Here is a 56,431-nt window from a genome sequence, read left to right on the forward strand (position 1 = left end):
CCACTGCGGCGGGGCAAAGGAGAGCGCCGCCATCACCATGGCTGTTACAATGGCTGAGCCAAGGAGAAGACCGTTGGAATCAAAACGCTGACGCAACCGTGGCATCACCAGCGCGCCACCGATAGCACCTGCACCAACTGAACCAAGCAGAAGTCCGTAGAAGCCGGAATCACCGCCGAGAAGTTGGCGCGCAACCAGTGGAAGGAGAGCCCAGACCGCGCTGGCGAAGGCAAAGAAAATCGCGGCACGCAATAGTACAACGTGCAATGGCTTGCTGGCGCGGGTATATCGCAGTCCGGCCCGGAACGCGCCGAAGAAATCCTCGGACAACGCGTCGTCAGCGTTCTTGGCGCGAGGCCACCAGACCAGCGCGGCGATAACGAGGATGTAGCTGGCAACGTCTGCGCCGTAGGTGACGGCGGCTCCGAAGGCGGCAAGCAGCAGGCCACCGGTCGCCGGGCCGATCGAGCGTGCAATATTGATGCCGAGTGAATTCAAGGCGACAGCACCCTTCACATCTTCGCGCGGCACCAGTTCAGGAACGATGGCCTGCCATGTCGGCCCCATCAGGGCAGCTCCTATGCCGCCCAGAAACGTCAACCCGATCAGCGCGCTGACAGACAGCATATGCATGTAGGATAGTGTCATCAGCGTGATGCTGACGCTGGCGAGCAAGAGTTGGATGGCGATCAGGAACTTGCGCCGGTCGAGGATGTCCGAGAGTACGCCCGCCGGGATTGCCAGCAGGAAGATCGGCAGCGTGCCCGCTGCCTGGACCATGGCGACGGCCGCGGGTGCCGCGGATAGATCGGTCATCAGCCAGGAACTGGCCACGTCGCGCATGAAGCTGCCCGTGTTACCCAGAACCGTTGCGGCCCAGAGGACCGCGAAGATGGGCTGGCGGAGCGGCGCGAAACTGCCGCCGGAGGTTTTTGCGGCACTCATTTGCTCGCTCCCTTCGCGACATCGATTGCTGCGACGATCACGAACGCACCAGAAAGGCCAAGATGTTCGAAGAAGGCATTGGTCGCCATCATCCGCTCCAAGCCGAAAGGCATTTCCCAGAAACGAAGGGCGATGAAGGTCGCAAGAAGCGTAAACCCGGCAAGGGCCATCGCGCCCAGCCAACGAAGAAAGCCGGACAGGACCATGGCGGAGGCGGTCAGTTCGAACAGGATGACGACGACGGCGAAAAAGGCTGTCGGATGGAGGCCGAAATGCTCCATCTCGGCAATCGCACCCTGGAAATCGAAGAGCTTGGTGAGCGGCCCCTGGATATAGGCCGCGCAAAGAGCGAGGAGCGCCACGAAACGAACCGCCGGCGACACGATGAGCGACACAACGGCGCCCTGGCTTGGGATTTTCGTTATCATCATGGTCTCCTCACACGGCCCAGCAGGCGCAACCGAGCGCGCCGAAGAAGCCCTTGAGATCGGCGATCGGCAGCTTCGATGTCCAGGCTCCGGCGTGGTCGTGGCCGTGCACGTTGCAGGAACTGGCGCAACCGCAGCTCGATATCACGGTACGGCGCAATGAGTTCAGGCCTGCGCCCTGCGGTTCGCCCCAGGCGGCGTAACCACCGAATGCGCGCACGGGCGACCAGTCCGGCATGGCCGGAGGCACGTCGTTCTCGTCGAGCGCCTTGAAGTCGCCCGCACCATGGACGATCTTGCCGCCGACCATGGTGAGGTCGGAGGTGAGAAACGAAATCTCGTCCTCGGCACAGGTGAAAAAGTCCTTGTCGGGAACGACGAGATCCGCGAACTGGCCCTTTTCAATACGGCCCTTCTTGCCTTCCTCGTTCGAGAACCATGTGACTTTCTCCGTCCACATACGAAGAGCGGTCTCGCGGTCGAGGCAGTTGGCGCGCGGGTAGAGCTGCATGCCGCCAACGGTCTTGCCCGTTACCATCCAGGACAGCGAGACCCATGGATTGTAGGAGGCAACACGGGTCGCATCCGTACCGGCCGAAACGTTGACGCCCTTCTCGAGCATGCGCTTGATCGGCGGGGTGGCTTCGGCAACACCATGACCATAACGCTCGACAAAATATTCGCCCTGATAGGCCATTCGGTGCTGGGTGGCGATGCCGCCGCCAAGAGCAGCAATCCGGTCGATGGAGCGATCCGAAATCGTCTCGGCGTGGTCGAAAAACCAGTTCAGGCCTTCGAGCGGGATGTCCTTGTTGACCTTCTCGAAGACGTCGAGGGAACGCGAGATAGTTTCGTCATAGGTGGCATGCATGCGCCACGGCCAGCGGTTCTCGGCAAGGACTCGAACCACCTCTTCGAGCTCGCCTTCCATCTCCGGTGCCATTTCAGGTCGCGGCTGACGGAAATCCTCGAAGTCGGCGGCGGAGAAGACGAGCATTTCGCCAGCGCCATTATGGCGGAAGTAGTCGTTGCCCTGCTTGTATTTGACCGACTGCGTCCAGTTGAGGAAGTCCTGCTTTTCTTCCTTCGGCTTCTGCGTGAACAGATTATAGGCGAGGCGCACCGTAAGCTGGCCTTCGTCCGACAGCTTCTGGATGACCGCGTAGTCGTCGGGGTAATTCTGGAAACCGCCGCCCGCGTCGATGACCCCAGTGATCCCCAGACGGTTCAACTCGCGCATGAAATGGCGGGTGGAATTGACCTGGTAGTCGAAAGGAAGCTTAGGCCCCTTGGAGAGTGTCGAATAAAGAATACCCGCATTCGGCTTGGCCAGCAGCAGCCCGGTCGGATTGCCGTTGGCGTCGCGGGTGATCTCGCCGCCATGCGGGTCTGGTGTGTCCTTCGTATAGCCAACCGCACGAAGAGCCGCACCGTTGAGCAATGCGCGGTCATAGAGATGCAGCAGGAAGACCGGCGTATCGGGTGCGACCGCATTGATCTCGTCGATCGTCGGCAGACGCTTCTCGGCGAACTGATGCTCGGTGAATCCACCGACGACACGCACCCATTGTGGGGCGGGCGTGATCGCCACCTGCCGCTTCAGCATGTCCATTGCATCGGCGAGCGAGCGTACGCCGTCCCAGCGGAGTTCCATGTTGAAGTTCAGACCACCGCGCACGACGTGGGTATGGTTGTCGATCAGCCCCGGCAACACGCGCTTGCCCTTGAGATCGACGATCTTCGTGTCCGGTCCGGCGAGCGCCATGACTTCGCGGTCGGTACCCACGTCGATGAATAGGCCGTCCTTTATGGCGATCGCGGTGGCGTTCGGATTTGCGCGATCAAGCGTCGAGATCAATCCGTTGTGAAGAACGATGTCTGCGTGCATGGAAGCGGCTCCGGTCTGGATGGAATCGGCGGCATTGGTCGGCGAAAACAGATTTGAAAAGGCGAGGCTCGATGCTGCGCCCAGGAATGTGCGGCGCGTCGTCATCAGCTTTTCCCCGATGTTGGATCTTCGCGCGGGGAGGTCACCTCCACCACATTCGGCCCGCCTTTCGGGAGGTGACCGAACATGTGCGGCTTGACCTGATGAAGCCAGGAAACGGCAGCAGGCTCGCGAGCCCAGATGCTTTTTGCCAGCGGCACAAGCTGTTCGCCGACAAGGATTCCAAGTAGACCAATGAGAGCGACGACAGGCGGGGCAGGCGAGCGGACATTGAGCAGGCTGTAGATCACGCCCACCAGCAGACCGGCACCGAGTGACAAAAGATAGAGTTTCATGAGGGGACCTCGCGTGGTGAAAAAATCACTCCGGCAGGAACCTGTTTCCGACCGGAGTGATTGGCGGTTTACTTCGCGGGGTTCGGACCGATCCGTTTGCCGTGCGTGACGCGTTCGGCGCCGCCGTGAACATGGGTAACAGCATAATCGATGCCCATGCCGTAGGCTCCGGAATGCTCCTTCACCAGCGACGTGACCGCGTCATAGGTTTCCTTTCGGGCCCAGTCGCGCTGCCATTCAAGCAGGACCTGCTGCCAGGTGACGGGAATGACGCCTGCCTGCACCATGCGGTCCATGGCATACTTGTGCGCATCGACCGAGGTGCCACCGGAAGCATCGGCTACCATGTAGATCTCATAGTCGGTATCGTGCATGCAGGAGAGCGCGAAAGTCGTGTTGCAAACCTCCGTCCAGAGGCCGGCGACGACGATCTTCTTGCGGCCATCAGCGGCATGCTTGGCGAGGGCGTCGCGGACGTTCTGATCGTCCCAGGAGTTCATCGAGGTGCGTTCGAGGATGTCGTTCCCGGGGACGACGGCGAGCAGCTCGGGGAATGTGTTGCCGGAAAACGAGTCCGTTTCCACCGTTGTGATCGTGGTCGGGATGTTGAATATCCTGGCTGCCTTGGCGAGACCGACAACGTTGTTCTTCAAGACCTGGCGGTCGATCGACTGGACGCCAAAAGCCATCTGCGGCTGCTGATCGATGAAGATGATCTGGCTGTTCTGCGGGGTGAGGACCTGAAGCTTGTTGGACATCTGATGTTTTCCTTTCAGTTGGATTGAAGACAGGCATGGAGCATGGAAGACGACGCGTCTTGAACATTGGGACGCTGGATTGCAGGAAAGCGACGCGGCCGGGCGTTAGGCCGCAAGCGGGGTGAGCCCGGCCTCGATCTGGTCACGGTAAGGCTCGTAACGGGCCGGCAGCTTCAGAACCTCGCCAAGATGCGCCGTGTCTTCGTCGCGGCTGAAACCAGGTTCATTGGTTGCGATCTCGAACAGCACGCCGCCGGGAGTGCGGAAGTAAATCGCCCAGAAGTAGTCGCGGTCGATCACCGGGGTGACCTGGTAGCCCGTATCCATCAGCGCCTTGCGGACTTCGAGCTGCTTTTCGCGATTCTCGACGGCGAAGGCGATGTGATGCACCGAACCCGCTGCCTGCCTTGCGAAGGGCGTTTGGGGAAGTGCCTCAAGGTCGATCGTGTCGGCGCCGTTTCCGCCTGGGATGATGAAGCGAGTGACATCGCCTTCGGTCTCGGCACGTTCGTAGCCCATGAACCCAAGAAGTTCGGCGGTGGCAGCCTTGTCATGCAGGCGGAACTTGGCTCCGGAGAACCCTCGTATGGCGACGCTGTCAGCGATACCAGCTCCGTTCCAAGCACTGCGGGCGTCGTCTGCCGTCTCGATCAGAGCAAATCCTTCGCCATCGGGTCCATTGAACCGTAGGCGGTCAGCACCGAAAGTTCTATCCGCCTGCAGGTTGCTGGCGCCCCTTGTTGTCAGTCGATCCTGCCAGAAGGAGAGGGAGCCTTTCGGGACGGCGAACTGCGTCTCGCTGACTTCGCCAACGCCCGGCCGGCCGCGCATCACGTTGGGGAATGGGAAGTAGGTCATGACGGTGCCGGGTGTCCCCGCTTCATCACCATAGTAAAGGTGATAGACGTTCGGGTCGTCGAAGTTGACGGTCTTCTTGACGCGGCGCAGGCCGAGTGTGTCCGTGAAGAACGTATTGTTCTGGCGGGCATCCGATGCCATGGACGTGATGTGGTGCAGTCCTTTGATATCCTTGATCATGATGTCGACCTTCCGTGGTTGTTCGTCTCGTCTGATGGGAAATCTACGCCAGTTGATCAAATGCCGGAATTGCAATAATAATTGTCAATGAATTGCGCTGGATGAAATAATCGAATGAACGACTACAAAGCTCTGCGAACATTCCTCCTCGCCGCTGAAAAGCGGAACTTCGCCCAGGTCGCGCGCGAACTGGACATGACACCCGCAGCCGTCACGCGGGCAATCGCCGCTCTGGAAGACGACCTAGGCGTCCAACTCTTCGTTCGAACGACCCGGCACGTATCGCTGACCACCGACGGAGCAATCTTTGCCGCACAGATACAGCCCGCGGTTCAGGCACTCGAAAACGCCCGCAAGGATGTGATGAACACGCATAAGGCAGATCATGGCCGGCTTCGGATCAGCGCGCCGACCTGGTTCGGTCAGCAAATCCTGCCACCCATCTTGTCGGGATTTAAGGAACGCTATCCCAGGATCAATTTTGAAATTTCCTTGGCGGACGGGCTCGTGAACATCATCGACGATGACTACGATCTGGCGATCCGCATCTCCGCGGCACCATCGGACAAGTTCACCATCTGGCGGAAGATTAGTCTCGTGCGGCGCATTCTCGTTGCAGCACCCGGAAGCCGATTTGCAAACATGGAGCATCCCAGCGAGCTGACACCCGACGATTGCCTTGCCTACAGTGGTGAAAGCAAACGGGAGACCTGGTCATTATCGGATGGCAGCGGCAGTGCGACAATATCTGCGGGCCGCGCGTTCAGTACCAACAGCGGAGATGTTCTGGCCGACATGGCTGCGGAGGGTGCCGGGGTTGCTATGCTCCCCAAGTTCCACGTGGCCGAGCATCTGCGCACGGCAAGGCTGGTTCATGTGCTTCAGAACTGGTCACCACCGGATTTGTGGCTAACGTTATATTACCCGCCGTATCAGGCGCTGCCTCCACGCATTGCCTCGTTTTCAAAATTCTTCGAACAACAAGTACCGGCGTTTATAACCGCGATCGAGTGATCTTCGCCATCATAAAGCGCCGCTGGTCTTGCCAAACCCTCCAAAGAAACTGTTACGGCGTCAGGTTTTGCAAAATGCCACCGGAAATGGCGGAGCGCCCGGATTTCGCCTCGGGGGAATATCATTCCGCAATGATCTGCCACCACGCGGATCCACACCGCCACGTCGCTGGCGCTTCCGGGATTGGCGGACGGCAGGGAAGCAACATTGTAAAAACCCCTGGGCGCCCCACCGCGATGTCAAAGGAAATAGGTCCTTTTCAAATTCTACGGTAGTAGATGAAACAACCATTCCTTTTCGAAAAGATGCCCCAATGCCCTTTAGCGACCCTCACCATCCTCTCTGGAAGCCAGAAAACCTGCGTCGCGCTATCCATGCGGCGGGCGTGGCGCTGTGGTCGTGGAACGTCACCAACGACCGTTTTGCCATGGACGAGCAGGCGTTCAATCTTTGGGGACTTGTCAAAAGCGGCGAGGTAAAATTCGAAGATCTGTCAGCGCATATTCACCCGGCCGATCGGGATCGGGTGCGCGCTGCCTTCACGGCGACACGGGGAATTGTTGGAGCCTACGAAATAGACTTCCGCATTTTGGTAGGCGACGAGATCCGGTGGATATCGGCACGCGGACTGGGCGACGACGCCGCTCTCCACGATGGACAGATGTTCGGAGTTTTTCTGGACGTAACCGGACGCAAGCAGGCTGAAGAAGGCAATGAGCTGCTCGCCGGCGAAATGAGCCATCGAGTCAAGAATCTCCTGGCTATTGCCGTGGGCCTTACCAATATCACCTCTCAGTCGACGACAACCGCCAAGGAAATGGCGAAGGAACTGACGGGGCGATTGGCGGCCCTGGGTCGAGCACACGACCTCGTACGCCCGCTTCCGGGAAATCAGGGACATGCAGCCCTTTTGGGCGACCTTCTGTCGGTCCTGCTGTCACCTTATGAAGATATGGGAGCCTTCAAAGGCCGTATCCGGGTTGCAGTACCTCGCATGGGAGTAGGTGAAGCGGCGGCCACTGCCTTGTCCCTTATCTTCCACGAACTGGCGACGAACTCCTTGAAATACGGAGCACTCTCCGCAGATACGGGAATCCTGGATGTCTCCGGCTTCACTGACGACGACGAGGTTACGCTGACATGGACCGAGCGAGGCGGGCCGACGGTTGAATATCCAAGCGAGCCGCAGGGCTATGGAAGCAAGTTGCTCAATCGAAGCGTAAGCGGCCAACTCGGCGGGACGATCACATACGACTGGTCGCCCAAGGGCGTCGTCGTTGTTCTCAAGCTGCGCAGCGAGAGACTGGCGAAGTAAATCATCGCGATGATAGAGATGCGGAAACTTGGCGTCCCCGGTTCTGTTGAACCCTCTCAGGCGGCAGACAGAAACAATCTTGTTTTGCCATTTCAAGCGCTCCCAAGGGCCCGGAATGGGGAGAGCCATGTCTCGCGGGCCGATCGCAATACTGATGTCCGCGCCGGCACTCAGGTTCCGGCAAGCGATCGGAGATCACCGCTTTGAGCTTCGAGCATGGCGGCAGCTTTCGTGTATCCGCCACCCATTCCGTCCAGGAAATGAAGATGGGAGTTCGGATTGCGCGAAGGCACCAGGCAAGTCATCAGGGCATGGGACTGGCGATGCAGTCCGAAGCTGATTTCCCCCCGATCTCTCGCTGCGATCAGAAGGGCTTCGACCGTTGCGCTTTGTTCAGGCGTGCAGTCCAACGTCAAACGCAAGACGTCGTCATACCTGCGATAGTCGGAATTCGAAACGACATCGGACCAGCCCCTGCCACCGAGATACTCCTCGACGTCCTGCGTAACGGCGATGTCGTCCGGTACCGGGTGTGAACCTCGCTCGCCAGCCTCAAAAATCGCGAGCGTGCGTCTTGCCAGCATCGTGAAGATCGCAGGCTCTACCTGATCCCGAGGCTCCACAAGAAGGGAGAGAATTTCACCGCGCCTATTGGGGATGGGAGCCCATTCGCAGGTCAGGCCTGTCAGGTCGGGGGTCGAATGTCCCAAGCCGGGCGGTATGACATATCTCCCGGCTTTGATCTGGCGGTCGGCCCAATTCAGTCCACCTCCGGCGAACATCGCATAGGTGGCGGTTTCCGACGCTGCATACCGGGCAACTTTCACGTCGCTGCCACCTGAGCGGATATCCTTTACCGAGACCAAGCCGATCCGGAGATCGAGCTGCAGCTCGTTTCGCGTGTAGCTGGCGGTTTGCTGGAGGACGGATGCCGCAATCTCCCGGCGCTCGGGATGCAGGGCGAACGCGGCACCGTCACCGCGAAACACGAACGGAAAATCGAAGCTGTTCCACGCATTTCCCAGCGCCGCGATTGCGGACGCGCCGGCATAGTTGACGTCCTTGTAGCGGCCCGAAGCGATTGCCGAGGTGGAATCGACGACATCCGTGATTCCGACGAGCCAATCGTCGGGCAACGGCTCATACACCGCGATGTCCAGCACGTCAGCGAAGTCATGATATGCGTCGGACTGACCGTTGGGCCTGATCATCTGCCATCTCCAAATTCTTCGATGTGACAGTCGGTCACTGATGGGGTGAATTGGTGCTTCGGCGTCTCCAAACAGTTGGTCGGGTCTGTCTGCGCAGACAGACCCGACAGAAGCCGTTCAGACGAGGTTGGTTTCAACGTTGACGTTGCCGTGCGTTGCCTTGGAGTACGGGCAAATGCTGTGAGCGACGTCGAGCAGTTCGCGGGCAATCACAGGATCGACGCCGGGCACACTGACATTGAGGCGGGCGCTCAGGAAGTAGTTGCCGTCGTCGACATTCAGATCGATCTCAGCATCGACCGCTATCCCGGCCGGGAGCTTGATCTGCTTCTGGGAGGCGGCAACTTCGATGGCACCCATGTAGCAGGCCGACCAAGCGGCACCGAAGAGGTTTTCGGCAGCCGGATGCGGCTGCTTCATCTTGACGTCGAGAAAGCCGTCGCTGCTGCGGGCTCCACCGTCGCGGCCATTGGTGTTGTGCGTCTTGCCAGTAAAGAGAACCTTGTGGGTCATAGCGAATTTCCTGTCCTAGGTTTTGATGATTGAGCGTCTGCACCCTGTGCTGATCCAAGAGATACGCCGACGGGACAGGAACCGCACGTTAGGCGTTGTTAGACGTCAATAGCTGCGACTAACGAGGTCCTTAAACAATTTTGGCCGCGAGCATTCAAACGCAGCTCGCGCCATATTTTCCAGGCGACTGGCGACGTTTCCCGCGATGGAGATCGCGGCCACTATCATCATCTAACAACGCCTAACGTGTGCATTCGACGTCCTCGGCGTACCCCTTGAAGCAGCACAGGGGTGCAGACGATCAACCCGATTTTACCGAGGAGAATGATCATGACCGCAATCAAGACTGACGTTATCGACGAGGACCGCCGCCGTTTGTTGGGTGCCGCTGTATCCGGGATCGCAGCCCTGGGGATTGCCAGCTTGCTTCCTTCGTATGCCAGGGCGGCGACGGCATCCGACGCCATCCGCCCGTTTCAGGTGAACATTCCCGAAGCGGATCTCGATGACCTTCGCAACCGCCTCGCCCGTACGCGGTTGCCCGAAAAAGAGACAGTCGGCGACTTCACCCAGGGTGTGCCGCTGAAGACAACCCGGCAACTGCTGAATCATTGGCAGAACAAATATGACTGGCGCAAGGTGGAAGCCCGGATCAATGCCGTGCCGAATTTCATCACCGAGATCGACGGGCTGGATATCCATTTCATCCATGTCCGCTCCAAGCACGAAAACGCGCTTCCGCTGATCGTGACGCATGGATGGCCGGGTTCGATCATCGAACAACTGAAGATCATCGGACCGCTGACGGACCCCACGGCACATGGCGGTGATGCATCAGATGCATTCCACGTCGTGATCCCTTCGATGCCGGGCTATGGCTTTTCCGGGAAGCCGGAGGCGACGGGTTGGGGGCCGGAACGGATCGCCGATGCCTGGATCACCTTGATGCGACGCCTGGGCTACAAGCAGTTTGTCGCGCAGGGAGGCGACTGGGGCGCTGTGGTCACCGACATGATCGGCGTGCGGGCTCCGCCGGAACTGCTCGGCATCCATACCAACATGCCAGGCGCAATTCCCGAAGCTATCAACAACGCATCTTTTGCCGGCGCGCCGGCTCCAGCAGGTCTCTCGGATGAAGAAAAGAGCTCTTACGATCAGCTCGTGTTCTTCTACAAGCATGTCTATTACGCATTCCTGATGGGAACACGTCCGCAAACGTTGACCGGATTGGCGGACTCTCCCATCGCGCTCGCAACCTACATGCTCGATCATGACGGAGCGAGCCTGGAAATGATCGCCCGCTCGTTCGACGGCCAGAACGAGGGCGTCAGCCCTGACGATGTCCTCGACAATGTGACGCTGTTCTGGCTGACGAACACCGGCGTTTCGGCTGCGCGCCTGTACTGGGAAAACAAGCTCGCATTCTTCGCCCCCAAGGGGGTCAAGGTGCCGGTTGCCGTCAGCGTCTTCCCAGACGAACTTTACCAGACCCCGCGAGCATGGGCCGAAAAGGCGTACCCAAATCTCGTCTACTACAACAAGCTTCCCAAGGGCGGTCATTTCGCAGCCTGGGAGCAGCCGAAGCTGTTCGCGAACGAACTACGCGCCGGATTCCGCAGCCTGCGGAAGACCGGTTGAAAATCGGCTGAAACCATCGGCGCGCGGACTGCGCGCGCCGATCCCGCCAGCGGGGCACTCGCAGCCCAGGAGAATATATCCATGAACAAGACAATGCATTTGATCTACACGGCCGCAACCGAAACCACTGGTGGACGCGAAAACGGCATCTCCCGCAGTTCGGACGGCGTGCTCGACATCAGGCTTTCCGACCCCGGTTCGACCCGGATCGGAACCAATCCTGAGCAGCTCATCGCCGCCGGTTGGTCCGCAAGCTTCGCAAGCACCGTTGCGCTGGTGGCCCGAGACAATGGGATCAAGCTATCCACCGACGTGAGGATCCACGCCGAAGTGGATCGGTCATCGGATGACGATGACGAATATCTTATCGGCGTTCGGCTTGCCATTCACGTGCCCGGTCTGGAGCGCGATGTCGCGACAACGCTGATCGAACGAGCGCAACGCATCTGCCCGTTCTCGAGAGCCACCCGGGGCAACGTCGAAATCGTTTTCAATATCATCTGAGGCATCGCTGACTTTCATTGCAAAACCGCGCCCGCCGTCCTCGATAGCGTCAACCAACCCCTTGGGGTATAAAGAGATTGGGTGGGGATTGCTGAAGGTAACGCCATGACCGGAGCTGGGGATGATGCGGCTGATGGACTATCCTTCGGTCCTTTCAGTTTGAGTGTGAGCCAGCGGCTCCTTGCCAAGGACGGCGTTCCGATCGAACTCGGCGCCCGCGCCATGGACTTGTTGATCGCTCTCGCCTCGGCCCCCAACAAACTCATCAGCAAGCAAGATCTGATTGCGTGGGTCTGGCCCGATGTCATCGTCGAGGAGGGTAGCCTGCGCTTTCATATGACGGGCCTGAGAAAAGCGCTCGGCGATGGCCTGGATGGTGCGCGCTACATCACGACGATTGCAGGGCGAGGCTACTGTTTCGTAGCGCCGATCTCCCGGTCCAGCCCGTCGCGCGAGGCCGCTGCAGACGCCGATTTTCGACACGCCATCCTTCCAGGCCGTCTCGATAGGATGGTTGGCCGGGAGGAAGACATTCTCCGCTTGTCGGACAAGCTGATGGTGTCGCGCATGGTTTCGATCGTCGGGGTCGGCGGTGTCGGAAAGACTACGGTCGCCACCGCGGTGGCGCATCATCTCGCCCCGACGTTCAATGGGGCCGTGCTGTTTGCCGATTTTGGGATGTTGAGCGATCCGGGTCTGGTCGCGGCCGGGATTGCGTCCATGCTTGGCCTGTCGGTCGGATCCGACGATGTGCGTCCCAGCCTGCTTGACTATCTGCGCAACAAGAAAATTCTGCTGATCCTCGATACGTGCGAACACCTGATAGACGCAATCGCGGATCTCGCGTCGAGCATAATCGAAGCCGCACCGCAAGTGTACCTCCTGGCAACAAGCCGCGAGGCCCTGAGGATCGAGGCCGAAAGCGTCTATCGGCTCGATACTCTCGCTTTTGCTCCGGATGATCCTGAAATCTCGACCGAGGCCGTTTTGTCATTCCCGGCGACGCAGTTGTTCATGGAGCGTGCCGCGGCCAGCGGAGCCACTTTCGATCCTACCGAGAGCGAGGTTCGGATCGTTGCCAGTATCTGCCGCAAGCTTGACGGGATGGCACTTGCCTTGGAACTCGCCGCCCGACGGGTCGAGACCTATGGCCTGCTTCAGACCGCGACCCTTCTCGACCAGCATCTGACTTTGAGCTGGACAGGATCGCGTACAGCGCCGCCACGCCAAAGAACCCTGCAAGCTACACTCGACTGGAGCTTTGGGCTTCTTACCGAGCCGGAGCGTATCGTGCTTCGACGGCTGGCGGTTTTCGTGGGAGATTTCACGCTTGATGCCGTACTCGATGTCCTCGCCACCCCAAGCCTTGATCAACCAGCCATTTTCGATGCGATCGACACGCTCGTCGCCAAGTCGCTGCTGACGACCCGTCCCCTCGGCGCGATGATGCGCTACCGGTTGCTGGATACGACCCGCGCATATGCGCTTCAATGTCAGACCGACGAGGATCGTGCGGGATTGGCCACACGCCACGCGATGTATTACCGGCGTTGGCTGGAACAATTCGGACCCGATTGGCCGACCTTGTCGACCGGACCCGAGCGGTTGCCGTACTTCGTCAGCATGAACAACGTTCGGGCAGCGTTGGAATGGTGTTTTGGGGAGAACGGCGATGTCGGCGTTGGCATCAGGCTTGCGGCTGCCGCGGTGCCGGTTTTCCAGGTGATGTCGCTCTTTCCCGAATGTCAGCGTTGGTCGGAGCGCGCGCTTCTGGCACTGGACGACGGATCGCGAGGCAGCGTCGAGGAAATGCACCTTCAAGCCGGCTTTGGAATTTCCCGGATGTATCTGCAAGGCGGCCGCGACATGTCGCAGGTGGCCCTCGGCCGTGGCCTGCAGATCGCCGAGGAACGTGGCAATGCGCTCGATCAGTTGCGGATATTGGGGCCATTGAACATGTTCAACCTGCGCACCGGCGACTTCAATGCCGCCCTTCACTACGCAAGGCGTTGTTCCGCAATCGCCGCCACGATGGAAGATTCTGCCACTGTCGAACTGGGCCATTTCTTTCTGGGAAACTCGCTGCATTTTACAGGCGATCTGGACAACGCGCGTATCGAACTCGAGGCAGCGGCAAGAAGCGAACCCCGGCCGCAGCGCACGCCGGCGAGCTATGTCGGTTTTGAAGGAAGGCATTTGGCGGGCGGGATACTTGCAAGAAACCTGTGGCTACAAGGCTATCCCTCACAAGCCGACATCCGTGCACGCCAGGCAATCCGTGACGCGGCAGAGCTGGATCATTCACTGACCCTATGCATCGCATTGCTCGGGGGAATTGCCGTCTTCCTCTGGCGTGACGACCTTCGGAGCGCCGAGGAACACATCGAATGGCTGATCTCGCGCGCTGGCCTGCACTTTCTGTCGCCATACGTCTCTGTCGCCAGAGGGTTCGAAGGAGAGGTCGCCATTCGCCGAGGCGATGTGAAGCTCGGGATAGGCACCTTGCGACGATGTGTCGAAAAGCTCCATGCTGCCAATTATGAGGTGTTCACGACTATGCTGGAGATCTCGATCGTGAAGGGACTAGCCGTGATCGGCGACGTCGAGGAGGGCATGTCCAGAGTCAACAGGACAATCGAACTCGTCGAAAAAAACGGCGACCTCTGCTACATGCCGGAGTTGTTGCGCATCAGAGGGAACCTGCTTCTGTCGATGCGGCCGGCCTCGGCTGACGACGCGCAGACATGCTTCATGCGCTCACTTGAGCATAGCAGGAAGATGGGCGCACGTTCATGGGAGCTACGAACTGCGACCGATCTTGCTAAGCTCTGGATCGGCGATGGACGGGCGCGCGATGCGCGGGCACTGTTGCAGCCGGTGTTCGAACGGTTTGACGAAGGCCTGGACACTGCTGACGTGAGGGCTGCCGAACTCCTGTTAACGACGCTAAAGTAATCTTCGCCTGGCGCTGGCCGGGCTCACGGTTGGTCCGCTAAGGCTCAGGCATCATTAATCGAGCCAGTAGCAGCAGGTTGCGGCGATGTTTTGTCGTGGTCGACTGGGTGCGGCGCTTTTTTGCGTGGCGAAATACAGGTCGAAATTCCCTTTTCCTTCAATCCGTTGCGGAACCAGTCGGGGTCGTAGCCGCGATCAGCAAGCAGTTCCCTGGCTTTCGGCAGTTGGTCGGGCAGATGCCGGGCACCCTGATAGTCGCTGGCATTGCCTGCGGTGAGGAAGAGCAGCAAGGGCTGCCTCAATCCGTCTGTCACTGCGTGCAGCCTGGAGTTCAGGCCGCCCTTCGTTCGTCCGATACAGCGGGAAAGAGCCCCTTTTCAAGCAGGCTGGCCGCGGTGCGATGGGCTTTGAGATGGGTGGCGTCGATCGTCAGCCTGTCGGGTTGGCCCGGCTTGCCGGCAAGCGCCTCGAATATCCGGTTGAAGGCGCCGAGGCGCGTTTCGTCGAAGAAGACGGTAATCTGAAGGACATCTTCGAGAATTCCAGATCCGACCGTTTCCGGCCATTCATCAGGGATAGTCCCGCGACTATTCCAACAGCTGGTCAAAATGGGGAATGTAACCATGAAAACCGATCGAATCGGGCCGCTCATTTTGATCTCGTCGCCAGGATCGAGCATCGGCTCATTGCGCATTCCGTCGGGTTCATCGTAGGTAATGGCTTCGCCGCGCTGTTTTCTTGGCGCCTACAACAGTGGACCGCTGTCATGACGACCCTTCAGCAGGTTGCTTCTCGTGCTGGCTGTTCGCTTGCAACAGTCTCGCGTGTTCTGAACCGCACCGGCCCGGTCAGCGACGAGATGGTGCGGAAAGTCCGGCGCGCCGCGGCCGAACTTGGCTATCGTCCGGCGGGAGGCCCACCGGGTTCGGCAAAACGCCGACCGGTTATCGGTGTCCTCATTCCCAGTATCACCAATCCTGTCTTTGCCGCCTCTTTGAGCAGCATCCAGAACCGCATGCTGGTCGCCGGCCACGGCGTCCTGATCGCCCAGTCTGACTATGATCCGGCCCGCGAGGTGGACGCGGTCGCCTCCCTGCTCAACGAACAGCCGACCGGGTTGATCCTCACCGTCTGCGATGCGCGCAGCAGCGAGGCTCTTTCAGCCGTTCTGCCGCCGACGGTTCTACTCGGCAATCCGCCCACTGCGAGATTTCCTGCGGCCGTGTGCGCTGACAATCGCCAGGCCGGCCGCGATATCACCGAACATCTTCTGGCTCACGGCCACCGGCGCATCCTGTTCGTTTCCGGTTATTTTAATGCGTCCGACCGGGCAACATTGCGCTATGCCGGATATTGCGATGCGATGGACGCCGCGCGCATGACTGTGCTGGAAGCGTTGCAGATCCCTTTCGTCGATGGTTTCGAAACGCTCGATCTGTCGATGATCCTCTCCCGTTTCGCGCCTTCCGCCATCATCGCCTCCAACGACCTCCTGGCGCTTGGCGTCATCGCGGCCATCAGGCGCCAGGGCCTGTCGGTGCCCCGAGATATCTCGGTCGCAGGTTTCGATGGCATTGCAATCGGCAGGCTGACCTATCCGCCGCTGACGACGGTGGAAATTCCGGATGCGACGATGGGCGCCGCTGCCGCGTCGCTGCTTTTGGACATGGCTGAAAATGCGGTCGCGCCGCGCCATCTGCAGGTAGCGCACCGGTTGCGCCCCGGCGGCACGGTGCGCGATATGCGGAATGACACCTGACGGACCCACGCAACGAAAAACGGCCGCCACAAAAGGGCGGCCGTTCGATGAGTTCAAGTCTGATCAGCTGCGCGGCAGCAGCTTTTCGACATCAGCCGCTGCGTCGTCGAGCGCTTCCTGTGGCGTAGCCGATTGCTCGACCACGCGCGACAGGTTCTCGACGATGGTCTGGGTCACCTTGACGCCGTTGCTGCCTGGAAAGGCATACCAGGGCTGCATCAGCGGCATCTGTTCGAGGCCGGCGCGAAACAGCGGGTTCTCCTTGTAGAAGGTGCCGAGATAGTCCGGCGAAGCGGCGGCCAGTTCATTGTTCGGAACATAACCGGTACCGGGAACGACGACCGAGGCGCCATAGGGGCCAGCGGCGAACTTGGCAAACTTCCAGGCGGCGGCCTGCTTGTCTGCATCCTTGGTCAGGATGACCACGGCATTGCCGCCGGTCGGCAGCTTGCCGTTGACCGGATCGATCAGCGGAATATGCGCGGTGCGAAGATCGAACTTGGTGCCGACATTCTTAATGGTGTTGCGCAGCGCGCCGGTGGTCTGGAAGGCAAAGCCGATCTTGCCGGCCACGAAAGCCTGCTCGCCAGCCTGCTTGGTCAGAACCGGAAGACCACCTTCCTTGACCATGCGATCCAGCACGTCAACGGCCTTCTGGCCTTCGGGACCATTGAAGGCCACCTTGCTTTCGTCTTCGCTGAGCATGCTGCCGCCGGCGCCGAACAACAGCGCGGAAAACATCCAGTCGTCGCCCTGCCAGCGGAAATCGATGCCCTCATTGCCATCGCCGAGCGCCTTGATCTTGCCCCCGAGCGCGATCACTTCGTCCCATGTCTTCGGCGGAACGTCCGGATTGCCGCCGGCGGCGCGCACCAGATCGGCATTGTAGTACATGATCGGGTTGGACGTGGCGAAGGCGAGGCCGACCTGCTTACCCTCGACCTGGGCGAGTTTCAGGATGTTTTCGGAAAAGCCCTTCGACGCCATGTCGCCTTCCTTGGCGACCAGCGGCGTGAGATCGACGGGGATATCGCGTTCGTTCAGCATGCGCAGGCGGTTGAGGCCGATGAACGTGACATCGGGCATTTCCGCCGTTCCGGCCTGCCGCATGATCGTCTGGATGCCTTCCTCATAGGTCGCCGACGGATTGGCGAACTGGATCTTGATATCCGGATTTTCTTCCATGAACTTCTTCGAGATCGTGTCCATCACGTCCTTGAAAAAGCCGGGCATGGGATAGTGAACAGTCAGCGTCGTTTCGGCATAGGCCGGGATCGTCATGGCCATCGATACCGCGGCGGCGGCGAGGGCCTGCTTGATACGTTTCATCGCGTGGTCTCCTTGAGTTTACGGTTGGGAGTTACGGCTTGGGTTTCGACCGGTCAGCCTTTGAGACCGGTCATGGTGATGCCTTCGACGAAGCGCTTCTGCGCGAGCAGGAAGGCGATGACGAGGGGAAGGGTGATGATGAGAGTGGCGGCCATCAGCGCGCCGTAGTCGTCGCCGGCCTCGGCCGCCCGGAAGAACAGCAACCCGAGGGGCGGCGTCGCGTAAGACTGGTTGGTGACGACGATCAGCGGCCAGAACAGGTCGTTCCAATGCGCGACCACCGAGAAGATGGCAAAGGCCGTGACCGCCGGCCAGGCATTGGGTACGATCACCCGTGCGACGATGCCAGCCTCCGACATGCCGTCGAGACGGGCGGCGTGGATGAGGTCGTCCGGCATGGCGCGGAAGAACTGCAGGAACAGGAAAATACCGAACACCGAGATCGAGAACGGTGCCACAAGTGCCGTATAGCTGTTGAGCAGCGACAGCTTGTCGAAGGCGACATAGAGTGGCAGCGCGGTCGCATGGATCGGTACCAGCAGTCCGAGCATCACCAGCGCCATCATGAAGCGCGCCGCGCCGAATTTCAGCTTGGCCAAGGCATAGGCGCAGGGCACTGCCACCACCACCTGCAGCACGAGGATCAATCCGCAGACGATCACCCCGTTGAGCAGCAGGTTCTGCATCGACACCCGTGTCAGCGCCTTGGTGAAATTGGCCATATAGGCGAAGTGCTGCGGGATCAGCGACAACGAGGCGGAAAAGATTTCGCTCTGGTCCTTGCCGGCCGTCGAGACCATGAAAATGTAGGGCGCGAGGAACATCAGGGCGCCAAGCGAGAGCAGCGAGAGCCGGAAAAACCGTCCGAGGGTCAGCGTCTGGGTCATGTGTAATGCACCTGGCGGTCGAGGAAGCGGTACTGGAGGACCATTAGGACGACGAGGATGGCAAGAAACACGACGGTCATCGCCGATGCGTAGCCAACCCGGAGGAAGACGAAGCCTTCCTGATAGATGGTCCACAGCAGCACCTCCGATGCCTTGTTCGGTCCGCCTTCGGTCAGGGTCTTGACCGTTTCGAACACCTTGACCGAGTTGATGACGCTGATGGTGGTGACGAAAAGCGTGGTCGGCCCGAGCATCGGCCAGGTGACGAGACGGAAGCGGTCTATGGAAGATTTGACGCCATCAACCTCGGCCGCCGAATAGAGTTCGCGCGGAATGGCGGTGAGGCCAGCCAGAAACAGCACCATGTTGAAGCCGACGGACTGCCAGATGCCGATGATTGAAAGGCCGTAGATCACCGTGCTGGAGGCCCCGAGCCAGTTCGGGCCGGAAATGCCCAAGAGCGCGAGAAAGGTGTTGAGCGGGCCGATGCTGGGATGGAACAGGTATTGCCAGACCGTCGCCATGGCAACGAGCAGCGAGGCGACCGGCAGAAAATAGACCGTGCGGAAAAAGTCGCGGCCGCGGGGCTCGGATTCGATCAGCAACGCAATGCCGAGACCAAGAACGATCGACACCGGCGTGACGATCGCCGTGTAGACGGTGGTGTTCCACAATGAGCGGCGAAAGGTCCGGTCGCTGATCAGTTCGGCATAGTTTTCCAGGCCGACGAAACGGAAGCTGCCATAGCCGAGTTCGAAATCGGTAAAGCCAAGCACGATCACGGCGATGGTGGGAAGCACGATGAACAGCAGCATGAGCAGAATGGCGGGCGAGGCGAGCAGCCAGGCCGTCCGCGCTTCGCGCCGGCCTGCCGTTTCGACGGCGGAGAAAGACAGTGCGATATCAGCCACGGGCGGTCTCCCGCAGAACGGCGGAAACCGGTGTCGCCGGCAGGCGGCGGCCATCCTCGGCAAACAGCATGACGTGCGCCGGGTCCATGTCGAGGCCGATCGCCTGGCCGGCAACAAGTCCGCGCACTTCGCCGGGTATGACCTTGGCAAGCATGGTCTCGCCGATGGCTGCGAGCTTGGCAAACACGATGACTTCGGATCCCAGAAACTCCAGGCGTTCGACCCGGGCGGCCAGTGCGCCTTGCCCCTCGGCACGGAGCCGCACGAATTCCGGGCGAACGCCGAGTGTGACGCTCGCATCACTTACTGCATCAGACGGCGATGCCAGACGCAATGCGCCGAACTGGACAATGCCATGCGCATCTTTCTTGCCTGGCAGCAGGTTGATGCGCGGCTGGCCGATGAAACGGGCGACCTCGATATGGCTCGGATCGTCGTAGATCGTTTGCGGTGCTGCCAGTTGCAGCAGATTGCCTCCGATCATCACCGCCACCCGGTCGGCCATCGACAGGGCCTCGGACTGATCATGCGTCACATAAAGCGTCGGTACGCCGGCACGCCGATGCAGATCGACAATTTCGCCGCGGGCATGGACGCGCAGGTTGGCGTCGAGGTTGGACAGCGGCTCGTCCATCAGGAACACGCTCGGATTGCGCACCATGGCGCGGGCGAGAGCCACCCGCTGGCGCTGGCCGCCCGACATCTGTCCGGGCTTGCGATCAAGCAGATGATCGATCTTCAGCGACACGGCCATGGTCTGGACCTGCCGCTGGATATCGGCACAGACCTGACGCTGGCCCGGCAGCAGGCTACCGATGAACGGCAGCCGCTGCATGCCGGTCAGCTTGCGCATGGCCAGAGGCACGGCGATATTCTGGCCGGCAGTCAGATGGGGATAGAGCGCATAGGATTGAAACACCATGGCGATGTTGCGATCGGCAGCGGTAAGCTGCGACATTTCCCGGTCGCCGATGCGGATTTCGCCGCTGTCGGCATGATCGAGACCGGCGACAATGCGCAGCAGCGTGCTCTTGCCGCAGCCGGACGGGCCGACCAGCGCGATGAACTCACCGGCTTCGGCCTCGAGCGACACGCCTTTCAGGATCGCATTTCCGTTAAAGGATTTTCTGATGTCGCGCAGCGAGAAAACGCTCATTGCGCCGCCTCCGACACCTGTTTGGTGACAGTGCGCGGATAGACCTCGTGGATTACCTCGTCGATGAAATAGGGCGTCAACTCGGGCAGCGGGACGATCTCGCTCGATACATTCTCACTGAGCGTATGGATGACGGCGCCGACCACCCGCTCGCCCGGCATTTCCCGCTCCAGCTTGTCGATGATGAAGGCCGATGACGGCCCCCAGACGAGTGCGGTGTTCTCGAATGCGCCTTTCCAGGCCCAATGCAGATGGCCAGTGGCGAAAAGCGCCACATCATGCGCTGCAAGCAGATCGTAGAGACGCTGGCGCGGGGCAGGGCGGATACTCCAGTAACCGGTATCGCCTTCTTGCGCGTCATCGACGAACAGCGGCTTGTGGGTAAAGATCGCGACGCGCCGGCCGTCGCGGGCCGCCAACACCTCCTCCAACCAGGAGAACTGCGTCTCTTCCTCCGCATCGCCATGGCCGAACAACAGGCTGTTCAGCCCGATCAGCCGCCAGTTGTCATGGTCCGAAACCCAATAGTCAGGTCCGGCCAGGCGGCGCCATCGCTCCAGCCGGTCGGCATCCACAGGCTGGTCGGAACCCGGCAGATGGCCAACATCATGGTTTCCCGGCACGATCAGCACCGGCATCGGAAGCTGGCGCATCAGTTCCATCGAGAAGGCGATGTCGTCTTCCTGATCGGCGCCGTCAACTGTGAGATCGCCGGTATGAATGACGAGATCCGCCCCCGTCTGCCTGACCCAGGCCGCAAGCGGTTCCCAGTTGCCGTTGAAATGAGGCTTGCTGGGGCTGAGATGGGTATCGGTAATCTGGATGATCTTCATGGTGCGTACTCCGCATCGCCTTGCAACGGCGCCAGGGATCGTGTCCTGGCGCTTTCGCAGCCTCTGTAGAGTGCGTACATGTCAGTCGATTGACGGGGGTTTTCAGCCAGTTTTCAGCTTTGTCGCATAAGTGTCAGAATGGGCGGCCGGGAACCTTGCCGGCACTGCGATTTCCCCGAAACGGCGTCGCCAACATGCGGATGTCCGAGATCGAACCGGACAGGATTGCCCATGGCAAGCGGTCTGCCGGCAGGCTTGCCACGTGTGATGATCACCCGACACGCTTCGATTCAGAAGCAACGATACTCGTGCGAAAGCGCGTGTATGTGGTCGGTGCCAATACCGCAGCAGCCGCCGATGATGCTGGCGCCGGAAGCGGCCCAGCGCTTTGCCCACTGGCCGTAGGCGCCGGGATCAAGGTCCGTGCGGACTTCGGTGATCGCGGCATTGGCTTCCTCGTCATCCTGCTGGGATGGAAAGGCATTGGCATAGACGCCGACCTGAATATCGGTGCCTAGCGCTTCGAATGTTGCCTTGGCGGTTGCTATCGCCGCCTCCATGACTTCCGGCATGCTGCAGTTGAACAGCATGGCCTCGACGCCAAGGACTGCGACAAGCTCTGCGGCAGCCTTGACGGTTTCGTTCGAGCGCAGCAATGGCTCGGGCATGTCGGAAGGTGTAATATCGTCGCGCAGGGTGAAGGAGACCCACAGCGGCTTGCCGGTCGCCTTGGTCGCTTCATGGGCGGCAAGCGCCTCGGCAAGGCTGCTCTGTGTTTCTGCGAGCCAGAGATCGACAAACGGAGCCATACCCTTGACCAGGACGCCGAGATAGCGTCCGACCAGTTCCGGATTGAAAAGGTGCGGCTGATACGAACCGAAAACGGGCGGCAATGAGCCTGCGACGAGGATCTCCCGATCCTTCGCGGCGTCGGCAGCCTCGCGCGCAATGCGTCCGGCGCGGGCCGCGAGCATCTCGCCGTCGGCCTCGAAACGAGTATCGCCGATATGAAAGGGAACCACGGCGTAACTGTTGGTGGTGATGACGTCGGCACCGGCGCCGATATAATTGTCGTGTACCGTGCGGACGAAGTCCGGCGCTTCCATCAATGCAAGCGCCGACCATTCCGGCTGGCGGAAAGGCGCGCCGATGCGCTCGAGTTCGCGGCCGGTGCCGCCGTCCAGAATCAGTCCACGCCGTGCCATTCCATCATTCCTTGCTTTGTCATCGTGTCGTCAAAAGTCTTAGCTGCTTCGCCTTGGAGAGGGCCTTCGGGCGATCGCTTCATCCAGCCAGCCCGGGCGCATTTCCGGGACCGAGGCGACCAGCTTTTCAGTATACGGATCGAAGGGCGGCGCTAGAACCTCGGCCTTGCGGCCATACCGCACCACCTTGCCACCGAGCATGACCGCGACCGTATCGGCGATCGCCCGCACGATGGCAAGATCATGGGTGATGAACAGATAGGATGTGCCCACCTCGGCTTGCAGGCGCATCAGGAGATCGAGAATGCCTTCTGCCACCAGCGGATCGAGCGCCGACGTGGGTTCGTCGCAGATGATCAGCTTGGGATCGGCCGCAAGTGCGCGGGCAATGCAGATGCGCTGCTTTTGTCCGCCGGACAGTTCGGCCGGATAGCGGCCGAGCATGCTGTGGGGAAGCTCGATCTGGTCGAGCAGCGTGGCCACGCGGCTTTGGAGCGCGGCGCCCTTCAGGCCGAAATAGAAAGCCAGCGGCCGGGACAGGATCGCCTCGACGGTCTGGCGCGGATTGAGGGCAAGATCAGGGATCTGGTTGACGATCTGGATATTGCGCAGGGTCTCCGGTGTGCGCGCGGCAAGCCCGTTTGCCAGTTCCTTGCCGTCGAAGCTTAAGGTTCCGGAAGAGGCCGGAAGCAGGCCGGTGACGACGCGCGCCAGTGTCGATTTCCCCGAACCGGATTCGCCGACCACCGCAAGCGTTTCGCCACGGCCGAGATCAAGGCTCACATCCTGGAGAACGGGTATGCCCGGTATGTAGCCAGCCTCTATTCCCTTGATGCTTAAAAGACTGTCGCGCGCCTGTTCCCGGGCCGGCTTTTCGGACTGGCGCATGGAAACGAGCTGCCGAGTATAGTCTTCCCTCGGCGCATTGAAGATATCGTCGACCGAGCCGCGCTCGACCATCCGGCCGTTGCGCAGCACCAGGATGTCGTCGGCGACCTGTGCGACGACGGCAAGATCGTGGGATATGTAGAGTGCGGAGGTGCCGGTCTTGGCGATTGCCTGCTTGATCGCAGCCAGCACCTCGATCTGCGTGGTCACGTCGAGCGCGGTGGTCGGTTCGTCGAAGACGATCAGTTCCGGATGCGGGCAGAGCGCCATCGCGGTCATGGCACGTTGCAACTGGCCGCCGGATCCCTGGTGCGGATAGCGGTCGCCGAAATTTTCCGGATCCGGCAGGCCGAGCAGGGCGAAGAGCTCTTTGGCGCGTTCGATCGCCATCGCGCGGCTCATCAGGCCATGCCAGAGCGTGGCTTCGATCACCTGATCGATCAGCCGGTGCGCCGGGTTGAAGGCTGCTGCCGCCGACTGGGCGACATAAGTGACGGCGGCCCCGCGCAGGAGCCGCGTATCCCGTTTTGACAAGTGCAGGATGTCGCGGCCGTTCAGTTCCGCCTGTCCGCCTGTGATCTGCAGGCCGTCGCGGCTATGACCGAGCGAAGCCAGCCCGATGGTCGACTTGCCCGCGCCGGATTCGCCGATCAGGCCAAGGACACGACCCTTTTGCAGATCGAACGAAACCTTGTCGACGATCGTCGCATCGCCTGCCTTGATTTCGAGATCGGTGACTTTCAGCAGGATGTCAGCCATTGCGGCGTGCGCCCTTCAGGCTGGTCGTCTTGCGGAGTATCCAGTCCACCACAAGATTGACGCAAATGACCAGAGCAGCGATCGCGGCGCCCGGAATAAGCGCGGCGAAGATACCGAACAGCAATCCATCCTTATTTTCCTTCACCAAACTGCCCCAATCGGCGATCGGCGGCTGCACGCCAAGGCCGAGGAAGGAGAGGGTCGAGAGGAAGAGAATGGCGAAAGCAAAACGCAGGCCGAGTTCGGCCAGAAGTGGCGAGAGCGCATTTGGCAAAATCTCCCGAACGATGATCCAGCTCCAGCTTTCGCCGCGAAGCCGCGCCACCTCGACATAGTCCAGCCCGACGAGATCGGCGGCGATCGCCCGGCTGACGCGAAAGACGCGCGTCGCCTCGAGAGTGGCCATGACAAGCACCAGCACCACCATGTTCTTCGGAAGGACGGCGAGCACGACGAGCGCAAAGATCAGCGTTGGGATTGCCATCATGAGATCGTTCAGCCGCGACAGGATCTGATCGATCCAGCCGCGCCGAACTGCTGCGTAGAAACCGAGGGAGACACCGATGAGAAAGGCGATGGCGGTCGAAAGGGCTGCGATGACGAATGTGACCCGCGCACCCCAGACGAGGCGCGAGAACAGATCGCGGCCGATATTGTCGGTCCCCAGCAGCGCATCGGCGGAGGGCACGTCCCAGACGCCGCCGACCACCTCGGAAACCGGATGCGGCGCGAGCCAGGGGGCAAATGCCGCCAGCACGATAAAAGCGGCGACACCGACGAGACCTATCAGCGCCATGGGCGTAAGGGGCGGTAGATTTTTCATCGCGGATGCCTCAGCCGGGGATTGGCGAGAACGGAGACCATGTCGGCAACAATATTCAACAGGATATAAACGGCCGCAAAAACCAGGCCTGCAGCCTGCACGACGGGTACGTCACGCTTTGCCACGTGATCCACCAGGTACTGCCCCATGCCGGGATAGACGAAGATCACTTCCACCACCACGACGCCGACGATGAGATAGGCGAGATTGAGCGCCACGACATTGACGATTGGCGACAAGGCGTTGGGCAGCGCATGCTTCCAGACGATACGCCACCAGGGCAGCCCCTTGAGGAGAGCTGTTTCGATATAAGGGGAAGCCATGACGTTGAGGAGGGCCGCGCGCGTCATCCGCATCATGTGCCCGAGAACGGCGAGCACCAGTGTCAGGCACGGAAGCAACATGACGACGAGCCGCTGTCCAATCGGCATGGCGTCGGAAACGGTGGCACTGCTCGGAAGCCAGAAGTGGGCGACGGAAAAATATGCGATGAGCAGGTAGCCGGCGAAGAATTCGGGAAGCGATATCGCGCTGAGGGTGACCAGGCCGATGGTTCGGTCGACCCAGGTGCCGTTGTAGAGCACGGAAAGGATCCCCAGCAGGATCGACAGCGGCACGGCAATGACGGCGGCCATCGCCGCCAGCAACAGCGTATTTTTGAGGCGCGGCGCAATGCTCTTGGCGATGTCCTGCCGGTTGCTGTAGCTGCGACCGAAATCGCCGGTAACGGCGGCGCCCAGCCATTTGACGTAGCGGATAGGTGCAGGCTGTTCGAGACCGAGTTCCTTGCGGATGCTCGCCACCGCTTCCGGCGTTGCCTGCTGGCCGAGCATCGAGGTCGCGACATCGCCCGGCAGGATCTGCGTTCCGGCAAAGATGACGAGCGACACCGCCCACAAGAGCAACAGCCCGAGCAGGAGCCGCTTGACGAGCAGCGACCACAAGCTGTTGCCGCTCGTCTTTTGTGCCGGTAAAGGGCTCATCGCCTGTATTTCTGTGTCGATTCCGTCAGCCAACGGCGGGCCGCCCATCTGTCTGTTGTCGAGATTTAACGAATGGCGCTATCGCGAAGTTAGCCGCGACGCAACGGTTTAGCTGCCGGGTGGCGAAAATAGGCTGCCCCCGGATCGTCGTCCGGGGACGATGATTGTGTTGCCTTCGTGTCGGGTCAGGCGTTGAGCCAGGCGCGCTCGGCAATGCGGTAGCCGCTGAGATCGCCGCCGCCCGGCACCGGAACATAACCGCCGACCTTCTCGGATGCGGCTGCCAGATTGTCGACGAAGAGCGGGATAAGCTCGCCGCCTTCGTCCACCAGCTTGACCTGCAGGTCGTGGTAGATCTGCTTGCGCTTTGTTTCGTCCAGCTCGACGCGGGCTGCTGCCAAAAGCTTGTCGAAGGCTTCGTCCCGCCAGGCGGTCTCGTTCCATGGCGCTTCCGACTGGAAGATCAGCGATAGCATGGCATCCGCCGTCGGGCGCACGGACCAGTTGGAAGCAACGAAAGGCTTCTTCAGCCACACTTCGTCCCAGTAGCCATCGGAGGGCACGCGCTCGACATCGATCGTGATACCGGCCTTGGCGGCCGACGCCTGGAAGAGCTGGGCGGCATCGACGGACCCCGGGAAGCCGTTGTCGGAGACGCTGAGCTGGATGCCGCCGGGCGAGCCGGCCTTCTTGAAATGGAAGGCGGCTTTGTCCGCGTCATAGGCGCGCTGCGGAATGTCCTTGGCGAAGTAGGGGTTCCAGGATGCAATCGGATTGTCATTGCCGATGGCGCCGGTGCCGACGAGGAGGCTCTTCTGCAGCTCTTCGCGATCGATCGCATATTTCAGCGCCAGACGCAGATCGACGTTGTCGTAAGGTGCTGCATCGACACGCATGGGGAAGCAGAACATGGTGTTTTCCTGCGAGCGCAGGATCTGTACGCCGGGGCGAGAGCTCAGCAGGTTCAATGCGCGGGGTTCGACGCGGTTGATGATATGAACCTGTCCGCTGAGAAGGGCTGCCATGCGCGCCGTCGCATCGCTCATCGCAATGGTTTCGACCGAGTCGACATGGGCGCGGTCGGATGCCCAGTAGTTCGGATTGCGCTTGGTCAGGGCGCGAACGCCGGGCTGAAAGTCTTCGAGAATGAAGGCGCCGGTGCCGATGCCCTTGTCGAAGTCGCCCCCATCAGGGCCGATGCCCATGTGATAATCGACGAGTGCAGCCGGGAAATCGGCATTGCCTGCGCTCAGCGTTACGGTAACTTCGTGGGTATCCGTGGCCTGAATGTCGGTAACCGCAAGCAGCTGACCCTTGCCCCCAGAGCTGCTTTTCTCGCCACGATGATGATTGAGCGAGTAGACGACATCCTGAGCGACAAGCTCCTTGCCGTTGTGGAACTGGATGCCTTTCTTCAGTTTGAAGACCCATTTGCTGGCATCGGGCGTCGCCGCTTCCCAGCTCTCGGCCAGAGCCCCGATGAGCTTGCCATCCGGTCCGAGCTCCAGAACCGTGTTGAAGAGCTGGAAACCAACCGTATACATGTAGGCTTCTGTGTAGAAAGCCGGGTCCAGCCTGTCCGAGCTCGAGGCCGTATCGAGGCCGAGGATAAGGTGGCCGCCCTTGACCGGCGTTGCCGCCTGCGCGCCGGCCGAGCCGGGCAGCATCAGGCCGCCAGCGGAAAGTGCTGCGGAGAGGAGGCCCGCATTTTGCAGAAGCTGCCGGCGTGTAGGCTGCAGGATGTTGGAGATTGTCTTATGAGACGGCATAACTGATCTGTCCTTGGCATGGTTGCATGATGTCTGGCATTCCGGCACCCGCAACGCTGGCTTCCGGGCGGTCATTGTCGCAAATTTTCTATGGGTTTCTTGTCTCGCAATCGCGCAAATTCCTTCTAAAAATCCGTTAGGAAGGGGAAGAAAATGCGGGTTCGAACCAAATCGATCATCGCGGACAGTTAAGAATGCCTCGACTGGTCGGGAGGCGCCATCAGCGCGCCTTGACGATGGGCCAATAGACTGAGTCTATGGGTCAAGACGGTGACTGCGATAGCCGATTTTAGCATAGCTCTAAGACAGCAGTCTTGCCGCCGCCAGCGACAGGGCTACGACGCCGTTGCCGATGCAGCGCTCGTCCGGCTGGTAATCGGAATTGTGCAGCCGGTCGTTGCGGCCTTCCTGCGAGGCGCCGACGCCGAGCTGAAAGGCTGGAACCCTGGCGCCCACCAGTGCGAAGTCTTCCGCTCCAAGGCTCGCCTCACGCTTCTGGATGACGTCGCCGAAATGGTCGCGGATGGCCGCCATCGTCGTTTTCAAAAGGCGGTCGTCGGAAACCAGCGATGGCACGCCGCGCACGTAGTTTATCGCGCACCGTACCCGCATAGAAGCCTCAAGCCCCGCGCAGACGCGTCGCAGCGCCGCCTCGATGACATCGCGCGAAGCCGGATCCTGGCAGCGCACCGTGCCCATGATGCTAACCGAATCCGGGATGATGTTGTGAGTATTGCCCCCATGGATGGAACCGATCGTCAGGACGGCCGGCCGCATCGGATCGACCTCTCGCGAAACGATCGTCTGGAGCTGGGTGATCAGCTGCGCGGTCGCGACAACAGGGTCGATGGCCATATGCGGGCGTGCGGCGTGGCCCGATGCGGCGTGAACGGTAATGTCGAATTCGTCGGACGACCCATTGGAGATCCCCTCGACGAAACTGAAGCTGCCGATCGGCTCGTCGGGGTGATTGTGGAAACCGAGCGCAAAGTCGACGCCGTCGAGTACGCCATCGGCGATCATGGCGGCGGCACCGCTCTCCTGCGTTTCTTCGGCCGGTTGGAACATCAGCTTGATGTTGCCGCTCAGGCGCGGCGCAATCTCCTTCAAGACGGCTCCCACACCGATAAGCGTCGCCGTGTGAAGGTCGTGACCACAGGCGTGCATCTTGCCCTCGTTACGGCTGGCGAAAGGCAGGCCGGTCTGCTCCTCGATGGGAAGCGCATCCATATCGGCGCGAATGACAAGCGTCGGCCCCGGCGCTCCACCCGCGATGAAGCCGACGACGCCAGTGCGCCCGACACCTGTCACGTGGTCGATGCCGAGGCTTGCCAGTTCACGCGCGACGACACCGCTTGTTCTCTCGACATCGAATCCGGTTTCGGGGTGCTCATGAATGTCGCGGCGGATACCGATGAGATGCGCTTCAATCTGTGAGGAAAGGTGCTGAACTAGGCTATTGAGGTCATTTAAATGGGAGTTCATGTTGGTGTCCTTACAAATACGAGCGTCAAGCGGAGCGCGCTGCATGCGGGAGATGGTCTGACGTCAAGGCATATAAGGGATGAAGATTGCTCAGGAAAGGCATTGTGGAAGGTGTACCAAATCAGAGGCTTGGTTCACAATCGGCCTTCAACCAACCAAGGAGGCAACGAGTTCCGTATCGGCCGCCAGGTCACGGACAAACAACAAAAGCTTTGCCATTAATTATTTGTGCGATGCAGCAACCTTCTGACGCATGCTGCGTTGGGGATCGGGCGGTTCTCGCCTAATGCCGCCAGGAGTACCAGATGCGATCCATTTCCGACACGATTGAAAGACTGGGCAAATTGCGCTCGGCCCACGGTTCCTCTCCGCTGTTCGATGACAGGCTGACCGATCTCGGACCGTTCGGTTCCAACCGGGGTGCCCTCGAGGCGAAAATTCACATCCCAAAGGGGCTCATGCCGCGCGCGCCGCTGGTCGTCGTCCTTCATGGGTGTACTCAGACGGCCAGCGCGTATGACAATGGCTCCGGCTGGTCGCGCCTTGCCGACGACTACGGATTCGCCGTGCTGTTCCCCCAGCAGACCCGAAGCAACAACGCCAACATGTGTTTCAACTGGTTCGAACCCGGCGATATCCGGGGCGATCAAGGAGAGGCATTCTCCATCTGTCAAATGATCGAAACGGTGACGGCGCGTTACGACATTGATCGAAGCCGCGTCTTCATCACCGGGCTGTCTGCAGGTGGAGCGATGGCGAATGTCATGCTCGCAACGCATCCGGAGCTTTTCGCAGGTGGCGCAATCATTGCGGGCCTTCCTTACGCTACTGCGACGACGGTTCCCGAAGCATTTGACCGCATGCGTGGCCACGGGCTGCCCGGAACGGATGGTCTCCAGGCGCTTCTCCGGTCTGCTTCCAGGCATGACGGACCATGGCCGGCGATCTCTGTCTGGCAAGGCACCAAAGACCACACGGTCGTTCCCGCGAACGCTGTCGCGATTATCGAACAGTGGCGCGGTGTGCATGAGGTGGAACACCAGCCCGCAACCGAAGGGATCGATCGCCATCAAAAAATCGTCTGGAGAGGTAAGGACGGGCGCGAAGCCCTTGAGCTCTATCAGCTCGGAGGGATGGGGCACGGGACGCCGATCGATGCCTCGTCGGGTTATGGCACGGCTGGCCCGTATATGCTGGATGCCGGCATCTCCTCGACCCAGCATATCGCCCGCTCCTGGGGTTTGATCGCATCGTTCGAAAAACGGGTGAATCTTGATTCCGGAAAGTCGTACGAGCAGCCCGCCAGTACCTTTCAATCCCCGTATCCTTCAGGAAAAGGGGGAATCCAGCAGACGATCGAGAAAGCCCTTCGGGCAGCGGGCCTTATGAAATGAACGCCGGCGAAGCGGCCGATCTTTGACCAGACGGCCCTCGAGCACCAAGGAATACGCCGTGAGTCACGTTGCATTCATAGGCTATCAGCGTGGTTGAGGCCGCCTGTGTTCAATGTCGAAATCGGACCATATTTGAAAATCGAAAGAAGACATGATCAATAATTACGGACTTTCCTGCTGCTACTCGCTTTTTAACGCAGTCCGAAGAACGATAAAATAGCGATGACGATGACGACGAGTCCAACGATATAGATAATTCGGTTCATGACGGGTTCCTTTCAATCACTAATTGTCGAAACGCACGATGAATGGATTCGTTCCTCATAAAAAGTCGTAGCCTGCTCGACAGAGCAAAAAGCCAATCGACCCGAGAGGATCAACTGGCTTTTTAGATCGACGCGCATCGGAGCAATCGCTTCGACGCGAATGGAATGCGTGAACGGCGATTTGACACCGTTACCTCACCGGTTGCATCCCCTTCGCCTTCATAAGCAAGTCCAATTCGACAGACGACGGCCCGAACTTCGCGAATAGCACTCTCGCCTCATCAGACGAGAGTCCGTATTTTTTTGCGAACTGGTCGAAGGTATAATGCGGCTGCCGAAGCCGACGTGGGTTTCCCTTCGATTGCAGCATGCCGACTACCAGTATCGGCGACGGGGAGGTTCTGGTTGTGAGCTTGCACCCAGCACGTAGCCGACGGCCATTCCGATCGCGGCTGCTAGCAGCAAGACGCTCCCTGCCGCTGTCGGATGGTCGCGCGCTGTCTGTGCGATGGCGCTGCCTTCAGCTTTTGCAACATTTGCTGCTTTGCGGGCCGTAGGTGCAGCAGCATCGACGACATTGGCAGCGCGCTGGCGAATGTCGCTGTAGGCCTGCTGTCCCTGGGCAGAAACAATCTTGGTAAGCCGGGCGACTTCGGTGCGCAGAGACTCAATATCGTTGTTCGTTGTGGATTCGGCCATGGTGGTCTCCTTCGTTGTTTGCTGTGCAACGCATTGGGGTGTCGAGATGTTCCCCCACGACCTTCAAAGTTCACAACTTCGCCAACCCTTTTCCCGACGTCTGCAATCTGCCACCGTCGGCCACGGGAACACTCCACTTCGGCAAATTCGAAATTGGTGAACTTACCGCCTGCTCCAAGGCTTGTGATGCTCAGCGTCTGGCTTCTCCGCTCGCAACTGCAGGGCGCGAGTCAGTAATCGCCGCATTTTATAGCGGCTCATGGAAATAGGGGCAGAGGAGGCGTGGGCCTTTTTCAATTTTCGATCAAGGTAAAAGATCATTGCTTCCATTTGATCGACGGTGAGCGTGACATTTTCAGCCAATACAATAGCCTGGCGCAGCAGGTTTTTAGACATCATGTCCTCCTTTCGCTGACGGCTTTTTATGTGTGAGTCGCTCGCCCGGTTCCACGCCTGCCACCGCTGAGACGGATCGAAAGGTAAATCGATCTTCAATGAAATTGCTAATATTTTAGGTCTGAAGCTGAGAGCTTATGCGGCTCAATCACATGGCGATTGTTGGATTTGCGTCATAGCTGAACACAGCAGTTCCCTCCCTGTGGACAACCCAGGTCATCGTGCAGATAGCCAGTTGATGGGCCCACACCTGGATCGTGGGGACCTTGAGAGAGAGAGTCATGCCCCTTACGGCGGCGCGAAGTCAGAAGTCATGCAATCTTCGGTGATCGGCGGCCATCGACGGAGGGCCACAGGGATATTTGCTCCTTGTTGGAACCAAATCTCCCGTCGCTGCTTTTGGTTTGTAGCGTCCTAAAAATCCGGAGACCTTCCATGGCCAAGAAGTCCACCGCCACGTCGTCTGCCAGCGTCGCGACGATCCATGACCAGAAACTTCATCGTGGTGAGGGTGGCGAGCTGCATCAGCGTGCCGAAGACGGGGCGCCGGTCCTGACCACCGCACAAGGCGGACCGGTCGCGGATGATCAGAACACGCTGCGTGTGGGTGCCCGAGGGCCGGCACTCATCGACGACTTCCATTTCCGGGAGAAGATATTCCACTTTGATCATGAACGCATTCCTGAACGGGTCGTCCATGCGCGCGGCTATGGGGCGCACGGCTTTTTCGAGACGTACGAATCCCTGGCCGCATATACGCGCGCAGACCTATTCCAGCGCGCCGGCGAACGGACGCCAGCCTTCGTCCGCTTTTCGACTGTCGCTGGGAGCAAGGGATCGGCTGATCTGGCGCGCGACGTCCGCGGCTTCGCGGTAAAGATGTACACCAAGGAAGGCAACTGGGACCTCGTTGGCAATAATATTCCGGTATTCTTCATTCAGGACGCTATCAAGTTTCCCGACCTTATTCACGCCGCCAAGCCCGAGCCCGACAGGGCATTCCCGCAGGCGCAGACTGCGCATGACACCTTCTGGGACTTCATCAGCCTGACACCCGAAAGCATGAATATGGTGATGTGGATCATGTCGGATCGCACCATTCCGCGGTCTTTCCGATTCATGGAAGGATTCGGCGTCCACACCTTCAGATTCGTCAATGCCAAGGACGAGTCGACCTTCGTGAAGTTTCACTGGAAACCGAAGCTCGGGCTGCAGTCGGTCGCCTGGAACGAGGCGGTCAAAATCAATGGCGCAGATCCTGATTTCCACCGCCGCGACCTTTGGCAATCGATCCAGTCCGGCAATTTCCCCGAATGGGAACTGCAGGTTCAGCTGTTCGATCAGGCGTTCGCCGACAGCTTTGACTTCGACATCCTTGACCCTACCAAGATTATTCCTGAAGAAATCTTGCCGCCGCATCCGGTCGCTCGGCTCGTACTCGACCGGATGCCGGACAACTTCTTTGCCGAGACCGAACAGGTCGCGTTCATGACCCAGAACGTGCCGCCGGGTATCGACTTCAGCAACGATCCGCTGCTCCAGGGCCGCAACTTCTCCTATCTCGACACGCAGTTGAAGCGCCTTGGTGGTCCGAATTTCACGCATCTGCCGATCAACGCGCCGAAGTGTCCCTTCCACACGTTCCAGCAGGACGGCCATATGGCCATGCGCAACCCTGTCGGTCGCGCAAACTACCAGCCGAATTCCTTCGGCGAAGGTCCAAGAGAGTCACCCGCGCAGGGATACCGCCATTTTTCAGCCGAGGAACAAGGTCCGAAGGTCCGGCTGCGGCCGGAAAGCTTCGCCGACCATTACAGCCAGGCTCGCCAGTTCTTCATCAGTCAGACGCCGCCCGAGCAGAGCCATATCGCCGCCGCGCTGATCTTCGAGCTTTCAAAGGTGCAGACGCCGACGATCCGTGAGCGGATGGTCTCGCATGTGATGAACATTGACGAGGCGCTGGCAAGCAAGGTTGCCCATGGCCTGGGGTTCAAGTCGATGCCGAAGCCCGCCGATGCCGCCATGCCGACACGACAGGATCTGGAACCCTCTCCGGCACTCAGCATCGTGGAGCGCGGACCGAAGCGTTTCGAGGGACGCAAGCTTGGCATTCTCGCCACCGATGGCGCGGACGTGCGGGTGTTCACGGCCGTGCTCGACAATCTGACGAAGCAGAAGGCGGTCTTTGAAGTCATTGCCCCCAAGGTCGCCGGTGTAACGATGTCGGATGGCAGCTGGGTTGAGGCGCACCAGATGATCGATGGCGGTCCATCCGTTCTTTACGACGCGGTTGCTCTGATTGTTTCTACCAACGGCGTTGCCGACCTTCTCAAGGAAGCCACGGCTCGGGATTTCGTCGCCGACGCATTCACACACTGCAAGTTCATCGGATACGTGCCGGATGCAATCCCGCTTCTGGAAAAGGCCGGCATTGCAGGTGACCTCGACGAAGGCACAATCGAACTCAAAGATAAGGAGTCGGTTGCGGCGTTCTTCGAAGAAGTCGGCAAGTTGCGCGTCTGGGCACGTGAGCCGACCGTAGGGTCATTCGGCGGTCCCTTTCTCTGAAGTTTCAAACATCTGGCCATAGCGCGGCGACAGGACGCCGAAGACGGCGAGCGCAGCTGCGCCGCGAAGCGCCGAATGCTGGCAATCGCTGGCCACGACGACGCGCGGGTGGACGCGGTTGGAGCGGGCGGAAATCGAACTGTTGAGCCCATCGACGAGCGTGGCAAGCTGCTCTATCAGCGGCTGCGGCGCCAGGCCGCCGAGCACCACGGTCTCGGGATCGAAGAGGTTCTCGATCGTGCGGATCGCGTTGCGGAAGATCGGCGCGATCTCGCGCACCCAGTCAGCCTCGGATAACCCACGCCTCTTGAAGGCATCGAGCGAAAGATATCTTTCAAGACAGCCACGGTTCCCGCAAGGGCAAGGCTCGCCGTCCGGCACAGCGGGGATGTGGCCGATTTCGCCCGCATTCCCCCAGGCTCCACGCATCACAAGACCGTCATGCATCATGGCGCCGCCGAGGCCGACGCTGAAGAAGAGATAATAATAATCCGAAAGCTGCTGCCCAATACCATAGAGCTGCTCGCCCAAGGCCGCCGCTGCCATATCATTCTCGATGAATGAAGGCAGTCCTGTCGCATCGGCCAGGCGTTGGCGAATATCCACATTCTTCCAGCCCGTCATGGTCGTCGGGCCGACGAAACTCATGGATTCCACGTCGAAAGGCCCGGGGAGTGCCAGGCCCGCGCCGAGCAGTCTGCCACTGCCGAGGCTTGTCTTGAGCTCCATGACCATCTCGCCGATCAGCGCGAATGCCTCGTCCGGCATCGGGTTCGAAGCGTAGCGGTGGCGGCTCTCGACAACATCCCCGAGAAGATTGACCAGCGCCGCCTCGATAAAAAGCGGCGTGAGGTGGATACCGACGGCGAGCCCCCCCTCCGGATTGATGGTCAGCGTCGAGGGCGGAATGCCACGCCCCTTAGGCTCCTCTTTCACCGAAAGGATGAGGCCCTGCTCATCAAGTTCCCGGACGATCGTCGAAACAGTCTGGACCGTCAGTCCCACCCTGTTGGCGATGTCGCCGCGGGTCGTGGGTCCATGCAGGCGGATCGATTCCAGAACGATCCGCCTGTTATACGGCCTTCCCGCTTCCTGATTGGTGCCTCGCAACGCCATGCCAAATTCTCCGAATGACAGAAGATTGGCAGCGCCTCGCGATTTAGTCAAATGGTTTTCAAAAAAGATTTTGGCCGATGATGGCGCCATAGTCGGGACATGCGAAAGCCGCAGTGCCATACCGAACCCGCCGAACCGTTTTCAGTGGGAACGAGAGGCACGGTGGTAAGGATGGGCGATATATGTCGGCGAGACCCTTGGTTGGTTTCCGTTCGCAAGAAGCGGTTGGTCGTGCCACTCTGCGTCTTGTAGACGCTGCAGATAGAATTCCGCCGCCTGGCGTTAACCGTGAAGGGTCCAAATGAAACTCGAGATCGTTCATCGGACGAGCTATGAATACTCGCGGAACGTCGGCCTCCTCCCTCATCGGCTGATGCTGTCGCCTCGCAACGACCAACATCTCCGGACGTTGGCATTTCAAATTGACTGCACCCCGGCCGGATCGATCGACTGGTCACAGGACGTCTTCGGCAACACCGTTGCCACGATCACCTTTTCCCAGAATGCATCTGAATTGACTATTACCAGCACCGCCGTGGTCGAACAGACGGCCGACCCATGGCCGGTCTTCAAGATCGATCCTGGCGCGCACGCCTATCCGTTCACATATTCCAGCGAAGACATGACGGATCTTGGCGCATTCACCGTGGCGACATCCATCGGTGGGCGGGTCAGCGAGTGGGCGGAAACATTCGTGCTCAGCCGACCAACGGACACCCTTTCGCTCCTGAAGGATATCAATGCCGGGATTTTGACCAGCGTCACGTATCGTATCCGGGACGAAGAAGGCACGCAGTCGCCACAGGAAACGCTGGAACTCGCCAGCGGCTCCTGCAGGGATATCGCAGCCCTGTTCATCGATGCCGTCCGACACCTGGGTTTTGGCGCAAGGGCGGTTTCGGGATACGTCTACGATCCCCAAGCACCCATCGACGACGGTGGCTCCACGCATGCATGGGCGGAGGTGTATCTGCCTGGTGCAGGCTGGATTGCCTTCGATCCAACCCACCGACGCGTGGGAGAAGCCTCCCTCATCCCGGTTGCCATTGCCCGGAGCAATAGCCAGATCATGCCTATCAGCGGCGGTTACATGGGTTTGGCAAGCGACTTCGTCCGTCTGGCGGTCTCGGTAAAGGTTGCGGAGCGGTAAGCTTCTTTCGGGACCGTCGTACCGCCCTGCAAGAAAGACCTGAAATCTGCGGAGGCTCATCACACTCCGGAGAATAAGTTGGAACAAACGACCATTCGACCGGGTTAGTTGAATTCCACAGACAGAGAGGAACAGTCAATGGATCACACCAATCACGTTCGCCTCGGCACTGCCGAACTCACCCCTGCTATCCTTGAGGGCGCCACGATCTACGGTGCCGACGACCACAAGGTCGGCAAGTTGGATCATATCCATGGCACGGGTACCGCTAGCAAAGCGGTCATAGATGTCGGCGGTTTCCTCGGCATTGGAGCCAAGCCGGTCGGAGTTCCGCTCACCGATCTCGAGTTCATGCGAGACGAGGACGGCGATGTCCATGCCGTCACGAGCTGGACGAAAGACCAGCTCAAGGACATGCCTGAACATCGTCACTAGATATCGAAGCCCGGCACCCAGTGCCGGGCTTTTCCAAGCTCTTAAGACCAAAGACATCACGGGAGTCGTCGGGCCGCTCTACTGTTGCGCCTCGTGGCGCCGGTGTAATAGCTGGAGCTTCTTACACGGCTCGATGGCGCGACTGATCCATAACCTTGTGAGCGAAATTCCGCGGTTGAAAGCCTTCGACCGTCGTATGCGCTAAAATCAGATTGTCCCCGGTTTCGACATCCCTACGATCCCGCCGGGTCGATCCGAGGAACATGAGATCGCGCAGAGCCTTTTGGAAGAACCCCTCAGCAAAATCCGTTCAATTTAAGGATCTTATGCGCCTCGATCGAGGCACGAAGCTCGTCTTCTGAAGTGCGGTTTCCCTGGTTGGCATCGGGATGGTGCATTTTGAGCCTTTCCTTGTAACGGCTCCTGATTTCCTCCGGAGTTGCGTCCGGTGAAAGACCGAGTGTCTCGAAAGCCTTGGCTTCGAGTACCTTGAGTTTTCGTACCTGGGAATTATTTCTTTTAGCCTGGCTTTGCGCTGCAGCTCTGCGGGCATTCAAAGTCTTTGCAGAACCGGAGCGAACAGTCGACGGGATCGGGATTTCGGTTGCCTGGTTGACGCCTGTCCCCCAGGTTGGACGGCCGCCGGTCGTCGCTTCCCTTTGATAACGGGCGATGTCCGCGTCAGATAGGCCCGTCGCGAAATTGTATCCCTTGTTGTAATCCTTCACATGCTCAAGACAGAACAGCAGATACAGGCCTTCTGCATCCCGCCCGACGGGCGCGCGGTGTGTGCCATTCTTCTCGCAGCCGTCCCACTGGCATTTCGGACCGGTGGGCTCGCTGTGGGCAGCCGACTTTCGGCGCGTCGATTTAAGGCCAACGAATATTTTCGAATCAAGCGTCATGACACCTATATGGAGGTAGAGCGTCATCTCGGCAAGAATTGGATGAACGGGCGGTAAGCTCTTTGACTTTCAAGATACGGGACGACCCAACAAACGGCGGGTGTTCGCATCCATCAAGGCACTCTGCCGCCCGCCGTGGCATGTCACCAGTTGCGGAGGCTGTGGCGGCGAGGCGCGTAGCGGCCCTATCCGCTACGACACGGGTTGCGGCCAGGTCCTGACGCCGCCGGTCCAACTTTCGAACGCTTTGGAAAGCCGCAACACGAGCATGTCGCCGAACCTCGGGCCGACGATCTGCAGGCCGATCGGCATGCCGGAGGCAGAGAAGCCGCAATTGATCGAGGCAGCCGGTTGCTCGGACATGTTCCACGGGACGGTGAAAGCAATATGCTCGAACGGTTTTTCCGGGTCGTTGGTCGGCGAGGCCCAATCGGCAGGATAGGAAACGATCGGATTGGTTGGCGACAGGACGGCATCGACCTCGCAGAACAACTTGCCGGCCGCCCTGCGCATTTCGATCGTCTGGCGAAAGCCATCGACAGCTTCAACGCCCGTGACCGCTGCGCCCTTGGCTGCCCACTGATAGATATAGGGAAGAATCATCGCACGGCGCTCTTCGTTCAGACCGGCAATATCGCCCCAGAACTTTGCGCGCCAGAAGTTGTCGAGACCGTCCAGCATGTCGCGGGTGAGGATCGGAGCCACTTCGGTGACGATGGCACCGGCCTCCTCGAACCGCCGGGCGGCGTCTAGCACTGCGGCCTTGATTTCCGGCTCTGCCGGAAGACCGCAGCCGGCGTCAAGCATCACGCCGATCCTCAAGCCTTTCACATCGATTTCAAGGTCCATCCAGTCGATCTCGTTCGGAGGCAGGCTGGTGCCATCGCGCCAGTCGGGTCGCGACAGAGTGAACATCGACCAGGCTGCGTCCTCGACGGTGCGGGTCATCGGACCGGCGCAACGACCGACGAAATAGGGATCGACCGGTATGCGCCCGTGGCTGGGCTTGAAGCCGAACAGGCCGGTCCAGCCGGCCGGAAGGCGCACGGAGCCGCCGATATCCGTGCCGATATGCAAGGGACCGTAGCCGGCGGCGGCGGCGGAGGCTGCCCCCGCGCTTGATCCGCCCGGATTTTGGGTGGTGTTCCAGGGGTTGCGGCTCAGCGGATGAAAGCTGGACAGGCCAGAAGAGAGCATGCCGTAGTCGGGGCAGGTGGTCTTGGCGAAGACGATGGCTCCGTCTTCGCGCATGCGCGCGGCAATCGGTGCGTCTTCGGCAGCGGGTAGCAGTTCCACGGCGGCGGTGCCAAGCGGAACCGGCGTGCCCTTGGTGGCGATCAGTTCCTTCAGGGTGACGGGAATTCCGTCGAGCGGGCCGCGTGTTTGTCCTTTTTTCCAGCGCTCGGTCGATGCAGCCGCCTGAACGCGGGCGCTCTCCGGATCATAAGCATAGAGGGCGGCGACCTCGGGTTCGAAGGCGGCAATCCGCGCCTCGACGGCCTGCCAGTATTCGGAGGGCGATAGCGTGCCTTCCTTGAACGAGCGCAAAAGGTCCTTGATGGTAAAATCGAGCAATTCGGTCATCGGTATGCCTCTGGATGAATGAGGATGCATTTCAGATGCGACGCGCCTTGGCCGGCTGTGTCGATGGCAGCAGGTCCTCGGCGCGATGGCAGGCGGTTTGCCGGCCGGGCGACAGGGTACGAAGTGCCGGCTGCTCCACGGCGCAGCGCGCCGCGGCGATCGGACAGCGGTTGCGGAAACTGCACCCCACGCCGATATCGGCAATCGCCGCTATGGGTTTCTGCTGGCTGGCCGGACGGCCGAACTTCTCGATGCTTGGTTCGGCGGCGGCGAGGACCTGCGTATAGGGATGGAGCGGGCTTGCAAACACCTCCTGGGCCGGCCCTGTTTCCACCATGCGGCCCCGATACATGACGCCGACCATGTCGGCGACCGCATCGACCACGGCGAGGTTGTGGGTGATGAAGAGGAAGGTCACGCCGCGCTTCTCGCGCAGTTCCATCAAAAGGTTCAGCACCTGTGCCTGGACTGACAGATCAAGCGCCGACACCGCCTCGTCCGCAACCACGAGCTTCGGCTCGGTGATCAGCGCGCGGGCGATCGCGATGCGCTGGCGCTGGCCGCCGGAGAATTCATGCGGATGGCGTTCCGCATGCGCGGCTGTCAGGCCGACGCTTTCGAGCATGGCGGCGACCTTGTCGCGGGTTTCGGCGCGTCCTGGCCGAACATCGAGCACATGCAACGGCTCGGCAACGATACGGCCGACGGTGTGGCGCGGATTGAGGGACCCGAACGGATCCTGGAACACCATCTGAAAGTCACGGCGCTTACGCTTCAACTCCTTGTCGTTCAGCCGGAACACCGCGTCCCCATCGAAGATTACCTCTCCCGAGGTTGGTCTATCGAGCCCCATGACGATCCTTGCAAGCGTGGACTTGCCGCAGCCGGATTCGCCGACGATGCCGTGGATCGTTCCCGCATCCACCGTCATGGTGAGGTCGTCGAGGGCGCGGTTGACATGCGGCCTGGAGAACAGCGCATTGCCGACATAGTCGCGGGTCAGGCCGCGGATATCGAGAAGAGGACGTTTCTTCATCGCGCAAACTCCTGCATGGCCCGGATGCAGCGAACCCCGCGACCAGCAGTGGGGATCGCCCAGGCAGGTTCGGCCTCCTGGCAATCCGCAATCCGCTCGGGACAGCGGTCGGAAAAACAGCAGCCGGGCGGAAGCCTGGCAAAGCCGGGGACCGAGCCGGGAATGGTGTCGAGCTTGCCGCCGTCGGTGCGGCGCTTCGGGACTGCGCGCAGCAGGCCGCGACTATAGGGGTTCAGCGGCAGTGTCAGAACGTCCCGGGTCGGGCCCTCCTCCATGCGCCGGCCGGCATACATGACGACGGTGCGCGCACACATGCGGGCAATGACGCCGAGGTCGTGGCTCACCAGGATCAGCGCCATGCCGTATTCGCGTCTGAGATCATCGAGGATATCCAGCACCTCGGCCTGAACCGTGACGTCAAGGGCGGTCGTCGGCTCATCGGCGATCATCAGGGCCGGCTTGAGCGCAAGCGCCATGGCGATACCGACCCGCTGGCGCTGGCCACCCGACATTTCATGCGGATAGGTCTGTGCCCGACGTCTGGCATCGGCAATACGGACCTGGTCAAGCAGTTCGACGGCTTGCGCACGGGCTACCTTCCATGACAGGCCCTCATGCCAGACCAGACCTTCGGCGATCTGATCTCCGACCGTCATGGCCGGGTTGAGCGCCGTCATCGGCTCCTGGAAGATCATGCCGACGCGTTTGCCGCGAACGCTACAAAGGGTATCATCGTCGAGGGCAAGGAGGTCGCGACCTTCAAACATGATCCGGCCGGTTGCCGTTGCGGCCCCGGGCAGGAGCCCCATGATCGCCAGCGAAAGAAGCGATTTTCCCGAGCCTGATTCTCCGACGACGCCCAGCGTTTCGCCCGCATCGAGCGCAAAGCCGACATCGGTGAGGATCTGCATCTGGCCGCCGGCTGGCAGACGCATGGAGACAGCGAGGTTTTCGACGGAAAGAAGCGGTGTTCCGGTCATGTCCGACCTTTCTCACGCGGGTCGAGCAGATCGCGCAGACCGTCGCCCAGCATGTTGAAACCGAACACGGTGAGCGCAATCGCAAGGCCAGGCAGGATGGCAAGCCATGGCGCCGTACCGAGATAGGTCTGGGCATCGGCCAGCATCCGGCCCCAGGTCGGCGCAGGGGGAGCCATGCCGAGGCCGAGAAAGCTCAGTCCCGCTTCGGTCAGGATGGCAAGGCCAAGCTGGATCGTCACCTGGACGATGATCTGGTTGGCGATATTGGGAAGTATGTGCTCGATGGTGATGAGTACGCCGCCCTTGCCGGCGGCTCGGGCGGCCAGCACATAGTCTCGCGCCCAGACTTGCGACGCCGCGCTGACCGTCACCCGCGAGAAGACCGGCACCATGAACACGGCGATGGCGATGATGGCGGTGAAGCGGCCCGTACCGAGCAGGGCGCCGAGCATCATGGCCGACAGGATCGGCGGAAACGCAAAAATCACGTCATTGGCGCGCATCGCCACCGCTTCAAACACGCCGCGTCGAGCGGCGGCGGTGACACCAAGCAATGTGCCGAGCGAGGCGCCAAAGGCCACGGCAACGGTCGCGATCGACAGTGAATTCCAGGCTCCCGCCATCAGCATCGACAGCACGTCGCGGCCAAAATGGTCTGTGCCGAGCAAGCCCTGCGCCAGCGGCGGCTTCAGCTTGTGGATGATCTGCATCTTGCCCGGCGGCATCGGTGTCCAGAACAGCGAGACGAAGGCGATGATTACAAGGATAGCGATGATGGCACCGCCGATGACGAGATTGGGGCGGCGCAGGAAGAGCGATGTCCTGCGCGCCGCGGGCTTTTCGACGGTCACGGTTACGGCACTCATCGGCTGCGCCCCCTCAGGCGAGGATCGAGATAGAGATAGGAGAGGTCGACGATAAAATTCATGATGATGACGAGGGCTGCGAAGAACAGCACGACATCCTGCATGACGATGATGTCGCGCTGGGTGAGCGCTTGAAAAGCGAGGCGTCCGAGGCCCGGGAGGTTGAAGACGTTTTCGACGAGTACGGCGCCGGCGATCAGGAAGGTGAACTGCAGGCCGAGGATGGTGACGACCGGAACGAGCGCATTGGGCACCGCATGGCGCCACAGCGCGGCCCGGCGCGGCAGTCCCTTGGCGCGGGCGGTGCGCACGAAATCGTCGTTCAGAACTTCAAGCACGGCCGAGCGCGTCACCCGTGTGAGAACGCCTGCCTGGGGAAGGGCGAGGGCGATCGCCGGCAAAAGCAAAGCACCGAGCGAAGACCCAAACCCGCCGTGCCAGCCCGGAAAGCCGCCCGAGGGCATCCAGCCGAGCGACACGGAGAAAACCAGCACAAGCAGAAGGCCGACCCAGAAGCCCGGCACAGCGATGAACAGCTGGGAGACGAAGGCGGCGGCATAGTCGACAGCACTGTTGCGCCTGGCGGCCGAGGCGACGCCGAGCGGAATGGCGATGGCGACCGAAAGGACTATGGCAAACAGCGCCAGCGGCAGGGTGACGGCAAGCCTTTCGGCGATGAGGCCCGCGACCGGAACGCCGTAGGTGTAGGAGTTGCCGAGATCGCCTGTGACAACGCCGCCAAGCCAGAGCGCGTAACGGATGATCAGCGGCTGGTCGAGCCCGAGTTCGTGCCTGAGCGCTGCGAGCGTATCGGGACTTGCGGACGTGCCAAGCATGATTGCCGCAGGATCTCCAGGCAACACATCCATGACGATGAAGATCAGCGCCGATACCGCGAGCAACGTCAACAGAAGGCTCGAAAGCCTGCGCAGAAGTAATACGATCATTCCACTGTCCTTGGTCCAACCATCTCATCGTTTCGGCTGCACGCCGGAAACGCAGAGGACGGATGCCGAGCGGCGGTCACCGGCGGGCGTCAGCTCGACGGCAGTCTTCCGGCCGGTTGCCCCATCCGCTCAATCTTCCCAATGAACGTCGGTCAGGACGTTTGAGGGGATTGGCTCGTTTTCCCAAAGCCCCTTCAGCTTGGCGTTCCAGACGCCGAGTTTCGGCATCACGAACAGGAAGAGCGCCGGGACGTCATCTGCGAGGATCTTTTGTGCCTCGCCATAGAGCTTTTCCTGCTCAACGGTATCGGCCGTCAGTTCGATCTTCTTGATAACGTCGGTAAATGCCGGGTTCTTATAATTGAAATAGTAGGGATCGCGGGCGTAGATATCGATATCCATCGGCTCGGCGTGGGCCACGATGGTCATATCGTAGTCGGTCCCCTTGAAAACGTCCTGCACCCATTTGGCCGGAAATTCAGTTGGTTCAATGGTCATGGTCACGCCGATCTCGGCAAACATGGCCTGCATGATTTCGGCGCTGCGCGGCGCATATGGCATTTGGGGTGTCTTGATCGTGAAGGTGAAGCCATTGGGGTAACCGGCTTCGGCCAGAAGGGCCTTTGCCTTTTCCGGGTCGTATGGATACGTGCCGGTCAGATCGATATAGCCGCGGTCGTTGGGCGTGTAGTGGCTGCCAATGGCGGTACCGAACCCCGACCAGGCGCCGTCGATGACAGTCGAGCGGTCGATGGCCATCATCAGGGCCTGGCGAACACGTTTGTCGTCAAAGGGCTTGCGCGTGTTGTTCATGCCAGCAACGACTTTGAGCTCCGTATTGCCGATCACGGTCACGAGTTCGGTGTCTTCCTTGAAGCCTTCCATCATCTCGGGCGCGGCGAATTCCGGAAACGCGTCGACGTCGCCGGACTTCAGCGCCGCCGCCTGGGCCTGCGCATCGGCGATGAAACGGAACGTCACCTTGTCGAGGCCGAGCTTGGTCTGCGTGTTCCAATAGCCGGGATTGGCGACAAGCTCGACGCGGTCGCCCTTCGTCCAGCTGACGAATTTGAACGGGCCGGTGCCGATCGGCGTCGTCTTGTCGTTGGCGGCGCTCTGGGTGCCGACCATCACGGAGGCAGGCCAGCCAAGCCAATAGAGAAGACTGCCGTTGCGCTCCTTGAGTTTCAGTACCAGCGTCTGCTTGTCCGGTGTGTCGATGGTATCGATTGCTGCAAAAAAGCGCTTTTGGCCATTGGTCGATTCCGGCCCGCGGGCACGATCGAGGGCGAACTTGGCAACGGCGCTGTCGAAGTCTTCGCCGTCATGGAATTTGACGCCTTGCTGCAGTTTGAAGGTGTAGATCAGACCATCCCCGGAGATTTCCCAGCTCTTGGCGAGCTGCGGCACGATCTTGCCGTCCTTGTCGATTGCGACCAGCCCTTCGAAGATATTCTGCCAGGTCACCTGGCCGATGGCGACAGGCGCGGAGACTGTCGGATCAAGCCCCTGCGGCTCGACGCTCATGCCGAGCACAAGCGACGTCTTGGTTGCAGCGACCGTCACTCCCGCCAGAAGCAGGCCTGCTGACAGCGCAACTCCGAAGGTGGCCAAGCGGATCATCCCACCCGCTATGCTTTGAACGCGGTTCATTATATTCCCCTTTTTGTGGTCTCGTCGCTGTAGTCAGTTCACGCGACTGCCCCGTTTGAAGGAAGTGTGTCAGCTTCGTGGCGCCCACACAATGTCGAAAATGTGTGCTGAGTGTAGCGAAAACCGATCCACTAAAGCGTTAGGCATCCTCGATTCGTGAGAGGTCGGCCGGGCTCTCGTCTAACCCTTTCCGGTCCCGATCGTGTGTCCCATTGTTTCGCGCATGAAGCGCTCAATGAAGTCCAGGAGCTTGGCGGCGGCAAACGACAGCTGCCGGTCAGGAGCGACACAGAGATCCAGAGGTGTTCGTACTCCCTTGCCGCCCGCAACAGGCACCGCAACGAGCTGCCCTGCCTGACATTCCCTTGAAACCGTCAGCGCCGGCAGCAGCGTGATGGCCGCTCCACGCAGGACGAGTTCCTTCTGCATTTCAAGCGAGTTGGTGATAAAGATCGGATCGAGCGTCAGCCCTTCACGGGCAAAGAGCGCATCGAAAGCCTGACGCGCGCCGAAGCTTTGGTCCGGGACAGCCAGGGCATATGTCGCAAGTGTGCGAAGCGAGATTTCGCTGTGGCCGGCAGCCGGATGGTCGGCGGCGGCGATGACATCGTAGGTTACTTCCGATCGCAGCCTGACCTTGCTACCTGCGAGCGGGGGCGCAAACAGCGTGACAGCAATATCGGCCTCCGCGTTGCTTACCGCCTCGATGGAGCGGTAGGCGCTGGCGATAATGACTTCGAAGCGAACCTTGGGATAAAGCAGGCTGAAATCGGCAAGTGCCGGCGCAAGGAGATTTGCCACAACGGCGCCGCTTGCAAACACCGTTACCCCGCCACGCTGCAATCCCTTGAGATCATCCATGAGCTGGCGCACATGGTCGAGTTCGCGCAGGGTGCGCGCGGCGCGCGCGGCAAGAAGCTCTCCCGCCGCCGTGAGCGTGACGCCGCGGGCACTTCGCTCGATCAGCGCCGTGCCGAAATAATATTCGAGGTTCTCGATCTGCCGGCTGATGGCGGTGGGCGCGACATTCAGGTTTTCGGCCGCTGCCCGCATCGAGTTGGTGCGAACCAGTTCGTCGAAATAGATGAGCGCGCGGATCTGCATTGAGCGGATTCCATCAAAGGGCTGAACGATGATCAGCACCCTTTGTAGCGAAGCCGCCACGCTAAACAACTGGCAGATGCCCGCGACAGTCACGTTACCCCTGGCTCAGCCGCCGGTGCGGGAGAAAAGGGCGGCTCCGATTTCTACGTCGAGCGACCCAATCTGGCGGCTAAGGGCGGGTTGCGAAATATCGAGCTTCTCGGCCAGGCGCAGCAGACCGGGTGATCTTGCGCTGTGCTGGAAGTGCGTCGCTGAGGCCCCCATTCATTGAAATCGCATAGGGCAAGGTCTGGGTACAGGTCACCAACAGTTTCCCCGCGGCATCCACGTTCGAGGTGATCAGCCCGTGGTTCCCGAAATTGATGCCCTCGGCGGTCACATCGCAGGGGCGATTGACATTGGCCTGCACGGTAAAGCCCGCCTGTGTCGGGTTCTGCGTGCCGGCAAAAGTCGAGAGATAGGCGCCTCCGGCCTTGGTTTGCTGGTTGGCAAGGATGCGGGCGTAGATCGGCACATGAACCGTGGTTGTCGTCAAAGGAAGCGAAAGGAAAACGATTGGCGGTGGCGCGCCGATGGCCGGCTGATCGACGACCAGCCGGTTCTGCGCATCGAGCCCCGTAACATATGCCTGACCATCGTAGCCGAAGACGATCGGTTGTTCGGTGCGATCAAGCATCGCGGCGGATCCCGCTTCGACGAACGCGCCGCTTTCATCCTGAAGAATAACCAGCAGGGCCTTGATATTGGTCCTGACGCCGAGATCGACGATGACGCCGCTTCGATCACGCGGCGTTACCGTGGCCGGCTTTTGCATCGCCGCTCTCACACGCCATGGCACAGGGAAGGCCGCGACCGGCGCACATGCCTGATTTCGCAGATCCACAGCCTCTTCGTCATTGATGAAACAACGTGGCATCGCAGCGGCAGCTTATGCGGACGGCGTCCATCGCTGCCGTTGTCTGCGCGTCATCGGGGCCAGGTTGCGCCGGTTGTCGTCAGATAAATGGCATAAAGCGACTGTGTGGCCGTGATGAACAAGCGGTTGCGGCGGGGGCCGCCAAATGCGAGATTGGCGACCGTCTGGGGAACTTTGATCTTGCCCATGAGGGTGCCGTCGGGCGCAAAGCAGTGCACCCCATCCGCAGCGCTCGACCAGACATTTCCATGCACATCAACGCGAATTCCGTCTGGAATACCGTTATCGATGTTGCAGAAAACCCGGTCGCTTGTCAGCGCTCCGTCATCCCCGATATCGAAGATCCGAATATGGCGGGGCGCAGTATCGGCGTGGCTTGCACCGCTGTCGGCGACATAGAGCTTGGTCTCGTCCGGTGAGAAGGCGAGGCCGTTCGGCTGTAGAAAATCGCTGACAACCACGGCAAGATCTCCGGTGGCGGGATCGAGCCGGTAGACATTGCGGGTGGGCTGCTCCGGCTCCGCCTGATAGCCTTCATAATCCGAGAGAATGCCGTAGGTCGGATCGGTGAACCAGATGGTGCCGTCCGAGCGGACGATGGCATCGTTGGGAGAATTCAGCCGTCTGCCCTGATAGCCGTCGGCAAGAACCGTGATCGACCCATCCGTTTCCGTGCGCGTGACACGGCGTGTGCCGTGCTCGCAGGAAATCAGCCGGCCCTGCCGGTCGCGGGTATTGCCGTTGGCGAAGTTCGACGGTGCGCGGAACACGGAAACCCCGCCGTCCGGCACCCAGCGCATCATCCGCTGGTTGGGAATGTCGCTCCAGACGAGTTGCTGCGCATCGCCGAACCAGACCGGGCCTTCGGCCCAGCGGCAACCGGTGTAAAGCTCTTCAAGGGCGATACTGCCGATAAACAGCGCCTTGAATCTTGGGTCATGGACTTCATAGGGGGAGGCGTGGGGCATGGGTTCGGTCCGGGCTATCGTTGGTTTGGATTGCGGCCGCCTGCGACCACGATGACGGCAATGATGATGAGGCCTGTCATGATCAGCCTGATGCCGGCACCGGCACCATAGGTGTTGAGCATGGAGACGACCAGAAACATGAAGAGCGAGGCGCCCCAGATGCCGGCCACGTTGCTGTTGCCGCCGGCAACGGCCGTGCCGCCGATGACGACGACGGCGATCGACATCAAAAGGTATTCCGAACCCATGTTGAGCGCGGCCCCGCCGGAGAAACTGGCTAGCAGATAGCCGCAGACCGCGGCCAGGATGGAACAGAGGACATAGGTGACGAAGCGCGTGCCATCGACGGGAATGCCGGCCATCCGAGCCGCGCGGATGCTCTGGCCGATCGCTGCGATCCAGCGGCCATAGACCGTCTTTTGCAACAGGATGAAGGCGAGAACCGAAAGGACCAAGGCAACGAGAGCGACATTCGGAATCCCGATCGTCGTCTCTGTTGTGAATGTTGCGAGGGCCTCCGGCGGCTTGATGCGCAGGCCGCGATTGGTCCAGATGGCCGTCGATTGAACGATGAAACTCATCGACAGCGTCGCAATGATCGGTGGTATCTGCAGGAGCTTGATCAGAGCATAGTTGCCGATGCCGACCGCAACGCCAATTGCGATGGCGACGACAAGTCCCGGCAGGATCAGCGAATTATCGACCTGCATGAATTTCAGCGCGACAGTGCCCGCAAGCGTCATCGTGGCCGGAACGCAGAGATCGATGTTGCCTGGCCCCAGCGTGATCACGAACATCTGGCCGATACCGACAAGGATGGAGAAGGCCGCGAAAGTCAGCGCCGCCTGGCTGAGGCCGATCGTGCTTGCACCGCCGGTAAACAGGATGGTGGCGACCCAGACGGCAAATGCTGCGACGAAAGACCAGATCCACGGCTTGCGCGACAGGGAAACGAGGATGTTCATGATCGCTTCCCTCGATTTTCAAGGCGATTGAGCAGCAGACGTAGCCCAAGCACGACGATCAGGATCGCACCTTGCGCGCCAATCTGCCAATCCGGCGAGATGCGCAGAAAGGAGAGAAACGAACCGGCAAGCGTCAGCGTCAACGCGCCGATGACAGCGCCGATAGGCGAGACGCGGCCACCAGTGAACTCACCGCCGCCAAGGATGACACCGGCAATCGACAGGAGGGTGTAGCGGAGCGCGATATTGGCATCGGCGGACGTGGTGAGTCCGACCAGCGAAATGCCGGCGAGAATGGCAAAAAACGCCGCAAGCGCATAGGTTGCTGCCCGCACTCCCAGAATGGACCAGCCTGCGCGCTCCACGGACCGGGCATTGCCGCCGACGCCGCGCAGGATGACGCCGAAGGAGGAGCGCATGATGATGAAATGCGAGACGACTGCGATGATAATGCAGGCGATGATGGCCATCGGCATGAATGGTGGCCGGGAGATCATGACGGCGCGTACCCACGCCGGCGCCTCTCCGCCGGGAGCGGGCAGAATAAGGACTGCAAGACCTCCCCAGATGAAACTCATGCCCAGCGTGACGACGATGGAGGGAAGGTTGCGCATGTGGATCAGCACGCCGAGTGCAGCATAGGTCGCGATTGCGGCTGCAAGGATGAGCACGCCAATGACGGGCGTTGCCTGCAGAAACGTGGCTGCGACACAGGCCACGAAGCTGACGAAAGTACCCATCGACAGATCCAGATCATTGACCGTCATGATCAGCATCTGAGCGATGGTGGCGAGCGCGATCGGCACGGCCAGATTGAACAGAAGGTTCAGCCCGACATAACTCATGGCACGCGGCTGCAGGTAGAAGACGGAGATCAGGAGGATGGTCAGCGACAAGGCAGGTATCAAAAGGCGGATTGTATCGGAGGACAGGACTTTCTTCATGCAGCAGCACCGATGAAAGAAGCGGCCAGGACATTCTTTTCCGTCACGCTGTCTCCCTTCAGCTCGGCAACGATCACACCGTTGTTGAAGACATAGACCCGATCGCAAAGACAGATCTCATCCATCTCGGTCGAGTACCAGACGAAGGTGCGTCCTTTATCGGCCTCGGCCCGCAGAATAGCGTAGACCTCCTGCTTCGTGCCGATGTCGACGCCGCGCATGGGATCGTCCATCAGTACGGCGGGCGCCGGCGTAGCGAGGGCGCGGGCAAACAAGACCTTCTGCTGGTTGCCGCCCGACAGCGACAGAATAGGATTGCCGAGATCCTGTGTGCGGATCTCGATGCGCTGTTTCCAGGCCTGCCCGAGATTGGCCTCTGCGGGCTCGCTGACGAGGCCCCGTCGGGAGAGGCCGGCAAGATCGGCGATCGTCAGGTTCTTCAGGATGCTCCAAAGCGGAAAGACGCCATTTAGCGCGCGATCTCCGGCGACGAAGGCAACCTCTGCATCACGCCCGCGCAACCAGCTACCGGTGCGCGCCAGATAGAGATCGATCAGCGTATCGGTCTGGCCGTGCCCCCCGAGGCCGGCAAGCCCGATGATCTCACCGGCAAAGGCCTCAAAGGCAAGACCCTTGCCGCGACGCGAAGGCTGCGAGAGGAGTGGCGTAAGGCCTGCGGTGTCGTTGATGCGTTTTTCTTGATGACGACCCTTGACCACGCTCCCCATGGCCGCGACCAGGCTGTGCTCGTCGAATTTGCCGGCAGGTCGTTCGGCTACCACCTTGCCGTCCTTCATCACGACGATACGGTCGGACGTTGATAGTATTTCACCGAGAATATGGGAGATGAAGATAACCGATCCGCCGGCTTCAACGAAGCGGCGGACATAGTCCAGCAACTGCGTCGCGAGGCTCGCGTCGAGCGATGATGTGGGTTCATCCAGAATGACGAGTTTTACCGGTTGTGCGACCTGCGAGAAGGCCGTGGCAATCTCCACCATCTGTCGCTCTGCGATCGAAAGATCGCTGACCACACCGGTGGGGTCGATCCCGTGGCCAGGGAAGATCTCATCGAGCTTGTCGCCGATGATGCGCGCTGCCCGACGCCGCCAGCCCCAGCCTGTGAGCGTGCGGTGCATGACGCGCGTGTTCTCGATTACCGTCAGGTTTGGACACAGCGACAATTCCTGGAAGACGCAACGCACGCCATTGGCGCGGGCCGCAGCAATGCCGTAACGCTGCATCGGCTCCCCTGCGCATGCGATGGTGCCCTGGTGGGGCGACAACCCGCCATTGATGACGTTGACGATTGTCGACTTGCCGGCGCCGTTATGTCCGACGAGGCCAACGCATTCGCCGGGCAGAATTCTAAGGGTCACGCCATCGAGCGCCTTGACCGCGCCAAAGCTGATTTTGGCATCCGCAACCTCGATGACCGCGTGCCGCAGCGGTATTGCCGTCATACTGTGCATTCCCGGAAAAAGGGACGGTTCTGGCCGGTCCGGAGACCAGACAGAACCGAAAGTTGGGAGGATAGCTTATTTTGCTTCCGCTATGACCTTTTGGGCATCGGCCTGCGAATACTCGACGTTGGCGACGCCACCTTCCTGGGTGCTGGCCAGATTGGTTTCCAGCGTGTCCTGGCTGATGCTGAGGAAGGGGACGACGAGATCCTTCTTCACTTCCTTGCCGTCGAGAATCTGCTGGGCAACCCAGAAGGCGAGCGTTGACACGCCCGGTGCGATCGAAACGGACATGGTTTCATAGCCATTGGCATCCTTCTGTTCCTTCCACCATTTCAGCTCGTCCTGCCGGTTGCCCATGACGATGGTCGGTATCGGCCGCTTGGCGGCGGCGAAGGCTTCTGCCGCACCGTAACCATCGCCGCCCTGGGTGACGACCGCTGCGATCTCGGGAAGGCTCGGGAGGATGCCGGCCACGGCCTTCTGGGCCACGTCCTGCGCCCAGTCGCCGTGCACGGAGCCGACGATCTTGAATTGCGGGAACTGCGCCACACCGGCGTGGATGCCGGCCGAGATCTCGTCATCCACGAAAACGCCGGCGAGGCCGCGAATCTCAAGCAGATTGCCACCGGCCGGGATCTTCTTGGACAGGTATTCGACCTGGCTGCGGCCCATTTCCTTGAAATCGACGGCGATGCGCCATGCGCAGGGTTCGGTCACAATGCCATCGAAGGATACGACGGTGATGCCCGCATCGCACGCTTCCTTGACGGCGCCATTGAGCGCAGTCGGAGATGCGGCGTTGATGACGATGGCGTCATAGCCCTGCAAAATCATGTTCTGGATCTGGGCGGCCTGCTCGGTTGCCTGATTCTCCGCTGTGGTGAAAGGATCGGCCGCCGCAACGACGCCGGCCTTCACGGCTTCGCCGGTCACCTTTTCCCAGCTCGTCAGCATCGCCTGCCGCCAGGAGTTTCCGGCGTAGTTGTTGGACAGCGCAATCTTCTTCGCAGCCGTGTCGGCCATAGCCTGAATAGGCATTGCGGCGCACGCCAGTGCAGCCGATGCCAGAAGCATCTTTCTGAAATTCATCTCTCTCTCCCTGTTGATCCGGCTTTCATTGAGCGGGATCTGTTCATCCTGGCCGAAGCGGTGATGAGCTTTTGTGAAACGCCGAGCTTCCTCCTCTCAGCGGATGCAGGATGGTATAGAACAGGCGGCTTGTATAGGAAGATTGAGGCAGCCCGTTTGCGGAATCTGCTGTAGATGATGCGGGATCATGCAGGACGCGCGGTGCCTGACGGGCGCTTACTGGAGGACAAGGAATTACCGGGACTTTTACCGTGGAGGCGGGGCGAGTCGGCGGGGAGGAGATGCAAAACATGCTCAAGATGGCGCCATCGGTGCTTCTCGAACATTACCTGGGAATATCTCGCCTGCTTGCCGGGCAGCTTGAGTTCCGCTCCGCCATCCGCGCCGTGGCGGCGCAGATTTCCCATATCATCCCGCATGATCATCTCGACGTATGCATCATCATGCATGGTGGCAAATACCACACCGCCTATGAGACCGGCCTGGAAACGGCATGGGGCAACCATCCCCCAGCGCTCGTCTCCGGCAGCCCAATCCGTGCTCTCCTCTGGGGCGAGGTTTCGTATTTCCTCACGGACGACGCCGGAATCGATCCGCGGTTCAATTTTGAGAACGCCTTCACCCTGCCGATTTTCGACCAGGCGCTGCGCAGCCGGATCCATGTTCCGCTCAAGGTGGAAGGGGACGTGATCGGTGCACTGAGCTGTTCCTCGCATCAGGTGGGCTTTTACACGATGGAAGACATCGTCAACGCCCGCTCCATCGCAGATTTGCTGTCACCCTATTTCTTTGCCTTGCGGGCTGCCGAGCAGGCGCAGCAATCGGCGATCGTCGAGGCCGAGGCCCGGGCACGCGAGGAGGGATTGCGACTTGGCGCGCTCAATCTAACGGAAGCCCTCGAGCGGGAGCGCCAGCGCATCGGCATGGACCTCCACGACCAGACGCTGGCCGACCTGACACGCCTGTCTCGCCGGCTCGAGCGGCTCACCCATGAACCGGATGTCGCAGGCGAAGCGTTGGAGCCCCTGGTCCGCAGCCTGCAGCACTGCATGCAGGATCTCCGCCAGATCATCGAGGAGGCCAAACCCTCCGTCCTGCAACTCTTCGGCTTCGTGCAGGCAGTAGAAAACCATTTGGATCGATCGGTGCGCGACAGCGGCATGTCGATCGATCGCGAATTGGTCGATGAGACAGAGGGCGGCATCGACAGCCTTGATCCGACCGTCTGCGTTGCACTGTTTCGCATTACCCAGGAAGCTATCAACAATGCAGTGCGCCACGCGCAGGCGAGCCGCATTGTGGTGCGGCTGGGCGAGCAACCCGACGGGCTTTCTATTGAAGTTTGTGACGACGGTGTTGGCATTGCCAAGCAGCGCCGGCGCAATGGTGGTGGTATCGACAATATGAAAACGCGGGCCAGGTTGATTTCCGCCAAGTTTTCTATCAGTGCCGGTCGAAACAATCTTGGGACCGCGATCGGCGTGCATCTGCCAGTGGCGGCGCAAACGCCGCGCCAACCAAACCCGAGGAATGATTCATGAAGGTTCTGATCGTCGAAGACGACCCGTTGCACCGCTCATATCTGCACGAAGCCGTCAGTGCCGCCCTGCCGGAATGCGAAACGGTGATCGAGGCGGAAAACGGCACCATGGGCGAAAAACTCGCCCGCGACCACCGTTCGGCCCACGTCGTCATGGACCTGCAGATGAACAATCGAAATGGCATCGAGGCCGCGCGCACGATCTGGAAGGAGCGGCCTGACACGCGCATCCTCTTTTGGTCCAACTATTCCGATGAGGCCTATGTGCGGGGCGTGTCGCGTATCGTGCCGGACGGTGCGGCTTATGGATATGTGCTCAAGTCCGCCTCCGACGAACGGCTGAAACTGGCGTTGCGCAGCATTTTCGTCGAGGCGCAATGCGTCATCGATCGGGAAGTGCGCGGGATGCAGCAAAAGAGCCTCGGCCAGACCAAAGGGTTCAGCGACACGGAATATGAAATCCTGGTCGATATTGCGTTGGGCCTCACAGACCGGGCCATTGCGAAAAGACGCAATCTTTCGCTTCGCAGTGTCCAGAACAGACTGCAGCAGCTTTATGAAAAACTCGATGTCTATCAAACCGCGTCAGACGACCACGAAGACAGTCGCTTCAACCTTCGCGCAAGGGCGGTAACCGTTGCGATGCTGCGCAAGCTTCTCAACTACAGCGCCCTGGAACGCGCTGAAAGCGAGCTGGCTGAATGGCTCAAATCACTTTGATCGGCTTCGCACTCGGCAGATCCTACCAGGCAGCGTACTCATAAACCGGGTTTTCAACACAGCTTTGGTTTGCGAGGGGTGAGTAGGCTCAGGACTTGTTAATCGATCCAATAGCAACAGGTTGCGGCGATGAAGATTGCCGATAGGAAGATGTGGGCGCATCGATCGTATCGTGTAGCGATCCGCCTCCAATCCTTGATCCTGCCGAACATGTTTTCGATGCGGTGTCGTTGTTTATAGAGTGTTTTGTCGTAGTCGGCCGGATGGTTTCACTTTTTACGAGGCGGAATGCAGGGAGAAATAGAGCAGAGCCATTCGATTTTATTGACGGTTACGTCAAGCATCTTCGGTGCTTTTCATATTGCAGGCCGCCTCTGAAATGAGGACAACCCACCGTCAGAGAGCGTCGCGCTGGGTGCGCAGATTGGCGACGACACGCCTGTTCTGCACCTTGCACGAGCGATCCTCGCAGTCGCGGACCTCGCGGTCCTTGCCGTAACCCTTGGCCCACATGCGCCCAGCGTCCACGCCCTTGGAAGTGAGATAGGCCATCACCGCATCGGCGCGCTTCTGCGACAACGCCTGCATTGCGGACGCGGATCCGGAATCATCGGCAAATCCCTGCAGCTTGAGTAGCCAGCCCGGGTTGTTGGCAAGCCAAGTGGCCTGATTATCCAACGTTGCCTTGGCGACGGAATCGAGCGTGGCTGAGTCCTGCGTGAAGTAGATCCGGCGGCCGACATTGAGGATAAAATCCTGCTCGCTGCCAGCCTTGACGTTCTCGAAGCCGGGCGCGGGTTCGTTGGTCTGACCGGTCATTGGCACCGCGGCAGGTTCTTCCACGGAGGCGATATCGGTGGTGTTGCAGGCGGCGAGCGCCAGGAGCATGGCGGCCGCCACAAGGCGTCTCGTGTATCCGATCGTCGCAGACATCAGGGCCATATTCCTCATTCGACCAGGGTTGCTTCGCTGACCTGGGGAGCCTGGTCGGCAATATGCGGCAGAACCTGCACTGCGGTGCCGATGGGGCAACGCTGGTAAAGATCGATGGCGTCCTCGTTGAACATGCGGATACAGCCGCTGGAGGCATCCTTGCCGATACTCCCCGGCTCCAGCGTGCCATGGAAGCGGTAGCCGGTATCGACGCCGTCGCGATGCAGGTACATGGCGCGGGGCCCGAGTGGGTTCTTCGCTGAGCCTCCGTCGACGAATTCGGGCAGTTCGGGATGGCGCTTGCGCATCTCCGGTGGCGGCGTCCAGCGCGGCCAAAGCGATTTACGGTCGATCGTGGCGCGGCCAAACCATTTGAAGCCTTCGCGGCCGACGCCGACGCCA

At 60.3% G+C, this 56,431-nt stretch carries 54 protein-coding genes and 1 pseudogene (2 of these 55 running past the window's edge); 12 read left to right on the top strand and 43 right to left on the bottom strand.

Features of this window, described 5'->3' with window-relative positions; translation table 11 throughout:
* The 6 genes from J2Z75_RS19175 to J2Z75_RS19200 all read right to left on the bottom strand — a co-directional run.
* Positions 1-945, bottom strand: the 5' portion of a protein-coding gene (locus tag J2Z75_RS19175; RefSeq protein ID WP_209854381.1) for an MFS transporter. Its footprint begins 657 nt before the window's first position; only the first 945 of its 1,602 coding nucleotides appear in the window; it begins with the start codon at positions 943-945; its stop codon lies beyond the left edge, outside the window.
* Positions 942-1,373: a DoxX family protein gene (locus J2Z75_RS19180; protein ID WP_234937451.1), complete on the bottom strand. Its 432-nt coding sequence runs from the start codon at positions 1,371-1,373 to the stop codon at positions 942-944. Before J2Z75_RS19180 ends, J2Z75_RS19175 begins: the two co-directional genes overlap by 4 nt.
* Positions 1,374-1,383: 10 nt before the next feature.
* Positions 1,384-3,366, bottom strand: coding sequence for an amidohydrolase (locus J2Z75_RS19185; RefSeq protein WP_209854383.1), 1,983 nt, complete (start codon positions 3,364-3,366; stop codon positions 1,384-1,386).
* A complete protein-coding gene (locus tag J2Z75_RS19190) occupies positions 3,366-3,656 on the bottom strand; it encodes a XapX domain-containing protein (protein WP_209854384.1) in 291 nt (96 codons plus the stop codon). Before J2Z75_RS19190 ends, J2Z75_RS19185 begins: the two co-directional genes overlap by 1 nt.
* Before the next feature lie 68 nt (positions 3,657-3,724).
* Entirely contained in the window at positions 3,725-4,414 is a 690-nt protein-coding gene (locus J2Z75_RS19195) for a hydrolase (protein ID WP_209854385.1), read from the bottom strand.
* A gap of 105 nt (positions 4,415-4,519) precedes the next feature.
* Entirely contained in the window at positions 4,520-5,452 is a 933-nt protein-coding gene (locus J2Z75_RS19200; RefSeq protein ID WP_209854386.1) for a VOC family protein, read from the bottom strand.
* Between the two features lie 114 nt (positions 5,453-5,566).
* On the opposite strand from J2Z75_RS19200, the gene J2Z75_RS19205 reads away from it, so the two are divergent.
* Together J2Z75_RS19205 and J2Z75_RS19210 are read left to right on the top strand one after the other, a co-directional pair.
* Complete coding sequence (locus tag J2Z75_RS19205) at positions 5,567-6,466, top strand: LysR family transcriptional regulator (protein ID WP_209854387.1); 900 nt, start codon at positions 5,567-5,569, stop codon at positions 6,464-6,466.
* A gap of 313 nt (positions 6,467-6,779) precedes the next feature.
* Entirely contained in the window at positions 6,780-7,781 is a 1,002-nt protein-coding gene (locus tag J2Z75_RS19210) for a sensor histidine kinase (RefSeq protein WP_209854388.1), read from the top strand.
* 170 nt (positions 7,782-7,951) lie between these two features.
* On the opposite strand, the gene J2Z75_RS19215 is transcribed toward J2Z75_RS19210, so the two are convergent.
* Together J2Z75_RS19215 and J2Z75_RS19220 are read right to left on the bottom strand one after the other, a co-directional pair.
* The gene (locus J2Z75_RS19215; RefSeq protein ID WP_209854389.1) at positions 7,952-8,992 is read right to left on the bottom strand and encodes a DUF3095 family protein; all 1,041 of its coding nucleotides are present in this window, start codon (positions 8,990-8,992) and stop codon (positions 7,952-7,954) included.
* 117 nt (positions 8,993-9,109) lie between these two features.
* Positions 9,110-9,505, bottom strand: coding sequence for an Ohr family peroxiredoxin (locus J2Z75_RS19220; RefSeq protein ID WP_209854390.1), 396 nt, complete (start codon positions 9,503-9,505; stop codon positions 9,110-9,112).
* A 330-nt stretch (positions 9,506-9,835) separates the two neighbouring features.
* Between J2Z75_RS19220 and J2Z75_RS19225 the strand changes: the two genes are divergently transcribed.
* The 3 genes from J2Z75_RS19225 (at position 9,836) to J2Z75_RS19235 (ending at position 14,602) form a co-directional block, all read left to right on the top strand.
* A complete protein-coding gene (locus J2Z75_RS19225; protein ID WP_209854629.1) occupies positions 9,836-11,143 on the top strand; it encodes an epoxide hydrolase family protein in 1,308 nt (435 codons plus the stop codon).
* An 81-nt stretch (positions 11,144-11,224) separates the two neighbouring features.
* Positions 11,225-11,647 carry an Ohr family peroxiredoxin gene (locus J2Z75_RS19230; protein ID WP_209854391.1) on the top strand — a complete coding sequence of 141 codons (423 nt, stop codon included), beginning with the start codon at positions 11,225-11,227 and terminating at the stop codon, positions 11,645-11,647.
* 105 nt (positions 11,648-11,752) lie between these two features.
* Positions 11,753-14,602, top strand: coding sequence for an ATP-binding protein (locus J2Z75_RS19235; protein ID WP_209854630.1), 2,850 nt, complete (start codon positions 11,753-11,755; stop codon positions 14,600-14,602).
* A 44-nt stretch (positions 14,603-14,646) separates the two neighbouring features.
* Here the strand turns inward: J2Z75_RS19235 and J2Z75_RS29705 are convergent, their stop codons facing one another.
* On the bottom strand, positions 14,647-14,892 hold the full coding sequence (locus J2Z75_RS29705) for a transposase (protein ID WP_407692786.1): 246 nt from the start codon (positions 14,890-14,892) through the stop codon (positions 14,647-14,649).
* Between the two features lie 41 nt (positions 14,893-14,933).
* Positions 14,934-15,254: a hypothetical protein gene (locus J2Z75_RS29710; RefSeq protein ID WP_407692787.1), complete on the bottom strand. Its 321-nt coding sequence runs from the start codon at positions 15,252-15,254 to the stop codon at positions 14,934-14,936.
* 114 nt (positions 15,255-15,368) lie between these two features.
* Here J2Z75_RS29710 and J2Z75_RS19250 point away from each other — a divergent pair, with 114 nt between their 5' ends.
* A complete protein-coding gene (locus J2Z75_RS19250) occupies positions 15,369-16,361 on the top strand; it encodes a substrate-binding domain-containing protein (protein ID WP_209854393.1) in 993 nt (330 codons plus the stop codon).
* 63 nt (positions 16,362-16,424) lie between these two features.
* Here the strand turns inward: J2Z75_RS19250 and J2Z75_RS19255 are convergent, their stop codons facing one another.
* From J2Z75_RS19255 to J2Z75_RS19305, 11 genes are all read right to left on the bottom strand, one after another.
* The gene (locus J2Z75_RS19255) at positions 16,425-17,690 is read right to left on the bottom strand and encodes an ABC transporter substrate-binding protein (protein ID WP_209854394.1); all 1,266 of its coding nucleotides are present in this window, start codon (positions 17,688-17,690) and stop codon (positions 16,425-16,427) included.
* 53 nt (positions 17,691-17,743) lie between these two features.
* Positions 17,744-18,577 (bottom strand): carbohydrate ABC transporter permease, encoded by an 834-nt coding sequence (locus J2Z75_RS19260; protein WP_209854395.1) that lies wholly within the window; start codon positions 18,575-18,577, stop codon positions 17,744-17,746.
* Positions 18,574-19,488 (bottom strand): carbohydrate ABC transporter permease, encoded by a 915-nt coding sequence (locus J2Z75_RS19265; protein ID WP_327791276.1) that lies wholly within the window; start codon positions 19,486-19,488, stop codon positions 18,574-18,576. The genes J2Z75_RS19260 and J2Z75_RS19265 overlap by 4 nt, the downstream gene beginning before the upstream one ends.
* Positions 19,481-20,644, bottom strand: a complete 1,164-nt coding sequence (locus tag J2Z75_RS19270; protein ID WP_209854397.1) for an ABC transporter ATP-binding protein — start codon at positions 20,642-20,644, stop codon at positions 19,481-19,483. Before J2Z75_RS19270 ends, J2Z75_RS19265 begins: the two co-directional genes overlap by 8 nt.
* Complete coding sequence (locus J2Z75_RS19275; RefSeq protein WP_209854398.1) at positions 20,641-21,477, bottom strand: metallophosphoesterase family protein; 837 nt, start codon at positions 21,475-21,477, stop codon at positions 20,641-20,643. Before J2Z75_RS19275 ends, J2Z75_RS19270 begins: the two co-directional genes overlap by 4 nt.
* Positions 21,478-21,767: 290 nt before the next feature.
* The gene (locus J2Z75_RS19280) at positions 21,768-22,682 is read right to left on the bottom strand and encodes a homocysteine S-methyltransferase family protein (protein ID WP_209854399.1); all 915 of its coding nucleotides are present in this window, start codon (positions 22,680-22,682) and stop codon (positions 21,768-21,770) included.
* A gap of 39 nt (positions 22,683-22,721) precedes the next feature.
* Positions 22,722-24,329 (bottom strand): ABC transporter ATP-binding protein, encoded by a 1,608-nt coding sequence (locus J2Z75_RS19285; RefSeq protein WP_209854400.1) that lies wholly within the window; start codon positions 24,327-24,329, stop codon positions 22,722-22,724.
* On the bottom strand, positions 24,322-25,152 hold the full coding sequence (locus tag J2Z75_RS19290) for an ABC transporter permease (protein WP_209854401.1): 831 nt from the start codon (positions 25,150-25,152) through the stop codon (positions 24,322-24,324). The genes J2Z75_RS19285 and J2Z75_RS19290 overlap by 8 nt, the downstream gene beginning before the upstream one ends.
* Positions 25,149-26,135 (bottom strand): ABC transporter permease, encoded by a 987-nt coding sequence (locus tag J2Z75_RS19295; RefSeq protein ID WP_234937452.1) that lies wholly within the window; start codon positions 26,133-26,135, stop codon positions 25,149-25,151. The genes J2Z75_RS19290 and J2Z75_RS19295 overlap by 4 nt, the downstream gene beginning before the upstream one ends.
* A 185-nt stretch (positions 26,136-26,320) precedes the next feature.
* Positions 26,321-27,904 carry an ABC transporter substrate-binding protein gene (locus J2Z75_RS19300; protein ID WP_209854403.1) on the bottom strand — a complete coding sequence of 528 codons (1,584 nt, stop codon included), beginning with the start codon at positions 27,902-27,904 and terminating at the stop codon, positions 26,321-26,323.
* A 300-nt stretch (positions 27,905-28,204) separates the two neighbouring features.
* Complete coding sequence (locus tag J2Z75_RS19305; RefSeq protein ID WP_209854404.1) at positions 28,205-29,389, bottom strand: M20 metallopeptidase family protein; 1,185 nt, start codon at positions 29,387-29,389, stop codon at positions 28,205-28,207.
* 305 nt (positions 29,390-29,694) lie between these two features.
* On the opposite strand from J2Z75_RS19305, the gene J2Z75_RS19310 reads away from it, so the two are divergent.
* Positions 29,695-30,783 carry an extracellular catalytic domain type 1 short-chain-length polyhydroxyalkanoate depolymerase gene (locus J2Z75_RS19310; protein ID WP_209854405.1) on the top strand — a complete coding sequence of 363 codons (1,089 nt, stop codon included), beginning with the start codon at positions 29,695-29,697 and terminating at the stop codon, positions 30,781-30,783.
* Positions 30,784-31,239: 456 nt separating this feature from the next.
* Here J2Z75_RS19310 and J2Z75_RS29290 read toward each other — a convergent pair whose 3' ends face one another.
* The 3 genes from J2Z75_RS29290 to J2Z75_RS19320 form a co-directional block, all read right to left on the bottom strand.
* A complete protein-coding gene (locus J2Z75_RS29290; RefSeq protein ID WP_234937453.1) occupies positions 31,240-31,419 on the bottom strand; it encodes a hypothetical protein in 180 nt (59 codons plus the stop codon).
* 5 nt (positions 31,420-31,424) lie between these two features.
* Complete coding sequence (locus J2Z75_RS19315; protein WP_209854406.1) at positions 31,425-31,748, bottom strand: hypothetical protein; 324 nt, start codon at positions 31,746-31,748, stop codon at positions 31,425-31,427.
* A gap of 162 nt (positions 31,749-31,910) precedes the next feature.
* A complete protein-coding gene (locus J2Z75_RS19320; protein ID WP_209854407.1) occupies positions 31,911-32,144 on the bottom strand; it encodes a hypothetical protein in 234 nt (77 codons plus the stop codon).
* 435 nt (positions 32,145-32,579) lie between these two features.
* On the opposite strand from J2Z75_RS19320, the gene katE reads away from it, so the two are divergent.
* Positions 32,580-34,712, top strand: coding sequence for a catalase (katE, locus tag J2Z75_RS19325; RefSeq protein WP_209854408.1), 2,133 nt, complete (start codon positions 32,580-32,582; stop codon positions 34,710-34,712).
* On the opposite strand, the gene J2Z75_RS19330 is transcribed toward katE, so the two are convergent.
* Positions 34,689-35,828: an ROK family transcriptional regulator gene (locus tag J2Z75_RS19330; RefSeq protein WP_209854409.1), complete on the bottom strand. Its 1,140-nt coding sequence runs from the start codon at positions 35,826-35,828 to the stop codon at positions 34,689-34,691. The genes katE and J2Z75_RS19330 overlap by 24 nt on opposite strands.
* Positions 35,829-36,129: 301 nt before the next feature.
* On the opposite strand from J2Z75_RS19330, the gene J2Z75_RS19335 reads away from it, so the two are divergent.
* Both J2Z75_RS19335 and J2Z75_RS19340 read left to right on the top strand, forming a co-directional pair.
* Complete coding sequence (locus J2Z75_RS19335; RefSeq protein ID WP_209854410.1) at positions 36,130-36,978, top strand: transglutaminase family protein; 849 nt, start codon at positions 36,130-36,132, stop codon at positions 36,976-36,978.
* 138 nt (positions 36,979-37,116) lie between these two features.
* Positions 37,117-37,413, top strand: coding sequence for a PRC-barrel domain-containing protein (locus J2Z75_RS19340; protein ID WP_209854411.1), 297 nt, complete (start codon positions 37,117-37,119; stop codon positions 37,411-37,413).
* A 296-nt stretch (positions 37,414-37,709) separates the two neighbouring features.
* Here the strand turns inward: J2Z75_RS19340 and J2Z75_RS19345 are convergent, their stop codons facing one another.
* From J2Z75_RS19345 to J2Z75_RS19410, 15 genes are all read right to left on the bottom strand, one after another.
* On the bottom strand, positions 37,710-38,318 hold the full coding sequence (locus J2Z75_RS19345; RefSeq protein WP_209854412.1) for a J domain-containing protein: 609 nt from the start codon (positions 38,316-38,318) through the stop codon (positions 37,710-37,712).
* 192 nt (positions 38,319-38,510) lie between these two features.
* A complete protein-coding gene (locus J2Z75_RS19350) occupies positions 38,511-39,902 on the bottom strand; it encodes an amidase (RefSeq protein WP_209854413.1) in 1,392 nt (463 codons plus the stop codon).
* Between the two features lie 31 nt (positions 39,903-39,933).
* Positions 39,934-40,938 carry an ABC transporter ATP-binding protein gene (locus tag J2Z75_RS19355; RefSeq protein ID WP_209854414.1) on the bottom strand — a complete coding sequence of 335 codons (1,005 nt, stop codon included), beginning with the start codon at positions 40,936-40,938 and terminating at the stop codon, positions 39,934-39,936.
* A complete protein-coding gene (locus J2Z75_RS19360) occupies positions 40,935-41,918 on the bottom strand; it encodes an ABC transporter ATP-binding protein (RefSeq protein ID WP_209854415.1) in 984 nt (327 codons plus the stop codon). Before J2Z75_RS19360 ends, J2Z75_RS19355 begins: the two co-directional genes overlap by 4 nt.
* Complete coding sequence (locus J2Z75_RS19365) at positions 41,915-42,784, bottom strand: ABC transporter permease (protein WP_209854416.1); 870 nt, start codon at positions 42,782-42,784, stop codon at positions 41,915-41,917. Before J2Z75_RS19365 ends, J2Z75_RS19360 begins: the two co-directional genes overlap by 4 nt.
* On the bottom strand, positions 42,781-43,731 hold the full coding sequence (locus tag J2Z75_RS19370; protein WP_209854417.1) for an ABC transporter permease: 951 nt from the start codon (positions 43,729-43,731) through the stop codon (positions 42,781-42,783). Before J2Z75_RS19370 ends, J2Z75_RS19365 begins: the two co-directional genes overlap by 4 nt.
* Before the next feature lie 129 nt (positions 43,732-43,860).
* The gene (locus J2Z75_RS19375) at positions 43,861-45,384 is read right to left on the bottom strand and encodes an ABC transporter substrate-binding protein (RefSeq protein WP_209854418.1); all 1,524 of its coding nucleotides are present in this window, start codon (positions 45,382-45,384) and stop codon (positions 43,861-43,863) included.
* Positions 45,385-45,564: 180 nt separating this feature from the next.
* Positions 45,565-46,488 (bottom strand): LysR family transcriptional regulator, encoded by a 924-nt coding sequence (locus tag J2Z75_RS19380; RefSeq protein WP_209854419.1) that lies wholly within the window; start codon positions 46,486-46,488, stop codon positions 45,565-45,567.
* Positions 46,489-46,593: 105 nt separating this feature from the next.
* Positions 46,594-46,704: a helix-turn-helix domain-containing protein gene (locus tag J2Z75_RS29715; protein WP_407692791.1), complete on the bottom strand. Its 111-nt coding sequence runs from the start codon at positions 46,702-46,704 to the stop codon at positions 46,594-46,596.
* Positions 46,658-47,302: a spore coat protein U domain-containing protein gene (locus tag J2Z75_RS19385; RefSeq protein WP_209854420.1), complete on the bottom strand. Its 645-nt coding sequence runs from the start codon at positions 47,300-47,302 to the stop codon at positions 46,658-46,660. Before J2Z75_RS19385 ends, J2Z75_RS29715 begins: the two co-directional genes overlap by 47 nt.
* A 152-nt stretch (positions 47,303-47,454) precedes the next feature.
* Entirely contained in the window at positions 47,455-48,372 is a 918-nt protein-coding gene (locus tag J2Z75_RS19390) for an SMP-30/gluconolactonase/LRE family protein (protein ID WP_209854421.1), read from the bottom strand.
* A gap of 14 nt (positions 48,373-48,386) precedes the next feature.
* Positions 48,387-49,337 carry an ABC transporter permease gene (locus J2Z75_RS19395; protein WP_209854422.1) on the bottom strand — a complete coding sequence of 317 codons (951 nt, stop codon included), beginning with the start codon at positions 49,335-49,337 and terminating at the stop codon, positions 48,387-48,389.
* Complete coding sequence (locus J2Z75_RS19400; protein ID WP_209854423.1) at positions 49,334-50,281, bottom strand: ABC transporter permease; 948 nt, start codon at positions 50,279-50,281, stop codon at positions 49,334-49,336. Before J2Z75_RS19400 ends, J2Z75_RS19395 begins: the two co-directional genes overlap by 4 nt.
* A complete protein-coding gene (locus tag J2Z75_RS19405; RefSeq protein WP_209854424.1) occupies positions 50,278-51,744 on the bottom strand; it encodes a sugar ABC transporter ATP-binding protein in 1,467 nt (488 codons plus the stop codon). The genes J2Z75_RS19400 and J2Z75_RS19405 overlap by 4 nt, the downstream gene beginning before the upstream one ends.
* A 75-nt stretch (positions 51,745-51,819) precedes the next feature.
* Positions 51,820-52,836 (bottom strand): ABC transporter substrate-binding protein, encoded by a 1,017-nt coding sequence (locus J2Z75_RS19410; protein WP_209854425.1) that lies wholly within the window; start codon positions 52,834-52,836, stop codon positions 51,820-51,822.
* Positions 52,837-53,126: 290 nt separating this feature from the next.
* On the opposite strand from J2Z75_RS19410, the gene J2Z75_RS19415 reads away from it, so the two are divergent.
* The gene (locus J2Z75_RS19415) at positions 53,127-54,377 is read left to right on the top strand and encodes a GAF domain-containing sensor histidine kinase (protein ID WP_209854426.1); all 1,251 of its coding nucleotides are present in this window, start codon (positions 53,127-53,129) and stop codon (positions 54,375-54,377) included.
* Complete coding sequence (locus J2Z75_RS19420; protein WP_209854427.1) at positions 54,374-55,096, top strand: response regulator transcription factor; 723 nt, start codon at positions 54,374-54,376, stop codon at positions 55,094-55,096. Before J2Z75_RS19415 ends, J2Z75_RS19420 begins: the two co-directional genes overlap by 4 nt.
* A gap of 98 nt (positions 55,097-55,194) precedes the next feature.
* Here J2Z75_RS19420 and J2Z75_RS19425 read toward each other — a convergent pair.
* The 3 genes and pseudogenes from J2Z75_RS19425 to J2Z75_RS19435 form a co-directional block, all read right to left on the bottom strand.
* A pseudogene (locus J2Z75_RS19425) lies at positions 55,195-55,389 on the bottom strand (transposase); the annotation flags it as partial.
* Positions 55,390-55,492: 103 nt separating this feature from the next.
* Complete coding sequence (locus J2Z75_RS19430) at positions 55,493-56,029, bottom strand: OmpA family protein (protein WP_209854428.1); 537 nt, start codon at positions 56,027-56,029, stop codon at positions 55,493-55,495.
* A 14-nt stretch (positions 56,030-56,043) separates the two neighbouring features.
* A protein-coding gene (locus J2Z75_RS19435) for a L,D-transpeptidase (protein ID WP_209854429.1) crosses the window boundary here: on the bottom strand, positions 56,044-56,431 show its 3' portion. Its footprint extends 278 nt past the window's final position; the window shows 388 of its 666 coding nt (coding positions 279-666); its start codon lies off the right edge, out of view — the gene reads right to left on this strand; the stop codon is at positions 56,044-56,046.

The organism is Rhizobium herbae (assembly GCF_017873135.1).
In the GTDB taxonomy this organism is placed as follows: domain Bacteria; phylum Pseudomonadota; class Alphaproteobacteria; order Rhizobiales; family Rhizobiaceae; genus Pararhizobium; species Pararhizobium herbae.

What these genes read in the sequence shown, in the direction of transcription:
- J2Z75_RS19180 (WP_234937451.1), bottom strand. Translation starts at nt 1,373, where the DNA reads ATGATAACGAAAATCCCAAGCCAGGGCGCCGTTGTGTCGCTCATCGTG.
- J2Z75_RS19185 (WP_209854383.1), bottom strand. Translation starts at nt 3,366, where the DNA reads ATGACGACGCGCCGCACATTCCTGGGCGCAGCATCGAGCCTCGCCTTT.
- J2Z75_RS19190 (WP_209854384.1), bottom strand. Translation starts at nt 3,656, where the DNA reads ATGAAACTCTATCTTTTGTCACTCGGTGCCGGTCTGCTGGTGGGCGTG.
- J2Z75_RS19195 (WP_209854385.1), bottom strand. Translation starts at nt 4,414, where the DNA reads ATGTCCAACAAGCTTCAGGTCCTCACCCCGCAGAACAGCCAGATCATC.
- J2Z75_RS19200 (WP_209854386.1), bottom strand. Translation starts at nt 5,452, where the DNA reads ATGATCAAGGATATCAAAGGACTGCACCACATCACGTCCATGGCATCG.
- J2Z75_RS19205 (WP_209854387.1), top strand. Translation starts at nt 5,567, where the DNA reads ATGAACGACTACAAAGCTCTGCGAACATTCCTCCTCGCCGCTGAAAAG.
- J2Z75_RS19210 (WP_209854388.1), top strand. Translation starts at nt 6,780, where the DNA reads ATGCCCTTTAGCGACCCTCACCATCCTCTCTGGAAGCCAGAAAACCTG.
- J2Z75_RS19215 (WP_209854389.1), bottom strand. Translation starts at nt 8,992, where the DNA reads ATGATCAGGCCCAACGGTCAGTCCGACGCATATCATGACTTCGCTGAC.
- J2Z75_RS19220 (WP_209854390.1), bottom strand. Translation starts at nt 9,505, where the DNA reads ATGACCCACAAGGTTCTCTTTACTGGCAAGACGCACAACACCAATGGC.
- J2Z75_RS19225 (WP_209854629.1), top strand. Translation starts at nt 9,836, where the DNA reads ATGACCGCAATCAAGACTGACGTTATCGACGAGGACCGCCGCCGTTTG.
- J2Z75_RS19230 (WP_209854391.1), top strand. Translation starts at nt 11,225, where the DNA reads ATGAACAAGACAATGCATTTGATCTACACGGCCGCAACCGAAACCACT.
- J2Z75_RS19235 (WP_209854630.1), top strand. Translation starts at nt 11,753, where the DNA reads ATGACCGGAGCTGGGGATGATGCGGCTGATGGACTATCCTTCGGTCCT.
- J2Z75_RS29710 (WP_407692787.1), bottom strand. Translation starts at nt 15,254, where the DNA reads ATGAGCGGCCCGATTCGATCGGTTTTCATGGTTACATTCCCCATTTTG.
- J2Z75_RS19250 (WP_209854393.1), top strand. Translation starts at nt 15,369, where the DNA reads ATGACGACCCTTCAGCAGGTTGCTTCTCGTGCTGGCTGTTCGCTTGCA.
- J2Z75_RS19255 (WP_209854394.1), bottom strand. Translation starts at nt 17,690, where the DNA reads ATGAAACGTATCAAGCAGGCCCTCGCCGCCGCCGCGGTATCGATGGCC.
- J2Z75_RS19260 (WP_209854395.1), bottom strand. Translation starts at nt 18,577, where the DNA reads ATGACCCAGACGCTGACCCTCGGACGGTTTTTCCGGCTCTCGCTGCTC.
- J2Z75_RS19270 (WP_209854397.1), bottom strand. Translation starts at nt 20,644, where the DNA reads ATGAGCGTTTTCTCGCTGCGCGACATCAGAAAATCCTTTAACGGAAAT.
- J2Z75_RS19275 (WP_209854398.1), bottom strand. Translation starts at nt 21,477, where the DNA reads ATGAAGATCATCCAGATTACCGATACCCATCTCAGCCCCAGCAAGCCT.
- J2Z75_RS19280 (WP_209854399.1), bottom strand. Translation starts at nt 22,682, where the DNA reads ATGGCACGGCGTGGACTGATTCTGGACGGCGGCACCGGCCGCGAACTC.
- J2Z75_RS19285 (WP_209854400.1), bottom strand. Translation starts at nt 24,329, where the DNA reads ATGGCTGACATCCTGCTGAAAGTCACCGATCTCGAAATCAAGGCAGGC.
- J2Z75_RS19290 (WP_209854401.1), bottom strand. Translation starts at nt 25,152, where the DNA reads ATGAAAAATCTACCGCCCCTTACGCCCATGGCGCTGATAGGTCTCGTC.
- J2Z75_RS19295 (WP_234937452.1), bottom strand. Translation starts at nt 26,135, where the DNA reads ATGAGCCCTTTACCGGCACAAAAGACGAGCGGCAACAGCTTGTGGTCG.
- J2Z75_RS19300 (WP_209854403.1), bottom strand. Translation starts at nt 27,904, where the DNA reads ATGCCGTCTCATAAGACAATCTCCAACATCCTGCAGCCTACACGCCGG.
- J2Z75_RS19305 (WP_209854404.1), bottom strand. Translation starts at nt 29,389, where the DNA reads ATGAACTCCCATTTAAATGACCTCAATAGCCTAGTTCAGCACCTTTCC.
- J2Z75_RS19310 (WP_209854405.1), top strand. Translation starts at nt 29,695, where the DNA reads ATGCGATCCATTTCCGACACGATTGAAAGACTGGGCAAATTGCGCTCG.
- J2Z75_RS29290 (WP_234937453.1), bottom strand. Translation starts at nt 31,419, where the DNA reads ATGCTGCAATCGAAGGGAAACCCACGTCGGCTTCGGCAGCCGCATTAT.
- J2Z75_RS19315 (WP_209854406.1), bottom strand. Translation starts at nt 31,748, where the DNA reads ATGGCCGAATCCACAACGAACAACGATATTGAGTCTCTGCGCACCGAA.
- J2Z75_RS19320 (WP_209854407.1), bottom strand. Translation starts at nt 32,144, where the DNA reads ATGTCTAAAAACCTGCTGCGCCAGGCTATTGTATTGGCTGAAAATGTC.
- katE (WP_209854408.1), top strand. Translation starts at nt 32,580, where the DNA reads ATGGCCAAGAAGTCCACCGCCACGTCGTCTGCCAGCGTCGCGACGATC.
- J2Z75_RS19330 (WP_209854409.1), bottom strand. Translation starts at nt 35,828, where the DNA reads ATGGCGTTGCGAGGCACCAATCAGGAAGCGGGAAGGCCGTATAACAGG.
- J2Z75_RS19335 (WP_209854410.1), top strand. Translation starts at nt 36,130, where the DNA reads ATGAAACTCGAGATCGTTCATCGGACGAGCTATGAATACTCGCGGAAC.
- J2Z75_RS19340 (WP_209854411.1), top strand. Translation starts at nt 37,117, where the DNA reads ATGGATCACACCAATCACGTTCGCCTCGGCACTGCCGAACTCACCCCT.
- J2Z75_RS19345 (WP_209854412.1), bottom strand. Translation starts at nt 38,318, where the DNA reads ATGACGCTTGATTCGAAAATATTCGTTGGCCTTAAATCGACGCGCCGA.
- J2Z75_RS19350 (WP_209854413.1), bottom strand. Translation starts at nt 39,902, where the DNA reads ATGACCGAATTGCTCGATTTTACCATCAAGGACCTTTTGCGCTCGTTC.
- J2Z75_RS19355 (WP_209854414.1), bottom strand. Translation starts at nt 40,938, where the DNA reads ATGAAGAAACGTCCTCTTCTCGATATCCGCGGCCTGACCCGCGACTAT.
- J2Z75_RS19360 (WP_209854415.1), bottom strand. Translation starts at nt 41,918, where the DNA reads ATGACCGGAACACCGCTTCTTTCCGTCGAAAACCTCGCTGTCTCCATG.
- J2Z75_RS19365 (WP_209854416.1), bottom strand. Translation starts at nt 42,784, where the DNA reads ATGAGTGCCGTAACCGTGACCGTCGAAAAGCCCGCGGCGCGCAGGACA.
- J2Z75_RS19370 (WP_209854417.1), bottom strand. Translation starts at nt 43,731, where the DNA reads ATGATCGTATTACTTCTGCGCAGGCTTTCGAGCCTTCTGTTGACGTTG.
- J2Z75_RS19375 (WP_209854418.1), bottom strand. Translation starts at nt 45,384, where the DNA reads ATGAACCGCGTTCAAAGCATAGCGGGTGGGATGATCCGCTTGGCCACC.
- J2Z75_RS19380 (WP_209854419.1), bottom strand. Translation starts at nt 46,488, where the DNA reads ATGCAGATCCGCGCGCTCATCTATTTCGACGAACTGGTTCGCACCAAC.
- J2Z75_RS19385 (WP_209854420.1), bottom strand. Translation starts at nt 47,302, where the DNA reads ATGCAAAAGCCGGCCACGGTAACGCCGCGTGATCGAAGCGGCGTCATC.
- J2Z75_RS19390 (WP_209854421.1), bottom strand. Translation starts at nt 48,372, where the DNA reads ATGCCCCACGCCTCCCCCTATGAAGTCCATGACCCAAGATTCAAGGCG.
- J2Z75_RS19395 (WP_209854422.1), bottom strand. Translation starts at nt 49,337, where the DNA reads ATGAACATCCTCGTTTCCCTGTCGCGCAAGCCGTGGATCTGGTCTTTC.
- J2Z75_RS19400 (WP_209854423.1), bottom strand. Translation starts at nt 50,281, where the DNA reads ATGAAGAAAGTCCTGTCCTCCGATACAATCCGCCTTTTGATACCTGCC.
- J2Z75_RS19405 (WP_209854424.1), bottom strand. Translation starts at nt 51,744, where the DNA reads ATGACGGCAATACCGCTGCGGCACGCGGTCATCGAGGTTGCGGATGCC.
- J2Z75_RS19410 (WP_209854425.1), bottom strand. Translation starts at nt 52,836, where the DNA reads ATGAATTTCAGAAAGATGCTTCTGGCATCGGCTGCACTGGCGTGCGCC.
- J2Z75_RS19415 (WP_209854426.1), top strand. Translation starts at nt 53,127, where the DNA reads ATGCTCAAGATGGCGCCATCGGTGCTTCTCGAACATTACCTGGGAATA.
- J2Z75_RS19420 (WP_209854427.1), top strand. Translation starts at nt 54,374, where the DNA reads ATGAAGGTTCTGATCGTCGAAGACGACCCGTTGCACCGCTCATATCTG.
- J2Z75_RS19430 (WP_209854428.1), bottom strand. Translation starts at nt 56,029, where the DNA reads ATGTCTGCGACGATCGGATACACGAGACGCCTTGTGGCGGCCGCCATG.